This window comes from Pseudomonas sp. Marseille-QA0892 (assembly GCF_054950135.1).
Map to the genome: position 1 here is coordinate 3,078,147 of NZ_CM143104.1, position 57,671 is coordinate 3,135,817.

Sequence of the window (57,671 nt, forward strand, 5' to 3'; positions counted from 1 at the left end):
CCAACGCCTCCATCGCGACGCGCTGCGATTGGAGGGTCTGCAGCGCCGCCTGCGCCATCCGGGTGAACGCCTGCTTCAGCAATCCCAACGGATCGACGACCTCGAACAACGGCTGACCCGGGCCATCGACAGACGCCTGTGCGAACGCCATGAACGGCTGGCGAGACTGGAAACGCGGCTCGGTGCACAGCACCCGGGCCGAGCGCTCGCCATGTACAAACAGCGCCTTGAACACCTGCAGCACCGTCTTCCGCGGGTTATGCAAGACACCATCAAATCCCATCAGCGGCAACTCCTGGGGCTGGTTCAGACTCTGAACGTGGTGAGCCCGCTTGCCACGCTCGGCAGGGGCTACAGCATTCTTCTCGATGAACGCGGCCGGGCGGTACGGGCCGCCTCGCAAACCGAACCCGGGCAGCGGCTGCGCGCCAGGCTCGGCGACGGCGAGCTGGACGTTCGCGTGGAAGACAATCACTTGACCCCGACCACGTTTTCGCTACTGGACTGACGCAGAATGATTGAGCTCGACCGCCCCATCCCTCGCGTCGAAGACCCCGACTGGGCGCGCGTCGCACGCATTCCGATCCGAGAGAACGCCGAACCCCTGACGACGCTCCGACTGGCGCCTGCTCTTCGTGTCTACCCTGCGTACTTGCATCTGGGTGTGCCGGATGCAGTCACTGACTGTCATGTACGGACGGGCGTATTCGAACGACTGCTCCAGGCCAGCGCCCTGCTGCCAGAGGGCTACGCCCTGGTCATTCTCGACGGCTGGCGGCCGATTGCGGTACAGCGGCACCTGTATCGCACGCTCGAATCCACCATGTCGCAGCATCACCCGTTCGCTGATGTCGAAACGCTGGAGCGGCTCACCCGACAGTTCGTTGCACCGCCCAGCACTGATCCGCATGCGCCAAGCCCACATCTGACGGGCGGTGCCGTGGACGTGACCCTTTGTGATGAACAAGGCCGGCTCCTTCATATGGGGTCACGCTTCGATGAAGTTGGGCCGCGCTCGTTTACGGCTTATTTCGAATGGATCAAGGCACCCTCTGAGGAGGAGCGTAGCGTCCAGCGCAACCGACGCCTTCTCCACCACGTCATGACGACCGCCGGCTTCAGCAATCTTTCGAGCGAATGGTGGCACTACGATTATGGCAATCAGCTATGGGCCTGGCATGGCGGTCACGAAACCGCCCTGTACGGGCCAACCGAGCTGCCGCGCCTCGAGGCGCAGTGGCACCATCAACTGGCCGAACGCTTCGGCATCACCCCTTCCTGAACGAACGAGGTCCCATGCGTCGCCTGCTCCTTGCCTGCTTCACGGTTCTGCTCGCGCTACCCGTCCACGCTGACGGTTTCATCACACGTCTGCTCGACAAACCGGTCCCAGGGGGTGTTGCGGTGGTGGATCTTGGCGATTCACCCCAGGCGCCACGGGTCAGCTACCAGACCAAGCCGGTGCTGGTTGTACGCGAAGACGATGCCCGCTGGATTGCAATCGTCGGAATTCCGCTGACGACCAAACCCGGCACTCAGCGCCTGAGTGTCAACGGCGGCTCCCCGCGCGAGCTGAGCTTTACCGTTGGGCCTCGCACCTACAAGGAACAACGAATCACCCTGAAGAACAAGGAGCAGGTGAGCCCTAGTCCGGCGAACGTCAAACGCTTCGAACGCGAACTGGCGGAGCAGCTGAAAGCCTATGACCATTTCAGCGCTCGCCAGCCGAGCAACCTGCTGTTTGACCCGCCGGTGAACGGCCCGCTTTCCTCTCCGTTCGGCCTGCGCCGCTTCTTCAATGGAGAGGAGCGCAACCCCCATTCAGGTCTCGATTTCGCTGTCGGCGCTGGCACCCCGATCAAATCCCCGGCAGCAGGCAAGGTCATTCTGGTCGGCGATTATTTCTTCAACGGGAAGACTGCGTTCGTTGACCATGGTCAAGGGCTCATCAGCATGTTCTGCCACATGTCGAACGTGAACGTGAAGGTCGGCGATGAGCTCCCGCGCGGCGGCATCGTCGGCCGTGTCGGCGCCACAGGACGCGCGACAGGGCCGCACTTGCACTGGAACGTCAGCCTCAATGGCGTCCGGGTTGATCCAGCGATTTTCATCGGCAAGTACCAACCCTGATTCCGGCCTGAGCGGTCCGAGATGCGTTGCCCTTAAGGCCGCCATGTACCTGGACACCTCGGGCCGTTTTCCGTACCTCGTAACCGGTTGATCGTACGATCAATTTTCTGAGAAACGGGGGTTGACAGCTCTGCGCATCATGCGAATAATGCGCGCCACGTTGGCTACGTAGCTCAGCTGGTTAGAGCATAGCATTCATAATGCTGGGGTCCGGGGTTCAAGTCCCTGCGTAGCCACCACCAATTTTCAAGGGGTTCAGCGAAAGCTGAGCCCTTTTTTTTTTTGCGCTCGTTTTCAGTCCGACAAACCCTCCTTTGCCGCCCTCCCCGCCTCGATGCCGACTGACGGCGATGCAGGCCGTACTCCTGTTGCCGATAACCCATTGCTGGCGCGCCGCGCTGAGCAACGGTTCCCGTCTATAGGAAGTGTGGCCATGTTCCTTCGCAATCTGAAAGTCGCCCCGCGTGCTGCGGTCTGTTTCGCACTCATCGCGTTGATCGTGGCATTGCTCGGTCTTTTCGCGCTCCGCCAATTGAACACGTTGCACAGCGCGGCGACCCAAATTCGCGAAGACACCATGGCGAGCTATGCGCGCCTGGGCGAAATCAACGACAGTATGCTGCGCTTGCGTATCGTGTCGTTTCGGTTGCTGGTGGATCGGGAGCCGGAAGCGGTCAGGGTGGCGGTCTCACGTTCTGCTGAACTGATCGGGCTGCTGAAGGATGCGAATGCGCGATACGCGGCCCTGATCAGCTCGGATACCGAACGGGCTCAATACCGTGATTTCGACGGCATGCTTGGCGATTACATTGCGGTCAATCAGGAGGTAGCAAGCCTGTCGGCTGCGGGCCGCCTTGAAGAACTGCGGGCTTTGCTGGGAGGCAACTTCAAGCGGTTGTCGGACGGCCTTGGCGCGCAATATACCAAGCTCATGGAGGTCAATCGCCAGACCGCAGACGACGCTGCACGGCGATCGGATGAGGTGTATTCCAGTTCGGTCATGGGCGTTGTGCTGTTCATTCTCGTGGCTGCGAGCATGACGATCGCATTGGCGTGGCTACTGACTCGGAGCATCGTGGCCCCGCTAAAGGACGCTGTCGCAACGGCGCAGATCATTGCGTCGGGCGACCTTACGCATCGACTGACCGTCACAGGACGCGACGAGCCCGCAGAGCTGCTGCAGTCCGTTGCCGATATGCAGGCCAATCTGAAAGATACGATTCAGCGGATTGCGGACTCGTCCATCCAGCTGGCATCCGCTGCGGAGGAGCTGAACGCGGTAACTGAAGATGCGAGCCGAGGTATCCAGGCCCAGAACGGTGAAATCGAGCAAGCCGCGACGGCGGTGAACGAAATGACGACTGCGGTGGACGAGGTAGCACGCAACGCGGTGGCCACTTCCGAGGCTTCGCGGGATTCGGATCGCGTGGCACGCAGCGGCCAGGCCGAGGTTAACAAGGCGGTTGGCTCCATTAACGCACTGGCGCAGGACGTGAACAGCACCGCGGGACAGGTCGAAGAGTTGGCCGGCAAGATCAATGGCATTACCAGTGTATTGGATGTCATTCGTACGATTGCCGAGCAGACCAACCTGCTCGCACTGAACGCCGCCATCGAGGCGGCCCGTGCCGGTGACGCCGGCCGCGGCTTTGCCGTCGTGGCCGACGAAGTCCGCGCGCTGGCACACAGGACGCAAGAGTCAACCCATGAGATAGAGACCATGGTCCAGGGTATCCAGATGCAAACCGCCGATGCAGTACGCGCCATGCAAGCGAGTAATGAGCAGGCGCATTCGGCCAAGGCGATTGCGCAAGGTGCAGGCCATGCGCTTGAAACCATCACAGCGGCGATCAGCGAGATTGCTGAGCGCAATCTGGTCATCGCCAGCGCTTCGGAAGAGCAGGCTCAAGTGGCCAGAGAAGTGGACCGTAATCTGGTCAACATCCGGGATCTGGCACTGCAAAGCGCCGCAGGTGCGAACCAGACCAACGTAGCAAGCCAGGACCTGTCACGGCTAGCCTCGGACCTTAGCGGCCTCGTACAGCGATTCAAGGTTTGAGTGGACTGAAAGCCCGTCGCCGATGGCGGGCTTTCGCCGGTGCAGCCTGACGGCCGTTCTCTGTTTAAAGCCTGGCGCTTTGTCGTACCGACCTAGAGGACGTTCACTCGGCGATCACGATCTGGTCCCGGCCACCCGCCTTGCCTCGATACAGCGCCAGGTCGGCACGCTCAAGTGCGTCCGAGAAGGTTTCACACTGTTTGAACTCTGTAATCGCCAGCGTCGCCGTGATCTTCAGAGAGCCCTCCGGAAGCTCACCAACCCAGTCTCGAGTACGTGCCATGACCCTCTCTGCGAGGGCCCTGGCATCCGGCAGGCGTGCAGAGGGCATCAGAATGAGAAACTCCTCACCTCCCCAGCGTGCTGCAAGGTCGGTTGCCCTAACGTTAGCGGATATGGCAGCGGCAATGCGCTGCAGCACGATATCACCCCGCTCGTGCCCATAGCGGTCATTGATAGCCTTAAAGTGATCTACGTCCAACAGGACGAGGGCGAGCGCATCATCCTTGCTACCCAGCTGGTTCAGATGGTCGAGGATACGACGGCGAGTGTAGAGGTCTGTCAGACTGTCTCGATTCGCAGCATGGAAGAGCTTGAGCTGCATGGACAGCGCGAACCGGACCGACAGCGCAGTCGAGTGCAACAGCAGCGCTATCGCCCCGATGATGTTGATGACGGCAATCACCTCAAGCAGTTGAGGATCGATCTGACTATGGGTTCCTGTCTGGTGCCGCCACATGAACCCTACGGCGGCAACCAGCAGGATCGTCAGGCTGAAGAACCAACGCGCCCACGGCCTTTGCTGAAGGCTGAAAGCAACGATCGGCACGATACAAAACAGATAGAAGTAGAAGTTGCTTTCCCACCCCAATCGCCACGTGGCAAGCGCGGCGTGACTGATCACTTCGATACTGAAGATCAAACCCGCCATGGTGAATCGTGAGTGAGACAGAGCGTGCAAGCAGACAATGTACGCGAGCACACTGAAGCCATTGCCCACGAGTAGCACGGACTCATCCAGCAGAAAAAACAGCCCGAACAATACAACATGGATGGTCAGTGCAATTTTTACAATTGGCGTAACGTGGGTCCAGAAATGACTCGTTGCGTCCTGAAGCACCTTGGCACGATCAGTAGGCGACAGGCTTTGCATGCATAGGACTCGCGCAGTCGGGTTCAAAACCGCAGAGATTACGCTACTAGGTATGGGTACTACGCGCACAATGTCCCCACCGCGCGCTTCGGTCCGCTGGACGGCAGTACAAAGGCGCAGCGGCGCATCACCATTGCCTATTGCCTATTGCCTATTGCCTATTGCCTATTGCCTATGGCTATCGGCTCAACGACATTGAAGACGAATACTCTGCGGCCTCAAAATAACCGTCCCGCACCATTCATTGCTTCTTACCCAAGGTCACCATGAGAGACGATTTCGAGAACATTCGTGCTGAGCGCGACGTACCTACGCATCGGGCTAATGCGCAAACCGAACGCTATGCAGGGCTGTGGAAGCAAATTGCGTTGGGCATATTCGTCGGATTCGGGTTATTAGGCGTCGTGAGCACGCTGGGCTGGTTTCTACTATCAAAGCTCGCACTGGGCATGCTGCAAATCAACATCCCATGAGGGATCGGCGGGGCGCCACTTGCCGGTGTCAAAAAATCCTGACTGGCGTATTTGCTTTCACATAATTTTGACAGTAGGAAGCGCACAGTTAACCCAGCTGAACGGATTCGGCCTCCTCTTGGTGTGTAAATAGCCCGCTATTTTTAGCGGGCTTTTCTTTGCCTGGGTGTTGCTGCCGAAACGACAAAGGCCCCGAAGGGCCCTTGGCAGGATTGAACACTTTTAGACTGGCAGTTCACGCTGGGGCGGCCGGCTTCGTCTCACAACCGCACGATGCGATGGGTGAACCGGCTCACAGCCCCTTCAGACGGCGTGAACTGCCCACCCCTTTGCAGCCGCGCGATGCGCCCCTCCCCTCAGGTCGCGTACGAAGTTATCACGCCAGGTCGCAAGATCGTTTTTGCGCATGATCCGCATCATGTTCTCCCAGCGGTCCTTGCGCTCTGCCAGTGGCATCCTCAACGCTCGGTCCAGCGCCTCTGCCATCCCGACTCTGTCGTACGGGTTTACGATCAACGCTGATGTTAGCTCGCGGGCTGCTCCTGCGAATCGAGACAATACCAGCACGCCGGGATTCTCCGGATCCTGAGAAGCCACATACTCCTTGGCTACCAGGTTCATGCCATCCCGGAGCGGCGTAACCAACCCGATTGCTGCACCACGAAACAGCCCCATAAGCACCTTGCGGTCGTGGCTCTTGTTGAGGTAGTGAACAGGCATCCAATCCAGATCCGCGTACCGTCCGTTGATGTGTCCGGCCTGCGTTTCGAGTTGCTGGCGGATGTGCTGATAGGTATGCACATCGGAGCGCGAGGTAGGCGCAATCTGGACGAACTCGACTTCACGGTGGTGCTGCGGGTACTGGGCAAGCAGCTCTTCATAGGCCTGGAAGCGCTCGACAAGTCCTTTGGAATAGTCGAGGCGATCAACACTGATAATCGTGCGGCGAGGCTCGCCTGACGGGCCCCTGCCCGATATGTGTCGACGGCCCTTGTAGCCTGCGGCAAGCTCTTGAATCTCATCAGGCATAACGCCGATCGGATACACCGCGGCCTTGAATGTATTGCCATAGGCCGTCATGGTCCCGTCCTTTCCGACAAGGCCACGCACTTCGCGGGTGATGTAGTCCTCGAATGCTTGTCGATCCACTTCGGTTTGAAAACCAATCAGATCGTACGCGCACATCGTCTTGAACAATTCGTTGTGCGGCGGGATGGACGTGAGCGTCTCAGGCGCCGGAAACGGAATATGCAGGAAATAGCCGATGCGATTGCGAATGCCGAGCTGGCGGCATTCGTCGGCGAATGGGATCAAATGGTAATCGTGGACCCAAATGACATCGTCAGGCTTGAGCAGCGGCTTGAGCTGTTCTGCGAGCATGCGGTTTACACGACGATAGCCTTCGTACTCCTTGCGGCGATACCGGGACAGATCGACCCGATAGTGGAAGGTGGGCCAAAGCGTGGCATTCGAGAAACCACGGTAATAGCAGTCGTAGTCACGCTTTGTAAGCCCGAGCGTTGCGTAGGTGATGCTGCCATGCGTCTCGCACGACAGCATCGGATTGCTGGTTACCTCGCCGTTCCAACCAAACCAGATTCCGCCCGACTCCTTGAGCGCGTCATACACGCCAACGGCGAGCCCGCCGGCAGCGACCTTGCCCTCCTTGATTGGCGCGACGCGGTTGGATACCACTACCAAGCGGCTCATCTTGGGCCTCCCGTTTCCAGAGTGTGTTCTGTGTCACTCGCGACATAGGCGAGCAAATCATCGAGCCACTGGCCTACGGCTGCCACTGACTCCAATCTATGCTGGGCGACCGTTGCGCCCTCCCCGATCTTGATGGAGATACCACCCAGTGCGTTGACTGCTTCGAACCCGGCCTCATCAGTCAGATCGTCGCCGAGGAATACCGGTGTTTTTCCAGCGAAGGGAGGCTCTTTCAGGAAAGTCTTGATGACTTCGCCCTTACTGGCGCCTTTGGGTTTGAGCTCGAAGACAAATTTGCCAGGTTGCACTACCAGGCTTGGGTAACGCTGGACCATGGCCTCTGCCAGCAACCGAACATCGGACTCGATATGGGGCGCCTGACGGTAATGAAGTGCAAAGGCAATGCGCTTGTTCTCGACCATCAGTCCAGGTATCCGAAGGGCCGCAGCGTCCAGCTCGGCTTCAAGCGCTGCGCGCTGTGTATCTTCGACAGCCAAAGAGTGTAGATAGCCATCAGCCGTGCGTCGCTCCGCACCGTGCACACCCGCTGCGGGCATTACAAGCGGCTGCAACAAGGTATCGAGCTGGGACAAAGGCCGGCCGGATACCACCGCAACCGCCCCGCCAAGCGATTGCAGGCGAGAAAGTGCGTGGTGCGTAGTACCCGGAATGAAGACCAGTTCAGGACGGGGCTGGATTTCGGCCAGCGTTCCATCAACGTCGAAGAAAAATGCGTAGTCGCGGAGGCTTAGCTCAACGCTAGGAATTGATTCGCTCATGCTACTGAGACTTATGACAAATCCCCAGCGTTCCAGCGGTTATGGGGATTCCTTTCATTCCCTGGCTGAATGGTCGGCTTCGGTCGGCTCGTCTGTAGGAATGAATCTTTGCCCGATCGCCCCAGTCCGAATTTGCGAACAGGTTGATGAGGTAATGACCATGACCACCGATCGTAAACCCTACATCCCTCGCGAAATCGACGACATCGAGGATCGGATGGGATCGATGGACCAGCTGGATTTCAGTGATCGCCAGGACGACCGCGAGGGCCGCGTAGGTGATGCTCGCCCTGAGGACGAGATTTCGCAGGAATTTCCTGATGAGCGCGTCCAGCAGGCCGGCATGACCGGCGGTGAGGCGCTGGGCTCGGGTATTCATGAAGACGGTGTAACGCTGGACGATGCCAGCCCTGAAACACTACTGGACGAAACAGGCGCCCGCTCTCCGCGCGAGCGAGGTGATGCGTATCCAGCCGATAAGACACTGACCGAAGTCGATGCTGCAGACATCGGCGGTGGGACTGGATTGGACGAAGCGGAGCTGGGCCGTCGCCACCCGTTGGATAACAAGGAATGGGACGGTAATCCAGACGACCCCCTGCAGCCTGAAACGGCCGCAAGCGTCGATGATGAACTCGACGGTGAAGATGCTATTCGGGATCGCTAACGCGGCAAGTGAAAAGACGCCTTAGTCAATGAGCGTACACGCCATGACCAAGGCGTCCTCACGACCGCCGACCGCTGGATAGTAGTCACGACGCCGGCCAATTTCGTTGAAGCCATATCGCTCGTAAAGCCGATAAGCTGGGCCATTGCTGGCTCGTACCTCCAGAAAGCACTCCTTGGCGTTCAGTTCAGCCGCACGAGCCATCAAGTGCTCGAGCAAACACAGACCAAGGCCACGCCCTTGGCTTTCCGGCTTCACCGTTATATTGAGCAGGTGCGCTTCGTCGACGATGATGTTGATCACCCCATGCCCCACTTGCTGGTCGCCATCAAGCATCAACCAACATTCGTAAGACTTTAGAGCGTCAAGATAGATGCCTCGCGTCCAGGGATGCGAAAAGGCGGCGTATTCGATCTTCAGCACCGCATCCAGATCCGCCTCGATCATCCGGCGAAAAGTTACTGCATCACTCATTCGTGTCGTTCCAGCCAGCATTGGCGAACTTGCTTCATTGCTTTCCACAGAGACGCCTTGCGTTTGGGATCTTCCATCAGCACTTCGAGGCCAGGTAACGCCCAGGCTGATCCAATCCCCTCAATCTGCAGCGTTTGGTCGTAGCTCGACTCATCACCGTTCCCGGCGAAGCGGACCGCAGGCAGCCCGACGAGCCATAGACACTGACATCGGTCTCCGGCCTCCATTCGGCCAGCGACGAAGCCCTGAACGTAATCACGCGCGGCGTCCGGACCCTGGTCGAAGTTTCTGCCTGTGAATTGAGGCCACCGTACAGGCTCACCGATCCACTGAGGGCTATCTGGAAGGCCTGCTGCGCGCAGGATATCTCGGAGCAGCAGATACGCTGGGTCACGGCTCTGGAACGGCTCGCCGGTCGGCAACTCGACCATCAACAAGCAGGCACCGGCCCGAGCAAGCTGGAGCGAGAAGCGAGGCGGCGGCAGACTTTCTACCGGTGTTGGCTTTGACGGCTCGCGCTGCTCGACAGGCGACGCAATAGGTGCCGGCGGCGATGCGGCACCACGCTTGATGTCCTGCTTCAAACGCTCCACGATCGACTGAACAGGCGCACCGGCTGGGCGTACCGCCATGGGTGCATCGGTTTTTTGCGGCTGAGATTCGGCTTGCTGGTGTCGTTCTGGAGCAAGCGGCTCTGCTTGCGGGCACTCCACTTCGACAAACTGCAACAACTCAGGCCGCGATGGAGCGGCAAACGGAAGTTCACATCGGGGCAACCAGGTCGTGACCTGCATCGCTTCGAGGTACGCCCGACGGCGGCTTTCTTCGATCATGCGACCCTTGAGTTATCCGATGGCTGTTCTGCGGGCGGCAATTGTCGCTGGAAACGGGCGGTACGCAAAGCGTGGTGATCGTTTAATCCGGCAACGCGGCCTCCGATCGAGAATCGCTGAGTGACGCGGCGGGCTGAAGTACAATCCGCGCTTTTTCCAGAAGTACGTCGCCGATGATCGATCCCAAACGCGTACTGCGCGCTCTTGCCGAACACTGGTCGCTCTTGGAACCGCTATGTGAGCGCTTCGATGGCGGCACGCTCAGCCTTCCCGAGTTGCGCGCTCAGCTTAGTGCGCAGCTTCCCGACGCCACCGCAGCGGATATCACCTCACTGCTGGACCAGTGGATTCGTCTGGACATTCTCGTGCCCGTAGCGAAGAGCCCTAATCGATTCGAGCTGAACGCGCAGATCCACGACTTCCTCGCTTACCTGCGCCGTGAGCACCGGCTCGGGCTATGCCTTGAAATCGAAGCCTATCTACGACACCTGGAGCGCCTGGCGGGCCATATTCAGGACGCGTTCGAAATTCGTGACGGTCAGGACCTGGCCAGGCAGCTGCGTTTGCTGGACATGCGCGTTCGAGACGTTCTCAAGAAGCTGGATAACGACGAACAGGCACTGGTCGGTGTCGCTGAGCGGGCGAAGACCAGTGACCGGAAGATTCCGCTTCGCCAACGATACGCCGAAGTATTGGCAACCTGGGATGAATACGTAGAACCGATGATCCAGCTTGTCGCCGCCGACGGTGCGTTCGAGCAGGGCGTAAGACGTGTCGAACAGGTTCTTCTGCGATTGTTGGGTGAGCAGCAGCGGCTTGGTCATCTTGTAGACGATGACCTGCTCCTTCGCACGCATGCCCGGATTCTTGAGATGCAAACCAACGCGCAGCTGACACTTCGTCGTGCGCGCGAACTGCTGCTTCCTCTTCGCGAAGAAGCCCGCCGCCATAATGCGGTGACCCGCGGCGCTGCCTTGGCCCTTTCCGTTATCCGCAAGCGCGGCCTGGATGCGGTCCCACAGGCGGCGTTGCCGCTATTTTCCAGGCCGCAAAGCAACTTTCTCGGTGCGGCCAGCCAAGTGGAGGCCTACGTCTACGCCTTGGCCAGATTCCAGCCCGCACCAGCCCAGTTCCCCAAGTCGACGGGCACACGTCGCCAAGGCTCGCCCCGCGCGCCCAAGACAGCACGGGAGATGATCGATCGTTGCGAACAGGCGCTACCTCTCCCCGACCTCATGACGTGGTTGCTCGAGCAGGAACCGGAAGGCGCCACGGACGAACTGCTGTATTGGTTCTCCAGGCTCTCCCGTGACAGCCGCTTCGAGCGGGAGCGACTCGACCGTCGCGAGTACCTGACAGCTAACCATCAGCTCAACCTGAGCTCCTACGCGCTTGTTCGCCGTCCCGCTGCGGAACACTAATTTTCATCGTGACGAGGCGCGACCTGCGCCTCGCTCAGCTATTCAAGAGTGCCGAGATGAATATCGATCTCAATGAAATGACACAGCTGGCACCCATCTTCCGCGAGCTGTTCAAGGGGTATCATCTATCCCGGAGCGAGCCAGAGTGCTATGCACAGCTCTCCACGATGCAAGACCAATATCGCGCACTGTTCAAAGCGCTCGGCTACGAACTGGTATGCGATCCACGGGGCTTTTATTACTTTGTTCCAGAGCAGGCGAGCGTAGGCGTGAACAAGACAGCGCAGCGGCTGGCGCTGTTCACCTTCATCCTTGTTGAAAGCCTCGCTGACCAGGGTCGCGATCCATTAACCGTGCTCGACGGCGGCAGCATTGGTCGAGACGAACTGCCCGCGCTGCTCGATAAATACCGTGATCTGTTTACCCAGGCCGAAGTAAGCACGCTCGAAGAGCTGGAAGAGAAAGTCATTCGCCGCCTCACGCAACTCGGCTTTGCAGAAGACAGCAATGGCGTTTACCGCTTTCTACCGCCAATGCATCGGTTTCTGGATGTCTGCCTGTCGGTTCAGCAGGACCGAGACCTTGCCGCGACTTTGCATAGCAAGGACCTGCCATTGGCTGCGCCGATTTGGGTCGAGACGGATCCGGAAGAATCATCCGAGGAGGACGCACTGGCCCGCGCCATTGCTGAAGAAAAGGAGTTCGAAGCATGAGCCAGGAACGCTACGGGATTCGTCGTTTCGCATTGTTGAACACTGCCGGCTACAGCCTCGGCGTGTTTCCGCTAGAGAACCCATTGTCGGTATACGGTGCGAACAACCTCGGCAAGTCGGCATCAATTAACGCACTTCAGTTTCCGATCCTGGCGCGGATGTCAGACATGAGCTTCGGCAAGTACAGCCTGGAGCAGTCGCGCAAGTTCTATTTCGCAACCGATACCAGCTACATCCTGGTGGAGGTAGCCCTACCCCATGGCCCCCACGTAATTGGGGTCGCCGGACGTGGCCCCGGCGGTGGTTTCGGCCACCAGTTTTTCGCTTATGCCGGAGAATTGAACCTTGAGCATTACCAAAAAGACGGTACCTGTTTGCGGCAGCGCGATCTCTTCAAAGCGTTGGAAGCGGACGGCATCGCTGCTTACGAACTCAAGCCTGACGAGCTGCGCAGGCTATTGGTCGGCGGTCACACCTCAATCCCGCTGGACCTGACGCTCATTCCCCTCAGGTCAACCAGTGAACAGAGCCTCAAGACATTCCGTGCGCTGTTCATCAACCTGCTACACATGCGGGAGATTACCGCCGCGAAGCTGAAGCAGCTGTTCCTGGATGCGTTCGAACACAGCTTGCGCTCGGGAAGCGTCGACTACATAGCCGCAACGGAAGAAGCGTTCCGCGACGTCCGCCGGATGGAGGGAGATTATCAATCCCTGGTGGCAGCGGGCCCACTCATTGAAGCGTTGGCATCCGGCGTCACGCAGCGCGACATCCTGCGCGGCAAGCTACACCGCCTCTCACCTCTTTTGGACTCCCTGCTAGGCACTTGGCAAGACTATTCGGGCGACCGAAAGGCTGAACTCGTTGCGCAAGCAGAGCACTTCCAGCAAGAGCAAGACGGACTTCAGCGCGGGCAGCGCGATAGTACCCACGAGCTGATGCGACTTGAACGGGAAATCAACGATATACAACGATGGCTTGGGGAGCTGGCGGTCCTAAGAAATCGCTTCGCGCTCGTGGACGACGTGAAGGTACTGGAGCAACAGCTACTCGCTGCGAAGGATGCTCATGACGAACTGGCCGGCGCGCTTGCACAGGCGCGCCAGTTTTCTTCAGACGACATTGATGAGCGTGTGCGGGATTTGGAGAAACGCCTGAAGGCAGTTCGTCTACAGCTCGACCATGCCGACAATAATAGTTACTCCCGTCTACGCGAGGAATTTTCGCAGCAGGACGTGGATCGCTTAATGCGCCTGTTCAATGGCCAGCTCTTCAGCCTCCCGCTTGGCGAAAAAGGAATCGCCCTGGACGAAGATGGCGTGTGGGTAAAGTCGCTGGAATCTATTCTCGACGCGTTCAAGGGCGAGCAATTCGAAGTACCTGGGCTTTCTATCGACCTATCCGCCATCGACCCGCCAGCCCTACAAGCGCTGGCGGATCGGGTGGCATTGCGCGACCAGAAGGATCGCCTGGAGCGAGAACTCAAACAGCTCAAGGCGCAGCAGGCGGTTGCAGCAGACAGGTCTGCCAGCAAGGCGCATGCTGAGACACTCTACCAGGCTGTCCTGGATGCCCAGAAAGCTCTTGAGGACTACCGCAGAGCTGAAACCCTTTCCGCCGAAGAGCCTTCCAAGCTCGAGGCGTTGGCCGAAGCAGAAGCACGACGGGACGTATTGCAACGCTCAAACGATGCCTACGCAGAGCGCGTCCAGCAGCTATCAGCCAAGCTGCAACTGATCGGTCGCCAGATCGCTGACCTTGAAGCGCGCGAGCGCACCTTGGACGACGCGCTGAGGCGTCGTCAGCTGCTTCCGGCTGACCTCCCCTTCGGCACACCCTATATGGATTCGGTCGACGACTCCATGGACAATCTTCTTCCGCTTCTGAATGACTATCAGGACAGTTGGTCGGCACTGCAGCGCATAGATAACCAGATTGAAGCGCTTTACGCACAGGTACGACTTAAAGGCGTTGCCAAGTTCGATAGTGAAGACGATCCCGAGCGACGGCTTCAACTATTGGTCAACGCGTACGCACATCGCCAGGACGAAGCCTTGACTCTCGCCAAGGCCCGTCGTGCTGCAGTCACCGACATTGCGCGTACGTTGCGAAACATACGAAGCGACTACGACAACCTCGAGCACCAACTGGCACTGTTCAATCGCGAGATCAATAAGCGCCAGGTCTCTAACCTGCAGAGCTTCCGTATCGTCCTTGCCCCCAACAAGGACGCGCTTCGCCACATTGACCAGATTATCCACAGTGCCGGGAAATACGAAGAAGGCGAAACACTGTCAGTCTTCGATCTCAGTCAAACTGCCGAGCAGGACGCCAAGAACGAAGAGGCCAAGGAATACCTTGCACGGCTTGTCGCGGCCAATCAGAACCAGCTGGGACTAAAGGACCTTTTCGAGCTCGCATTTGAGATTACGAAGGTTCATGGCCAGCCGGTCATCCATACGGATATCGACGGGGCAGCCTCGAACGGCACTACGATGACGATCAAGGCGCTGACTAACATGTATCTGTTGCTTCACCTGATGGACAGGGATCAAGCAGGACGTGTACGTCTGCCCTACTACCTAGATGAAGCGGCGGACATCGACGAGCGAAACCAGCAGGCGCTGATCGAGACGAGCCTGCAGCTCGGATTCGTCCCGATTCTGGCATCCGTCAAGCCCCAGGTATCAGCGCATGTCGCTATCGACCTAGAGGGAGGAAGCGGACCAGCCGGCATATACATCGACGAAGCTGATTGGAAGTACATTCGCCCGAGAGAGGACAGGCCGAAACCGTCTTCGGTAGCGGAGTCGGCAGAGCAAGCGGAGATTGCTTAATACTGGGACGCCGGCTTTGCCGGCGTTTTTCATTCCCATGAGTAAAATCGGTGCATGTGAGACTTCCCATCGGAATCAAGATGTGTTTAGGTAATACTTACTAACAATTCTTTCAATTGTTCAGTGAGCTCCCTGCAGGGGTTTTATAGAGACGTAAGCGGCAGCCCCAGGCTGATGGGGCTAAGTCACCTTTCGATTCGAAGAAGGAATGCCTGCGTGAAAATCTCAAAAGCCGTCTCCACCTTGATCGCCAGCTTTGCTCCCTTCGCCTTCGCTGACAGTTCAAATGAAAAGCTGGGGCAGCATCTGCAACCGGAGCCCTACCAATACGGTATGAAGCTTGATGTCAAACAGGTGCTATATCGCACTGACAACTCAAGCAAGGTTGGCATTGCGCCGACCGAAATTGTCTACCGCGACAGCTCAGGTGCGCTTCACAAGATTCGCTTCCTGGAATGGGGCGGCCGTACGAGCATAAGTTAAAGGTAAGAATGGGGCGCGGGTACCGCGCTCCAAGCCTCGCTTCGGCCAACCTCTCGGTATCGCCCCCGGTTGGCCAAAGTCGACCAGAACGCGCTACCCTTTAGCGGCCGCTATTCGTCCGCTTCTCGCTTGTTTGCTATTGGCTCCCTTGGACTATCCCCTCCCAGCCGTCGCCTACGTGGCAACTCCTTCAGTAAGCTGAATACGCAGGGTGGCACTATCGTCTCCCACCGGAACCTCGTTCAAACCGCCACGATACCTCGTCGCTACAGCGTAATCTGCTGCAGATTACGCAGCGATAAGCGGGGGCGCAGTTGGCGGCTCTTGGCGTCTCCGCCTACCTCAAACCGGAGCGGTATTGTCTCGAACACAGATGTCCTGCCACGAATAGCAGTGTCCAGCTGGCTGGTACGGCGCGTTAGCGTCGATCCAGACCGGGATAGTTATGCGAAGCGTTTTGTTCGGGTGCTTTCCCGCGGACTATACCGCCGCCCCCTGCGGCACACATCAGCCAGGCATAAGGCAAGGCCTGGGCTGTTATAGAAGGCGGAATACAAGGACAAGCCCCTGCGCGCTTGTTGGGCTAATGAGCTCAACGCGCAGCCGCTAATAGCGCCCATTCTCGCCGCGTTGCTTGGACGTTCCGCTGCGTCCTTGGCGCTCCGGGCTTTTTCTGGCGCAAAGAAGAAACCCCAGCCTCTTTCGAAGTTGGGGTTTCGTATAGGAGCTTGACGATGACCTACTCTCACATGGGGAGACCCCACACTACCATCGGCGATGCATCGTTTCACTACTGAGTTCGGGATGGGATCAGGTGGTTCCAACGCTCTATGATCGTCAAGCAATTTGGTTGGGGAGTCGATATTGAGTCGCTTCCCCGAATTGGGTATGTGATGGATCGGTATACGAGTTCGCAAGCTTTCGGCTTGGTCGGCTTCGACCGCTCGCACCCATCTGCAAGGCAGATTGTTTGGGTGTTATATGGTCAAGCCTCACGGGCAATTAGTACTGGTTAGCTCAACGCCTCACAACGCTTACACACCCAGCCTATCAACGTCGTAGTCTTCGACGGCCCTTTAGGGGATTCAAGATCCCAGTGAGATCTCATCTTGAGGCGAGTTTCCCGCTTAGATGCTTTCAGCGGTTATCTCTTCCGAACATAGCTACCCGGCAATGCCACTGGCGTGACAACCGGAACACCAGAGGTTCGTCCACTCCGGTCCTCTCGTACTAGGAGCAGCCCCTCTCAAATCTCAAACGTCCACGGCAGATAGGGACCGAACTGTCTCACGACGTTCTAAACCCAGCTCGCGTACCACTTTAAATGGCGAACAGCCATACCCTTGGGACCGGCTTCAGCCCCAGGATGTGATGAGCCGACATCGAGGTGCCAAACACCGCCGTCGATATGAACTCTTGGGCGGTATCAGCCTGTTATCCCCGGAGTACCTTTTATCCGTTGAGCGATGGCCCTTCCATACAGAACCACCGGATCACTAAGACCTACTTTCGTACCTGCTCGACGTGTCTGTCTCGCAGTCAAGCGCGCTTTTGCCTTTATACTCTGCGACCGATTTCCGACCGGTCTGAGCGCACCTTCGTACTCCTCCGTTACTCTTTAGGAGGAGACCGCCCCAGTCAAACTGCCCACCATACACTGTCCTCGATCCGGATAACGGACCAGAGTTAGAACCTCAAGCATGCCAGGGTGGTATTTCAAGGATGGCTCCACGCAAACTGGCGTTCACGCTTCAAAGCCTCCCACCTATCCTACACAAGCAGGCTCAAAGTCCAGTGCAAAGCTACAGTAAAGGTTCACGGGGTCTTTCCGTCTAGCCGCGGATACACTGCATCTTCACAGCGATTTCAATTTCACTGAGTCTCGGGTGGAGACAGCGCCGCCATCGTTACGCCATTCGTGCAGGTCGGAACTTACCCGACAAGGAATTTCGCTACCTTAGGACCGTTATAGTTACGGCCGCCGTTTACCGGGGCTTCGATCAAGAGCTTCGCTTGCGCTAACCCCATCAATTAACCTTCCGGCACCGGGCAGGCGTCACACCCTATACGTCCACTTTCGTGTTTGCAGAGTGCTGTGTTTTTAATAAACAGTCGCAGCGGCCTGGTATCTTCGACCGGCATGAGCTTACGGGGTAAACCCTTCACCCTCACCGGCGCACCTTCTCCCGAAGTTACGGTGCCATTTTGCCTAGTTCCTTCACCCGAGTTCTCTCAAGCGCCTTGGTATTCTCTACCCGACCACCTGTGTCGGTTTGGGGTACGGTTCCTGATTACCTGAAGCTTAGAGGCTTTTCCTGGAAGCATGGCATCAACCACTTCTCCTTCTAAAGAAGGATCGTCATCAGTTCTCGGCCTTAACCACCCGGATTTACCTAAGTGATCAGCCTACAACCTTAAACTTGGACAACCAACGCCAAGCTGGCCTAGCCTTCTCCGTCCCCCCATCGCAGTAACCAGAAGTACGGGAATATTAACCCGTTTCCCATCGACTACGCTCTTCAGCCTCGCCTTAGGGACCGACTCACCCTGCGTCGATTAACGTTGCGCAGGAACCCTTGGTCTTTCGGCGTGGGTGTTTTTCACACCCATTGTCGTTACTCATGTCAGCATTCGCACTTCTGATACCTCCAGCAAGCTTCTCAACTCACCTTCACAGGCTTACAGAACGCTCCTCTACCGCGTCATCAAAGATGACACCCGTAGCTTCGGTGCCTGGTTTGAGCCCCGTTACATCTTCCGCGCAGGCCGACTCGACTAGTGAGCTATTACGCTTTCTTTAAAGGGTGGCTGCTTCTAAGCCAACCTCCTAGCTGTCTGAGCCTTCCCACATCGTTTCCCACTTAACCAGGACTTTGGGACCTTAGCTGACGGTCTGGGTTGTTTCCCTTTTCACGACGGACGTTAGCACCCGCCGTGTGTCTCCCATGCTCGGCACTTCTGGGTATTCGGAGTTTGCATCGGTTTGGTAAGTCGGGATGACCCCCTAGCCGAAACAGTGCTCTACCCCCCAGAGTGATACATGAGGCGCTACCTAAATAGCTTTCGAGGAGAACCAGCTATCTCCGAGCTTGATTAGCCTTTCACTCCGATCCACAGGTCATCCGCTAACTTTTCAACGGTAGTCGGTTCGGTCCTCCAGTCAGTGTTACCTAACCTTCAACCTGCCCATGGATAGATCGCCCGGTTTCGGGTCTATACCCAGCGACTAAACGCCCTATTAAGACTCGCTTTCGCTACGCCTCCCCTATTCGGTTAAGCTCGCCACTGAATATAAGTCGCTGACCCATTATACAAAAGGTACGCAGTCACCTAACAAAGTAGGCTCCCACTGCTTGTACGCATACGGTTTCAGGTTCTATTTCACTCCCCTCTCCGGGGTTCTTTTCGCCTTTCCCTCACGGTACTGGTTCACTATCGGTCAGTCAGGAGTATTTAGCCTTGGAGGATGGTCCCCCCATATTCAGACAAGGTTTCACGTGCCCCGTCCTACTCGTTTTCACTTCAAGGATCCTTTCGTCTACAGGGCTATCACCCACTATGGCCGCACTTTCCAGAGCGTTCGACTAAAATCCAAGAAGCTTAAGGGCTGGTCCCCGTTCGCTCGCCACTACTAAGGGAATCTCGGTTGATTTCTTTTCCTCAGGGTACTTAGATGTTTCAGTTCCCCTGGTTCGCCTCTTGCACCTATGTATTCAGTACAAGATACTCAGCTTATGCTAAGTGGGTTCCCCCATTCAGAGATCTCCGGGTCACAGGTCATTTGCCACCTCACCGAAGCTTATCGCAGGCTATCACGTCTTTCATCGCCTCTGACTGCCAAGGCATCCACCGTATGCGCTTCTTCACTTGACCATATAACCCCAAGCAATCTGGTCATATGTCTCGAACGTGAAGACGACATTCGCCGAAAACTTGCGCTTGAACTCGCAAATTTTACCTTGACTCGAATAATCACCAGTGAAAGAGATTATTCGGTCTACTTCTATCACATACCCAAATTTTTAAAGAACGGTTCTGGCGCAAAGTCCAGAACTCAACATCCCACCAAAGCGGATGCTCAGTTCTGAGCTTTTCAAGCGATTCGAGTAATGGTGGAGCCAAGGAGGATCGAACTCCTGACCTCCTGCGTGCAAAGCAGGCGCTCTCCCAGCTGAGCTATGGCCCCAATGGTTCGACCGGCCTAGCCCCTCGACAATTGGTGGGTCTGGGCAGATTCGAACTGCCGACCTCACCCTTATCAGGGGTGCGCTCTAACCAACTGAGCTACAGACCCAATCTGTCTCACTCTCGGGTCTAAAACCCAATCGCTTTCGCAAGTGAATCAAGCAATTCGTGTGGGAGCTTATGAAGAAGCTGATGTCTTCGATTAAGGAGGTGATCCAGCCGCAGGTTCCCCTACGGCTACCTTGTTACGACTTCACCCCAGTCATGAATCACTCCGTGGTAACCGTCCCCCCGAAGGTTAGACTAGCTACTTCTGGAGCAACCCACTCCCATGGTGTGACGGGCGGTGTGTACAAGGCCCGGGAACGTATTCACCGTGACATTCTGATTCACGATTACTAGCGATTCCGACTTCACGCAGTCGAGTTGCAGACTGCGATCCGGACTACGATCGGTTTTATGGGATTAGCTCCACCTCGCGGCTTGGCAACCCTTTGTACCGACCATTGTAGCACGTGTGTAGCCCTGGCCGTAAGGGCCATGATGACTTGACGTCATCCCCACCTTCCTCCGGTTTGTCACCGGCAGTCTCCTTAGAGTGCCCACCCGAGGTGCTGGTAACTAAGGACAAGGGTTGCGCTCGTTACGGGACTTAACCCAACATCTCACGACACGAGCTGACGACAGCCATGCAGCACCTGTGTCTGAGTTCCCGAAGGCACCAATCCATCTCTGGAAAGTTCTCAGCATGTCAAGGCCAGGTAAGGTTCTTCGCGTTGCTTCGAATTAAACCACATGCTCCACCGCTTGTGCGGGCCCCCGTCAATTCATTTGAGTTTTAACCTTGCGGCCGTACTCCCCAGGCGGTCAACTTAATGCGTTAGCTGCGCCACTAAAATCTCAAGGATTCCAACGGCTAGTTGACATCGTTTACGGCGTGGACTACCAGGGTATCTAATCCTGTTTGCTCCCCACGCTTTCGCACCTCAGTGTCAGTATCAGTCCAGGTGGTCGCCTTCGCCACTGGTGTTCCTTCCTATATCTACGCATTTCACCGCTACACAGGAAATTCCACCACCCTCTACTGTACTCTAGTCAGGCAGTTTTGGATGCAGTTCCCAGGTTGAGCCCAGGGCTTTCACATTCAACTTACCAAACCACCTACGCGCGCTTTACGCCCAGTAATTCCGATTAACGCTTGCACCCTCTGTATTACCGCGGCTGCTGGCACAGAGTTAGCCGGTGCTTATTCTGTTGGTAACGTCAAAACTCACAGGTATTAACCGTAAGCCCTTCCTCCCAACTTAAAGTGCTTTACAATCCGAAGACCTTCTTCACACACGCGGCATGGCTGGATCAGGGTTTCCCCCATTGTCCAATATTCCCCACTGCTGCCTCCCGTAGGAGTCTGGACCGTGTCTCAGTTCCAGTGTGACTGATCATCCTCTCAGACCAGTTACGGATCGTCGCCTTGGTGAGCCTTTACCCCACCAACTAGCTAATCCGACCTAGGCTCATCTGTTAGCGTGAGGTCCGAAGATCCCCCACTTTCTCCCGTAGGACGTATGCGGTATTAGCTCGAGTTTCCCCGAGTTATCCCCCACTAACAGGCAGATTCCTAGGCATTACTCACCCGTCCGCCGCTCGCCGGCGTCCCGAAGGACCCGCTGCCGCTCGACTTGCATGTGTTAGGCCTGCCGCCAGCGTTCAATCTGAGCCATGATCAAACTCTTCAGTTCAAATCAATCCGGGTTTTGAGAAAACCCTAAACTTGGCTCAGCAATCGCAAATAAACTCTCGAATTCACGAGTGTTACTTGTGTTGCTGATAATCAGTCGACTATCAGTCTTACATCACAAGCACCCACACGAATTGCTTGATTCCGTTGTTAAAGAGCGTTTCGAACCAGTCTTTCGTCTCGTTCGAGGCCGCGCATTCTACAGCAGCCTTTCAATCTGTCAAGCTTTTGTTTTTCGAAATCTCTTTCTACTCAACCGCTTGCCGCTTTCGATTCAATCTGTCTCGTCAGCGGGAGGCGAATCTTACAGCATCCTGAAACGCTGTCAACCCCTCTTTCAACGCTTTCGATCATCTTGACCGAAGCCACCAACAAGACCCTAACCGCTACCTTGTCAGCCCGGCGCATTCTACTCGAATCCGCCGCCAGCGCAACCCTTAATTTCGCCTAACTCTTTGATTCTCAAGGAGTTTCAGCTTCGGTCTGCGCCGGAAGTGGTGCGCATTATAGACACCCAAAACGAGGCGTCAACACTTAATTTGAACTTTTTGTGGCCAGAGCGAATTTCTCACGCCTCTCCTTCAACATAGCGGCTACTACAGGCACCCGCAGGACGATGAGGCCGATGAAAACCGCACAATATATAGCCCACTCCCCGACGTCCGACCGAACTATCCACAACATATGAAGTAGCGCTAGAGCCACGGCCACGTACACGAGGCGGTGAATCCGCTTCCAATTCCGCCCAAGCGCGCGCATAGCACGGCGATTCGACGTCGCAGCGAGCGCTAATAGGCAAACGAAGGCTAATAGCCCTACCAAGATGTATGGTCGACGCTGTATCTCTTCACCGAGGCGAAGCCAGTCGAATCCGAGAATGAATGTGAGATACGCCAAACCATGAAGCAGTGCATAGGCAAACGACCAGAGCCCTAGCTGACGCCTGAAGGCGACCCACTTCCAGCCGGTTAATTGCTGCAGTGGTGTCATACATAGACTTGATAGCACCAAAGCGAGCGCCCATTGCCCGAGATTAAGGATGATGACGCTTCCCGGATCCGGGCCAAGGGCGAAAATCGATGCCTGATAAATCCAACGGCATGGCGGAACCACCAGGCCAATGAATAGGAGGAATCGCAAGCGAGGATGTGGCATCAGTAGTTCGTCCGCAGGTCCATGCCGCTATAGAGCGATCCGACCTCCTCTTCATAGCCATTGAATAATCGTGTGTCTTGAAGGTTGGGAGAGAACAGGCCACTTGGAAGTCGGCGTTCCCGCGCCTGCGACCATCGAGGATGGTCTACCTCCGGATTCACATTCGCGTAGAAGCCATACTCGTTTGGCGCCAGGGCCTGCCAGGTTGTCATCGGCTGCTCAGCAACGAAGCTTATCTTCACTACCGACTTGATGCTCTTGAAGCCGTACTTCCACGGCACAATCAGCCGTATCGGAGCGCCATTCTGATTGGGCAGAACACGCCCATACATTCCAACCGCAAGCAACGTTAGCGGGTTCATCGCCTCATCCATGCGCAACCCTTCTACGTACGGCCAATCAATCAAAGCGAAGTTGGACCGGACCCCTGGCATCGCATCCCGCTGAACCGCCGTTTCCATACGGAGATACTTCGCACTGGATAAGGGCTGTACCCGCTGGATAACGGATGAAAGCGGTACACCCATCCATGGGATGACCATCGACCATGCCTCGACGCACCGGAGTCTATATATGCGTTCTTCGAGCTGGTAATTTGCCAGCAACGAAGCAATGTCGTATTGGCCGGGTTTTTCGACCTCGCCGTCAATGAGCACGGTCCACGGTTCGGTCTTTAATCCCTTCGCATTGCGGGAAGGATCACTCTTGCCGGTACCAAACTCGTAGAAATTGTTATAGCCCGCCGCGTCGGCAAACGGCGTTACAGTCTCCTGAGGGGTCACTGCGCTCCATTTGGTGGAACCCAGTTTATCCTCGAACCATGATGGCCCATACGTGGCAGGCACATTTTCGTAAGGTTGCGCGGTCGCTAATGAAGGAAGGGTAAGCCCGGCGGCAAGCGCGGCCGATGCTTCTATGAAGCGGCGCCTACCAAGATAGACAGCCTCGGGCGTGACTTCAGACTCTGTGGCGATAGAACGGGGCGGTGTTTTAATCAGCATGCTCAGCAACCTCTAGCTTTAAGCAAACTGTAGACGCCGCCCGTTACAGCCTATTCCATCAATTGCGCTTACGACGCTGCAGCTGGACGAGGTACTGAATCGGCCCTGAAGCCGCATATGCCAGGAAGATAAGCAACAGAATGCGCGGCGGATCGCTGAATACCACCGCAAATACCAATACGACAGCCAAGATCGCCACGAAAGGTACCCGCCCTCTCAGGTCCAGATCCTTGAAGCTGTAGTAGCGGACGTTGCTTACCATCAACATGCCCGCCGCAGCCACTAGCACCGCAACGACAAAGGCCATGTTGGAGCCTTGAATCCCGAAATCGCTGAAGGCCCACACAGTGCCCGCTACGACCCCCGCTGCGGCAGGACTCGCCAAGCCCGTGAAGTAGCGCTTGTCGGCCTTGCCGATCTGCGTGTTGAACCGCGCAAGGCGAAGCGCTGCGCCAGCAACATAAATGAAGGCTACCATCCAGCCTACTTTGCCCAAGCTACCAAGTGCCCACTCAAAAGCCAGTATGGCTGGCGCCATGCCGAATGCGATCATGTCGGACAGCGAATCGTATTCAGCGCCAAAAGCGCTTTGGGTGTTGGTTAATCGCGCTACTCGACCATCAAGGCTATCTAGCACCATCGCAACGAAAATCGTCGCAGCAGCCACATAGAAATTTCCATTGATGGCATTGATCACCGAGTAGAAGCCAGCGAAGAGGTTTGCCGTCGTGAACAAATTAGGAAGCAGATACACCCCGCGATGCCGGACCTTTCGGCCATCCGCCTCATGGACCTCCTCGATATGCTCATCGATCGGAAGCAGACTCTCTGGTGGAGAATCCTTGCCAGGGGTCTCGTCGGGACGTTCACTCATGCTATTGGGACCTTACAACGTAACCGTGATTTATTTTCGGACACCCCTACGACCGCAGCGGTTCGAATAGGGCTGCCGCATGCTTTATACCAGAGCTTTCCGCGCCATGAAAAAACGCGGCCTAAGCCGCGTTCCTTTATGCCCGACCTTGATCAGTTCTTCGACTTGTCGACGATCTTGTTCGCAGCGATCCAAGGCATCATGCCACGCAGACGCTCACCGACCTGCTCAATCGGGTGGGCTGCATTGTTGCGGCGGTATGCCGTCATCGACGGGTAGTTACCGGCGCCTTCACTGATGAACATCTTGGCGTATTCGCCATTCTGGATGCGCTTCAGTGCATTGCGCATAGCCGCACGGGACTCATCGTTGATGACTTCAGGACCGGTCACGTACTCGCCGTACTCGGCATTGTTCGAGATCGAGTAGTTCATGTTGGCAATGCCGCCTTCGTACATGAGATCCACGATCAGCTTGAGTTCGTGCAAGCATTCGAAGTACGCCATCTCAGGCGCATAGCCGGCTTCAACCAGCGTTTCGAAGCCGGCCTTGACCAGCTCGACGCAGCCACCGCAAAGAACAGCCTGCTCGCCGAAGAGGTCGGTCTCGGTCTCGTCCTTAAAAGTGGTCTCGATGATACCGGAGCGGCCGCCGCCTACGCCGCATGCGTAGGATAGCGCGAGGTTCTTAGCGTTGCCGGATACATCTTGAAAGACTGCAATCAAATCCGGAATACCACCGCCCTTCACGAATTCAGAGCGAACGGTGTGACCTGGTGCCTTCGGCGCGATCATGATGACATCCAGGTCAGCGCGCGGAACGACCTGATTGTAATGAATGGAGAAACCGTGTGCGAAGGCGAGGGTCGCGCCCTTCTTCAGGTTCGGCTCGATCTCTTCCTTGTACAGCCGACCCTGAAATTCGTCTGGCGTCAGAATCATGATGACGTCGGCTGCGGCAACAGCAGCCGGAACATCAGATACTTTCAGGCCATGTGCCTCAGCCTTGGCGATCGAGGACGACCCGGAACGCAGACCGACCGTTACATCTACGCCGGAATCCATCAGGTTACAGGCGTGTGCATGGCCCTGAGAGCCGTAACCAATGATGGCGACTTTCTTACTCTGGATGAGGGAAAGGTCGCAGTCTTTATCGTAATAAACTTTCATGAGGATCCTCTGTTCGCCGCTAGGCGTTTGTAGTTGGTTTTTTCTTATCAGACGCTAAGCACTTTGTCGCCGCGGGAAATGCCTGTGACGCCGCTGCGCACGGTTTCCACGATAGCGGCTGTGCCAATCGCCTGAATGAAGCTGTCGAGCTTGTCGCTAGTCCCGGTCAGCTGGATCGTATAGGTACTGCCGGTCACATCAACGATCTGCCCGCGGAATATGTCAGTAGTGCGCTTGACCTCTGCACGCTGAGCACCAGTGGCCTTGACCTTGACGAGCATCAGCTCGCGCTCGATATGTGCGCTTTCGGACAGATTCACCAACTTGACCACCTCAATCAGCTTATTGAGGTTCTTCGTGATCTGCTCGATCGTCTCGTCATGACCAATTGTTGTCAGTGTCAACCGCGACAGTGTCGGGTCTTCCGTGGGTGCGACAGTGAGCGTTTCGATGTTGTAATTGCGCTGAGAAAACAGCCCTACAACGCGTGACAGTGCACCAGGCTCGTTTTCCAACAGCAGGGAAATGATATGCCTCATGATCAGGTCCGCTCCGTCTTGCTCAGCCACATGTCCCGCATCGAACCGTCACGGATCTGCATCGGATACACGTGCTCACGCGTATCGACTGCGATGTCCATAAAGACCAGCCGGTCCTTCATCGCGAACGCTTCTTCCATCATTGGCTTGAGGTCCGATAGCGAAGTGACGCGCATGCCAACGTGACCATAAGCCTCCGCCAACTTCACGAAGTCAGGCAGGGATTCCATGTAGGAATGGGAATACCGGCTGTTGTATTGCATGTCCTGCCACTGGCGGACCATGCCTAATACACCGTTATTCAGGTTGATGATCTTGACCGGCAGATCGTACTGAAGACAGGTCGACATCTCCTGAATATTCATCTGGATGCTACCTTCCCCCGTTACGCATGCCACATCGGCATCAGGGAAGTTGAGCTTGACGCCCATAGCAGCCGGGAATCCGAAGCCCATGGTCCCGAGGCCGCCCGAATTGATCCAACGGTTCGGCTTGGCAAACTTGTAATACTGCGCGGCAAACATCTGATGCTGACCAACATCGGACGTGATGTAGGCCTCACCGCGAGTGACTTCACAAAGCATCTCAACCGCCGCTTGCGGCTTGATGATCTGCCCGTCGCCATGATCGTAGGGGAAGAGCCCGCGCGAACCGCGCCACTCATCGATCTGCTTCCACCACGCCGCAACACCTTCGGACGCCTGGCCGAAACCAATTTCACGGACTATAGACACCATCTCCGTTAAAACGCTGTCCACCGGGCCAACGATCGGGATATCCGCTTTTATCGTCTTCGAGATCGAAGCCGGGTCGATATCGACGTGGATGATCTTCGCTGTTGGGCAGAACTTTGCCGCACCATTGATCACGCGATCATCAAAACGCGCTCCCACGGCCAGAATCACATCCGCATGGTGCATGGCCAGGTTGGCCGTGTAGCTCCCATGCATACCCAACATGCCGAGGAACTGACCATCCGTGCCCGGATAGCAGCCAAGGCCCATCAACGTGTTGGTAACAGGCAGGTGCAACATCTGCGCAAGCTCGGTAAGAGGCGCCGAGGCGTTGCCCATAATGACGCCGCCGCCGGCATAGACCACCGGACGCTTGGCAGCAAGAAGCGTCTCGGCCGCCTTGCGAATCTGACCCGAGTGTCCGCGCACCGCGGGATTGTATGAACGCAGCTTCGCCTTCTTGGGATAGACGTATTCGAACTTCTCCGCCGGATTGGTCATATCCTTCGGAATGTCGATGACGACCGGCCCGGGGCGACCCGACTTTGCAATGTAGAACGCCTTCTTCATGACTTCGGGAATTTCCGAGGGATGCTTGATCATGAAGCTGTGCTTAACGATGGGACGCGAGATACCGATCATATCGGTTTCCTGAAACGCGTCAGTGCCGACCATGTTGCTGGGCACCTGCCCAGAAATGACGACCATCGGAATCGAATCCATGTATGCCGTAGCGATACCGGTGATCGCATTGGTAGCGCCAGGCCCGGACGTAACGAGCACTACACCCGGCTCACCCGTGGCTCGGGCATAGCCGTCGGCCATGTGCGTCGCAGCCTGCTCGTGACGGACAAGGATGTGCGTGACTTCCTTTTCCTTGAACAGGGCATCGTAGATATGAAGGAGGGCGCCGCCTGGGTACCCATAGATATATTTCACGCCTTCGTCACGCAGGAAGCGGACGACCATTTCAGCGCCGGACAAGAGCTCCACGTTGTTCACCTCTGACACGCCAGATAGCCAACCAGGGGGCGGATGGCTCGGATTAGGTCTACTTGCCAGCAGAGCATGAGCGACGGTGGTCGCCGACTACGTCAGCATCACTTTGCAAGTATCGGGAAACTCCAAACTGTTGCGGAGTATCCCACCCAGCGCGAGGTAACGCGTTGCGGGTGTTGCGGAAGTCGGCACGGGTATGCGCCTCATGTCTGCCGAGCTGAGAGCGGCTTGCGGCCGACCCCACTACAGCGGACGTCGCATTGTTCCGGTTTCGAGAGCGTTCCGTCAACCCGCGAATATAATCTTTCCGAGTTATGACATCCGCTCCAATCTGCGCCTGAGCCTCTGATATAGTCGAGCCACAACGCAACAACGAAGGGATTTCAAACATGCGTCGCACTTACGCCGGCTTGGCCCTGCTCCTTATCACCTCGCCAGTGGCAGTCGCCGCCCAGGTCTACAAGTGGCAGGACGCCAATGGCAGCCTGCATTTCAGTGAGCTACCGCCCAACGGGGTTGAATCGTTGCGAGTCGATACTCGTCTGGCGCAAGCGAGCGGACCGACCACGCTCCCCCTCCCTCGGCTGGACAGCCAGAAGGCGGAAGACGAACAGCGCGCTATCGATGAAAGGGTGAAGGCCGAGGTCGCGGAGCAGGAGGCGAATCGCAATATGTTCTGCACGACACTTAGAACTAACCTTGCCCACTTGAAGAACAACCCACGCGTGCGTGTACAGGAAGGCGGAGAGCCGCGCAGAGTCACCGAAGAGGAAAGGCAGCAGCACATTCAGGACACCGAGAAGCGCATCGCTGACAATTGCTCGTGATCAATCTACCGGGCGGCCAGCAATCAGCTTGTCGAACCGACCCAGGGTGTCAACGAGCGAGCGGACCTGCACCGGCGTTTCGCGATAAACCACTTCAGCCATGACCCTGATACCCGAGGCGGCGGGTAACGCCTCGCCGCGCTCGATCAGCGTTTTCATCCTTGGCAGAAATATCCACTGTAGCCACTGCGCAAAGCTCAGTGTGTCGACGCAAAACGGCTCGACACTCGAAAGCGCCTCTTCGGAAGGCGCTTCAAGTTCCCACCAGCCCAACTGCCTCAATTCAAGCTCTATGAGCAGCAACTGATCTGCAATTTGATACGTGCGATCCGTCATTATCAGGAGCCAACCCGGGCACGCTGGCGTGCCTCGTTCGCACCCGCCGAATCCCCCTGACGATCGCGCGCTTGGGCAATGATGTCCCAAAGGCCTGCTTGCAGTGCGGGGCGCCCGTTCGCATAGCTCAGACCTCGGCGTGCGAACTGCTCAGCCTGGGCAGCGTCGCCCTGCGCCAGCCGAACCTGAGCCAGGCGGTAGAGAACCTGGGGCTCGCGGGGCGCAATGCGCTGCGCACGCTCCAGGCTGGATGCCGCGCCGTTCAAATCGCCGCCGCTTTGCTGGCCCTGGGCCGTCGTCAACAGTGCCAGGACGGGACCATCCAGTTCTTCGTCCGCCGACAGGGCGCCACCGCTTGCTGCGCGCGGGATACCCGTAGGGGTATTACCCTGGCCAGCAGGCGTATAGGTCGGGGCAGGTGCGGTCTGGGAAGACTGCGCTGCGGGGGGCGTCCAGCCGGAGTCGGTAGCAGGTGAAGTCACCAGCGGTGCGCTGGACCCGCCCTGCGGCACCATAACCACAACCCCCGAGTCTTCAGGCGCCTGTACTTGCTGCTGACGTTGAGGCTGGGGCATCCCGTATGGCCGTCCGGCATTTCCCTGCTGACTGGAATTGAGCGGCGCGCCAGCATCCACGACCGGCACCGAACCACGAGGATTGGTCGAGCACCCGGTGACGAGCGCCAACAACGCTAAGGCTGGAAGCCATTTTTTCACTACAGAGCCCTCGATCACTGAAGCCATCCTTTCACCCAATCCATCACCGTGTCGGACGGCTGCTGCTGACCACATGCCGCGCCTGGCGTTGGTTCACTGCCACGAATATAAGGCATCTGCACCGCGTTCGGGCAGCCCTGCGCCGAGCCCTGCCCGGAATACGCGTCGATCCAGGCATAGTCGACATTACTGGGTATTGGCATGTCCAAGGACAATGGATTCGTCTTGGCCATATATCCTGACCAGATTTGGAGTGCACCCGTGGCACCTGTCAAAGGTGTCTTGCCGTTATCGTCGCGCCCGATCCATACCACCGCAAGCTGATCCTGACTGAACCCCGCGAACCAGCTGTCTCGAGAATCGTTGGTCGTACCGGTCTTGCCGGCCAGGTTCACGGAGGACGGAACTTGATTGTAGACCGACCGCCCTGTCCCCTCCCGCATGACGCGCTGCATGGCGTTCTGCACGAGGAAGACGGCGCCGGCATCGACCGTCTGCTGGATCTGGAAGGGATACCGCTTGAGTGGCTCCCCCTCGGCGGTCAGCACGCTGCGAATCCCACGCAGCGGCGTATTGAATCCACCATTCGCGATCGTCTGATACATCGTGGCGACCTCCATGGGGGTCAGCGCGCCGGCACCGAGAAGCATCGCTGGGTACGCGGGCCATTGGCGATTGACTCCCAGCTTCTCCATCGTCTTCAACACGTTTGGCACGCCGACGTCCAAGCCCAATCGCGCACTGGACAGGTTGTAGGAGTTCACCAGCCCCTGGTAGAGGTAAATCGTACCGTGTGGTTTGCGGTCATAGTTCTGCGGGCTCCAGACCTGGCCGTTCTCGCCCTTCACCGAAAACGGTTCATCCTCGAGCCAACTGGTGAGCGTATAGCGACTCGGTTGCTCAAGGGCGGTCAGATAGATCGCGGGCTTTACGAGCGAACCGATTGGCCGGACCGCATCGAGGGCGCGGTTGAAACCGGCGAAGCGTGGCTGGCGGCTGCCAATGAGCGCTTGTATCTCGCCATTCTCTGGGTCTGTCACGACCATGGCTGCCTCGGTTTGATCGACACCGGCGCGCCCGGCCATGCGCTTGAAGCCGTCACGCATGGCGGTTTCAGCCTTCCACTGTTTGATCGGATCGAGACTGGTAAAAATACGCAGCCCCTCTTCCGTTAGGTCTTCCTCACGATAGTCCTCACGCAACTGTCGCTTGACCAGATCAAGGAAGGCCGGGAACGACCCATTTTCAAGGCTGCCACGCTCAGTAACTCCGAGCGGACGCTGCTTGGCTGCGGCCACTTCTTCAGAGGTGGCGACGCCCTGCTCGGCCAACACATCCAGAACGACATTCCGGCGCTCGATCGCCCGCTCCGGATGGCGACGGGGGTTGTAGTAGGTGGGCCCCTTCACCATCCCTACCAGCAATGCCACCTGGTGCAACTGCAGTTCGGAGAACGGCTGACCAAAGAAATACTGGCTCGCCAGACCGAAGCCATGGATAGCGCGCGGACCATCCTGCCCAAGGAACACCTCGTTCAGGTACGCCTCGAGGATGTCCTGCTTGTCGTAATGCATCTCCAGCAGAACCGCCATCATGGCTTCGGTCAGCTTCCGAGAGATGCTCCGCTCATTGGTGAGGAAGAAGTTCTTCACCAACTGCTGCGTAAGCGTGCTGCCACCCTGGCGAACCTCGCCCGATGTCGCGTTCACCCAGACAGCCCGTCCAATGGACTTCGGCGACACACCGAAGTGGCTGAAGAACTCTCTGTCCTCCACCGCCACGAGCGACTCGACCAAGCGCGATGGCGCCTGGTCGAGTTTTACAAGAATGCGGTCTTCCTGTTGAGCGGGATAAATGCCCCCAATCAGCATCGGCTCCAACCGCGCCACCGCCAAAGGCGTGCCATTGCTCTCGGTCAGGCTGGCTACGGAGTTTCCGGAGAACCGGACTCGAATGCTGCGCGGCGGCTCAGCCCCCTCATAGGACTGAAAACCACGCGTGTGCAGATCGATATTACTTCCGGAAACGGATGCGTCACCCGGGCCAGCCGCAGCGCGCTCACGGCGATAGCCAAGCGCATCGAGTTCCCGCAGGAAGTCGTCCTTGTCCAGGCGCTGACCTGCGAATAACTCCAGGGGCCGCGCATAGACCTTGGCAGGAATGGTCCAGCGTTTGCCGGAAAATTTCTGCTGCACTACAGCATCAAGATAGATGGCAAAACCGGCCAATAGCACAAGCCCGACGAGGCCGAGCTTGAAAGCCCAACCTAACCAGGGACGGAGGCCTTTGGAACGGCGTTTTGAGCGGGAGCGAGAAGAGCGTGCACGTGTCATGGCGGCGGATTATACGCATTTCAACATGGCGGGCCATGCACGCCCGGCAGTTTGCACACGCAGAGATGGCACTCAATAATGCAGGTCTTATTCACGCGCCTCCAAGGACTGCAACCGTGACCCAGCCATTGATCGACGCCCTGCGAAACCCCACCGTCTATCCCCATCCCGTGGAGGCCATCCAGGTCATCGAAACCCACATCTCCTGGGTCATCCTGACCGGACCGTACGCGTACAAGGTCAAGAAAGCCGTCAATTTCGGCTTTCTCGATTTCACGGAGCTTGCCGCGCGTAAGCATTTCTGCGAAGAAGAGCTGCGACTCAACGCGCGTATGACGCCCGACCTATACCTGGAAGTGCTGCCAATCAGTGGCTCCGCAACCAGCCCCAAGCTGGGCGGCGAAGGCGAACCATTCGAATACGCGTTGAAGATGAAGCAGTTCCCACAGTGCGACCTGTTGGCCGAGGTGCAGTCGCGTGGCGAACTGACTGCTGAACATATCGACGGCCTTGCGACAATGATTGCCGGCTTCCACGAGCGCACGCCTCACGTACCGCAAGAGCACCCTCTCTGCTCGCCTGAAGCGATCGTTGCCCCTATGCGGCAGAACTTCGAACAAATCCGCCCACTGCTATCCGACCCTGCAGACCTTGCACAACTCGACCTGCTGGAGCAATGGACGGAGGCGAACATCGATCGCTTGCAGTCGCGGCTGGCCGCACGAGCATCCCAAGGCGCGATCCGCGAATGCCATGGCGATCTGCACCTTGGCAATGCAACGCTGATCGATGGCAAACCGGTCGTGTTCGATTGCATCGAGTTCAACGAGCCCTTCCGATTCATTGATATTGCGGTAGATGCTGCCTTTGTTGCCATGGACCTTGAGGATCGCGACCTCAAGCCGCTATCGCGCCGATTCCTGGCCCAATGGCTTGAGAAAACCGGTGACTACGACGCCGTCCCGCTGATGAACCTCTACAAGGCCTACCGTGCCATGGTCCGGGCAAAGGTCACCCTGTTCCGCGTTGCGCAGGAGCAGGACCCGGTACAAAAGGCAGTCGTGCTTCGCCAGTACCGTCGCTATACCCAACTGGCAGAGCGCTATGCGGCTATCCCCTCACGCTTCCTGGCAATTACCCACGGCGTATCTGCGGTCGGGAAAAGTCATGTAGCGATGCGGCTGGTAGAGGCGCTAGGTGCCGTAAGGCTGCGCTCCGATGTCGAGCGCAAGCGGACGATCGAAGCGGCCTCGGTAGACGCGCTGTATAGCCAGGAAGCAACTGAAGCAACGTACGCACACCTCCACGCGATCGCAGATGAGATTCTCGCGGCCGGCAGCCCAGTCATTATCGATGCTACGTACCTGAAAGCCCCCCATCGCGAGGCAGCTTCCGCAGTAGCGGAGAAGCGCGGCGTGCCCTTCCTGATTCTGGATTGCCAGGCACCGGATGGCGTGATCGCCGAATGGCTCGAACAACGTCAACGTTCCGGCGAGGATCCGTCCGACGCCACGCTTGAGGTTGTCGAGGCACAGCGGCGGAACCGCGACGCCCTGACTGCCACCGAACTGGAATGCGCTTGGCGTGTGGACACGCATGAGGCAAAAAGCGTCGACACGCTCATCTCGCGAATCCGGCAGCGCCTCCCGGGCCTCTGAACAGCAGGCGAATGGGGGTAGGTTAATGCTGCCGCTCGTCGCCCCCTGACGCGATAATAGAAATAATTCTCAAAAACATTTGACGTGAAAACGAGAATAGTTATTATTACCTCAACTGGTCGCGAGGCCAGCCAGATAAGCTGATCAGGTCAAAGGCTGGCCCTCAGGTTATCTCCTCATCAGGCTAATCACGGTTATTGACCCGGCTCTTGCCGGGTCTTTTTTTTGCCTGACGTTTTCAGGATACGAATGCCGACCGTGCGGGAATACGCGTATTTCCCTGCGCCGATAGCGATTCGCTGAGTCAAGCCTCTCCGGGGTGCCTCGATTTGCGGTCAGCCCCGCAAGCGCGTTGCGGTCTCGAGTAATACGCGTTCGGTCTTTTCCCAGCCAAGGCAACCATCCGTGATGGATACACCGTAGGCTCTCGGGCCGTCGATCGACTGCGCGCCGTCCTGCAAGTGGCTTTCAAGCATCACCGCACGCAATGCACGATTACCATGGATTCGTTGGGCTACAACCTCCGCCAACACATGCGGCTGACGCTGTGGATCCTTGCCGCTGTTCGCGTGGCTGCAATCGACCATGATTCGAGGCTCAATGCCCTGCTCCTGTAATCCAGCGCAAGCCCGGGCGACACTGGGGGCGTCATAGTTTGGGCCGCCTTGACCGCCGCGCAGAACCAAATGCGTGTCGGGGTTGCCGGCCGTTTCGACCATCGATGGGTGGCCGCTCGCGTCGATGCCAAAATGCTGATGGGGCCTGGAAGCCGAACGCATCGCGTCGCTCGCAATCGTGACACTGCCGTCCGTTCCATTCTTGAAGCCGACTGGCATATCCAGGCCACTGACCAGTTCCCGGTGCACCTGAGACTCGCTCGTACGCGCACCGATAGCAGCCCAACTCAAAAGATCGTCCAGATAACCCGCGACCATTGGCTGCAGCAGTTCTGTTGCCAGCGGGAGGCCCATCTCAGCCAGCCGCATGAGGAGACGTCGTGAACGAAGCAGGCCTTCGGCCATATCTCCGCGCCCGTCCAGATGAGGGTCGTACACCATGCCCTTCCAACCCACTGTTGTCCGGGGCTTTTCCACATAGGCCCGCATGACGATCAGCAACTCCGACTCCACGTGGGCTGACAGGTCGCGCAAGCGCTCCGCGTATTCCATGGCTGAATCTTCATCATGCAACGAGCAAGGCCCGACCACGACCAACAAGCGGTTGTCCGCTCCGCTCAGCGTGTCCCTGACGGCCCGGCGGTGATCACCGATTTGCTGTGCAATGGACTGATGAAGCGGTACGCGGGCGCGCAGTTCAAGCGGGGTCGGCAGACGTTCGGTTCGGCGGCGCTCTGACGGGGAAGCGAGCAGCTCAACAGAAGACGTTTTCAGGATGGGCGAAGTGTGGGTAGACATGGATCAGGCTCCGGCGGCATACGGGCAACAGCCCGCCTGCCCTATCGAGTGGATGTTCGATTCAATCGGGAAGAAGCGGTAGACGTAGTGAAACGCCAGCCGAAAGCGCCGTAGCCAAAGTAAGCAAAGTAGTTGTTCATATCAGACTCCAATGGGTTAACCGAATAAACGGTTGGAAAAAGAAAACCCCCGGGCGGGTTACCGACCGGGGGTTTCAGAGAAACGGCGTGTCGGCGACCCTTTTTTGGGCCGCCTGATGGGTATCAGGTCAGCCCTTGGCTAAACCAATACCCGTAAAAATAGAACCCGCCCTGACGCGACCGCGCGCACGATGACACACGACCCCGAAGGGCAGTTGCATCAAGCACGTTAAGGGTCATATCAAGCATGGATTCATCTCTCGTTGATGTCTGAACGTTACTTCATCGCGCTGTACGGATCAACACCCTTTAAGCGCACCCCTGTTTACGGTTCAAGGTTGAAGCGCGCAGATTGCGTCTGGGCAGAATCCAGCCCGACCATCACCTCGAAACTTCCCGGTTCAGCGACATATTCAAGTTTCGAGTTGTAGAACTTCAGGGTTTCCACATCGATGTCGAACGAGACGTCGCGGCTCTCGCCCGGCTCGAGTGCCACTTTCTCGAAGCCCTTCAGTTCCTGCACTGGCCGGCTGATGGACGCCACAAGATCGCGAACATACAACTGCACGACCGTTTCGCCCTTGCGAGCGCCCGTGTTGCGAACCTTGACGCTGACTGTGATGCGGCCACTGGCCTTCATTTTGCTCCCAGACAGCTGCACGGGCGATACTTCGAAATCCGTATAGCTAAGTCCGTAGCCGAAGGGGTACTGGGGCCCATGCTCCAGATCAAGATAGTTGGACGTATACTTGCCGCGGTTTTCAGGACGGAACGGTCTGCCACTGTTCAGATGGTTGTAGTAAAGCGGCACCTGGCCGACCGACCGCGGAAAGGTCATGGTGAGCTTGCCAGCCGGGTTGTAATCGCCGAACAGCACATCAGCGATGGCATGCCCGCCTTCCGTACCAGGGAACCATGCCTCTAGAATCGAATGCGCCTGGTCATGCTCCCACTGAAGTGCCAATGGCCTGCCATTCAGCAGCACCAGCACCAGCGGTTTACCCGTCTTGCGTAGTGCGGCAATCAAGGCCCGCTGGGAGGCGGGAATCTCGAGACTTGCGCGGCTTGCCGACTCATCCGCCATGCCTCTCGCCTCGCCAACCACTGCGACGACTACCTCTGAACGGCTCGCCGTCGCCACAGCCTCATCGATCAAGGCCTGCGGAGAGCGCTCATCCACCGGACTGACCACCTCGTATGCATTCAGGAATTGCTGCACGAGCGGGTCGTCGCTGACATTGGCGCCCTTCGCATACAACACCTGCGCGTCATCTCCCACCGCCTCTTTGATGCCACTCAGTACTGTGACTGCCTGGCTGGGCAAGCCGGCGGCGGACCAACTCCCGATGATGTCGTTCTGGCTATCGGCCAGCGGCCCAACGACCGCTATCGTGCCGCGCTTCTGAAGCGGCAACGTATCACCATCATTCTTCAGCAGGACCATGCTGCGACGTGCGATGTCACGTGCGTCCTCTCGGTGCAGGCGGCTTTCGGCGTTCCGATCCTCCGGGTCCTCGGAAGCGATACCGGCGCGGCGATAGGGATCGGCAAACAGGCCCAAGCGGTACTTCGCGACCAGGACGTTACGACAGGCTGCGTCGAGCACGGCCATCGACACTTCACCTGACTTCACCAGGCCCGGTAGTTCGTTTTGGTAAAAATCGTCATTCATGTTCATGTCGGTGCCGGCATTGATCGCCAGGGATGTCGCCTGCGCCGCGTCACCGGCCACCCCATGGCGCGTCAATTCCATCACCGCGCCATGGTCACTGATGACCAATCCACCGAAGCCCCACTGGTCGCGTAATAGATCGCGCAGCAACCAGCGGTTCGCCGAGCCCGGCATGCCGTTCAACGCACTGAGCGACGTCATCACTGCTCCAGCGCCAGCATCCACCGCGGCTCTGTAAGGCGGAAGATAATCCTGATACATCCGCTGGTGGCTCATATCGACGGTGTTGTAGTCACGCCCTCCCTCTGTGCCGCCATAAAGCGCGAAGTGCTTGAACACCGCCATTACAGAAGAGGGATCAGCCAGATCATCGCCTTGATAGGCGTGCACCAGTACCTGGGCGATGCGTGACGTGAGATAAGGATCCTCACCGAAGCCCTCGGAGGCCCGCCCCCACCGAGGCTCGCGGGTCACGTCGATCATGGGCGAGAAGGTCATATCGAGACCATCCGCCGTTGCTTCCAGCGCTGAGATACGCCCGCTGCGATGGATCGCGTCCATATCCCAGCTAGAGGCCAGTGCAAGGCTTATCGGGAAGGCCGTGCGGTGCCCATGGGTCACGTCATAGGCAAAGAACAACGGGATGTTGAGGCGGCTGTGCTTGACCTGATCTTGCAGGAGACGGATATCGGGTCGCGTTACGGTGTTGAACACGCCGCCCACCTTGCCTTCGCGGATGTCCTTCATCAGAACTTCCTTGGGATGGTCAGCCCCCACACTGACCAGCCGCAGCTGACCGATCTTCTCCTCAACCGTCATGCGCTGCATCAGTTCGTCGATGAAACGGTCCTGTTGCGCCTGTGCCGCCAGCCTTTCATCGGCCTGGCTGGGCTGAATCGACAGCATGGCCAGCAGACCGAACATCCAAAGGGTTTTCATAATGGGATCTTGTGTTCTTGTAGGGGGAATCGAGGCAGGTCCGCGTTCGCTTACGACACAAAGCGAAACGGCCCCTGCCGGGGCCGCCATAAGGTGGGGCGTGACGCGAACGAAGTCAACGAAACGAAGCGCTACCGGCTATCGAGGCGCCGGGCGGGCAAGACCACGCCGAAAGCGTCAGCCCTTGGCATCCGCATAATCGAGGGATCGACGGGATGTCTCGGGAAGAGCAAGGCCGCCGACCATGGCCAGCAGCGCAATGGCGATCAGATAGAACGCAGGCGACATGCGGTTCCCTGAGACTTCGATAAGCCATGTCGCGACCAACGGGGCGGTCCCGCCAAAGATCGTATAGGTAAGGTTGTAGGTGAAGGCCGAAGCGGTATACCTGACCCGGGTTGGAAACTGCTCGGACAACAGCACGGCGGTTACTACGCCGCACGCGACGGCACCGACTGCAAGGAGCATCGCACCGAGCGCCGCGCTGAGCAGCTCGCCGGTCGCAGCCAGCATGAAGGCGGGGTAAACCGCGACGATCAGACTGATGCAGGCCGAAAGGATCGTTCGCCGGCGGCCAACGAAGTCCGAATACAGCCCCATGAGTGGACAAAGCAGCGCTGCAAACACCAGCGCCAACAGGCTCGCCAGCAATGCCGTAGGCCTTGATGCTCCTCCCACCACCTGCATATAGGTCGCCAGGTAAGTGGTGAACATATAGAAGGACAGCGCCGTCGCCGAGATGAACGCAGACAGGCAAAGAATCGGCCGCGCGTGATCCCGCAGTGTTTCCGTGAGCGGCGAATGTGCATGCTGGGGCTGCTTGGCCAATGCCTGGAACGCGGGTGACTCATCCAGACGCATGCGCATGTAGAGCCCGACCAGCCCTAGGGGCGCAGCGATCAGGAACGGCACGCGCCAGCCCCATGCCTGCATCTGCGCGTCGTTCAAGATCAATCCGAGCCCAAACACCAAGCCGGCAGCCGCCGCGAACGCCGTGAATGTAGATACCGGAACGAAGCTGCCATACCGGGCCTTGCGGTCGGTCGGCGCATGCTCCATGACAAACGCACAGGCGCCCGCGTACTCGCCCCCGGCGGAAAAACCCTGGAGGCAGCGCGCGACAGCCAGCAGCAGGGGCGCGAAGAGGCCGATAGTGTGGTACGTCGGCAATAACCCGATAACCGTCGTGGCCCCGGCCATCAGCAATACCGTAATCGACAGAACCCGCTTGCGTCCGATCCGGTCTCCCAGCACCCCGAAAACGATTCCGCCTAACGGGCGAAGCGCGAACGACACGGCAAATACGGCGAAGGTCTGTAGTAGCGCAAGCGTTGCATTGCCGGGCGGGAAGAACAGGCTGGCAATGGTCACGGCCAGGAAGCCGTATACCGCGAAGTCGAACCACTCGACAAAATTACCGATTGCCGACGCGGCAATCACCTTGCGTAGCGTTCGTGTATCGACCGATTCCGCTACACCTTCGACTCCGACGTGCGACATGAGCTTCCCTCCTCGACATGGCAGCCGCTCTACAACGCGGCCAGGCGATATACCCGTCGAACGCTACGCGTCATCGAGGAAAGGGACCGGAGGTGTAAGCGACCGCTACATACCCTCGAGCGACAGCGAAGGCAGTGCGCTTTCAAGAAGAACGGGAATGCGATGGCTGAGCGTCATGCCTTCGGGCGACAACTGCGCGGCGTAGGCCAGCACCTCGACACCACATTCGGCGGCCTTACGCAACGCCAGGCCGTAAGCCGGGTCGATTTCATTCGCAACACGAACCGATTCGATGCCGGACAGATTCACGCAATACAGCTGAACCGCACGGGTTCCGCCCTGCGCAAGTGTCGCCAACTCGCGCAGATGCCGTGCGCCGCGGGTCGTGACTGCATCTGGAAAGGCAGCTACCGACGACTCATCGAACCCCAGCGTGACGCTCTTGACCTCGACATAGGCGACCTCTTGCCCGTAGTCGAGCTTGAAGTCGATACGGCTGTTCTCCTGACCATAGCGGACTTCCCGACGCAAGCCGGTGAAACCGGACAACTCCTGAATCCGGCCCGCCCGCAGCGCTTCCTCTACCAGGGCATTGGCTCGTCCCGTGTTGATGCAGGCCAGGCGCCCTTGCGGCGTTTCGCCCAGCTCCCACGTACCTGGGAGCTTGCGACGGGGATCGTCCGAGCGACTGAACCAGATGCGCGCACCGGGGTCCATGCAGTTGAGCATCGAGCCCGTGTTGGGACAATGGATACACAGCGTCTCGCCATTGCTGGTCTCGATATCCGCCAGGAACCGCTTGTAACGTCGGATCAGCCGCCCTTCCTCGAGCGGTGGTTCGAACCGCATCAGGGCTGCCAGGTCCGTAGACCGCGCGCTATGCGCTCCACCGCCTCTTCCAGACGCGGAAGGCTCTGCGTATAGGCAAAACGTACATGCTGGTTGGCGCGGTAGCGACCGAAGTCGATACCCGGCGTGAACGCTACGAACTCCGTTTCGATGAAGTGCTGGCAGAACGCCGAGGCCTCGCCGCCGAATGCAGAAATATCGGCATATAGATAGAAGGCGCCCTCGGGTTCAACTTCGATACCGAAGCCGAGCTCACGCAGGGCGGGCAGCAGAAAATCGCGACGACGCGCAAATTCGTAACGACGCGCCTCGAGAATCTCCAGTGTTGCTGGCTCGAAACAGGCCAACGCCGCATGCTGCGCCATGCTGGAAGCACTGATATAGAGATTTTGCGCCAGCTTCTCAAGCTCAGGCACAGCCGCTGGCGGGGCGATCAGCCAGCCCAGTCGCCACCCGGTCATACCAAAGTACTTGGAGAAACTGTTAAGCACGAACGCGTCGTTGTCGACTTCCAGTACGCTGGCGGCGTCCATGCCATAGGTCAGGCCATGGTAGATCTCGTCGACGACCAGATGCCCGCCTCGCGCTTTGAGCGCCGACGACAGCCCACCGAGATCGTCACGGGTGAGCACCGTGCCTGTCGGGTTGGCCGGCGATGCTACCAGTGCGCCCACCGTGTCGTTGTCATAGTGCTGGGCGACACTCCGGGCGCTGAGCTGATAGCGCGAATCCGGGCCAACCGGCACGAGCTTGGCGGCGCCTTCGATCAGGCGGAGGAAGTGACGATTGCACGGGTAACCCGGATCCGCGAGGAGCCAATGCTTGCCGGGATCGACCAACAGACTGCTCGTTAGCAACAGCGCACCCGATCCGCCGGGAGTAATCAGCACACGTTCGGGGTCAATGCTTAACCCGTAACGGCCGAGGTAGTGCTCAGCAATCGCTGCACGCAGCTGCGGAAGCCCTCTTGCGGCGGTGTAACGGGTATGCCCAGCGGCCAGCGCAGCCTGGCCGGCGGCAACGATCGGTGCGGCGGTAGTGAAGTCCGGCTCACCGATTTCGAGATGAATGACGTCATGGCCGGCTGCCTGCAATTCGTTGGCGCGCGCCAGCAAAGACATGACATGAAACGGTTCGATGGCGCGGCTGCGTGCGCTGTAGAACGGGGCCATTGGCCTTCCTTTTACGGGGTCGAAAGGGCGATTCTAACGAAGTCATCCGTATGGCGGCAGTCAGCGTGATGGCCGGAGTAGCAGTCCCTCTGGACATCTGGTAAGTTCGCCCGCTTGCAGACGCGGGGCCGGCTCGACCGGCGAAGGACATTTTCCTGCGCAGTGGATTAGAGAGAGCGAGAGGCGGTCATCCATGCCCACTAAAGAGAAAGAATTGAACAGCCAACTGAGCCGCGGTTTCGAGCCCTATCAGGAATCCAAGGGCGAGGAGTACATGAGCGATGAAATGCGTGCGCATTTCACGCTGCTGCTCAACCGTTGGAAGAAAGAGCTGATGGAGGAAGTCGACCGCACCGTGCATCACATGCAGGAAGACGCGGGCAACTTCGCCGACCCGGCCGATCGCGCAACCCAGGAAGAGGAATTCAACCTAGAGCTGCGCACCCGCGATCGCGAGCGCAAGTTGATCAAGAAGATCGACGAAACGCTGCAGCTGATCGAAGACAACGAATACGGCTGGTGTGATTCCTGTGGCGTCGAGATCGGCATCCGCCGCCTCGAAGCCCGTCCAACCGCGACGCTTTGCATCGACTGCAAAACGCTGGCGGAGATCAAGGAAAAGCAACTCGGCGCCTGATGCACGGATGGGGCGCCGCGGCTGACGCATGATATGGATCGCACAATGCGATGCTCACTCATGACACAGCCGCGGCGCCCCGCTTCTTTTCCATGAGCCAGGTATACGTCGGGCGTTTCGCCCCAACGCCTAGTGGGCTGCTTCACTTCGGCTCACTCGTTGCCGCCCTGGCCTCCTTCCTCGACGCGCGTAGTCGCAACGGCCGCTGGCTGGTGCGCATGGAAGACCTTGACCCACCGCGCGAAGCGCCCGGCGCGCAAGATGTCATCCTGCAGACACTCGATACCTACGGACTGCATTGGGACGGCCCGGTCGAACGCCAAAGCTCGCGCCATGCGGCCTACGACGGCGTAATTTCAACGCTATTGCGCCAAGGCCTCGCCTACGCATGCACCTGCTCCCGTAAAATTCTGGAACCCTACGGCGGCATTTATCCCGGGCTATGCCGCAACGCATGCCGTGATACCGAGGACGCCGCCATCCGCATTCGCGTCCCCGACCTGCGCTACGGATTCGATGACCGCGTCCAGGGACGGGTCGAGCAGCAGTTGGCCAGTGAAGTCGGGGATTTCGTCACCCGCAGACGCGACGGACTCTATGCCTACCAGCTGGCCGTAGTGCTCGACGATGCCTGGCAAGGCATCACCGATATCGTGCGCGGCGCGGACCTCCTGGACTCGACACCGCGCCAGCTTTATCTGCAGGAACTGCTCGGGTTTTCCCAACCCCGCTACTTGCATGTCCCGCTGATCATCCAGCCCGATGGCCACAAACTGGGCAAGTCCTACCGCTCGCCTCCGTTACCGGCCGATCAGGCCCCTGCCTTGCTGACCCGCGCACTACGGGCACTTGGCCAACTGCCCCCGCCGGATCTCGGCTCCGCCTGCACTGATGACGTGATTGCGTGGGGCGTCGCAAATTGGGACGCTTCGCGCATACCCCGGACACGCACGATTGCCGAAGCACAGATCCGCTGACGTTGGCTCCCGGGCTCGCCAACAGCAGGCGCACCCTTTATAAGGGAGGCCTTGCAGACCGAGGCGCATAGACGCATGTACATCTATCGACTGGTTCTGATTCTCGTCGTCGGAATCTACCTGTTCTCTCCTGCCATCATGGACTGGTGGATCGCGCCGGGCGGTGCCTGGTATCGACCCTACCTGCTGTGGCTGATCCTGATCGTCGTAACCTTCCTGCTTCAGAGCCACCGCGATGCTGACGAGTTATAGCCTGGGGCAGCTGATCTTCATCAGCACTGCCTATCTCCTGATTCTGTTCGGCATTGCCTGGCTCAGCGAACGCGGCATCGTACCCCGCCGTCTCGTTCACCACCCGCTGACCTACACCTTGTCCCTAGGGGTGTACGCAAGCGCCTGGGCGTTCTACGGCACGGTTGGGCTGGCCTATCAATACGGCTACGGCTTTCTTGCCGTGTACCTTGGCCTCTCCGGGGCGTTCCTGCTTGCCCCGGTGCTGCTGAATCCAATTCTTCGGATCACTCGGACATACCAGCTTTCGTCGCTTGCGGATCTTTTTGCGTTCCGCTTTCGAAGCACCTGGGCAGGTGCATTGACGACCCTTTTCATGCTCGTAGCCGTGCTGCCGCTCCTGGCGCTGCAGATTCAGGCGGTAGTCGACTCGATCGTGATCCTTACGCGTGAGCCTCAATCAGCCCGGGTGGCGCTGGGCTTCTGCGCATGGATCATCCTGTTCACGATTCTGTTCGGTGCTCGCCATATCGCCACACGGGAAAAACATCAGGGCCTGGTATTCGCCATTGCATTCGAATCGTTGGTGAAGCTCGTGGCGCTTTCGGCAGTCGGACTGTATGCAGTTTATGGCGTCTTCGGCGGCCCAACCGGCCTGGAAAACTGGCTGATGGAAAATCAGCTTGCCCTCGCAACGCTTCACTCGCCGCTACAGGAAGGCCCATGGCGGACCTTGCTGCTGGTGTTCTTTGCTGCGGCGATCGTCATGCCGCACATGTACCACATGACGTTCACGGAGAACCTGAACCCGCGATCGCTGGTATTCGCGAGCTGGGCCCTTCCGCTTTTTCTCCTGCTGATGAGCCTTGCGATCCCACCGATCCTCTGGGCGGGCCTGCGCCTGGGCATCGACACACACCCGGAGTACTTCACACTGGGACTGGGCATCTGGATGGATAGCCCACTGCTGTCGCTGGTCGCTTATATCGGCGGGCTTTCGGCGGCAAGCGGCCTGATTATCGTCGTGACACTCGCATTGTCCGGTATGGCGCTCAACCACTTGGTCCTGCCGCTCTACCAGCCGCCATCGGGTGGCAACATCTATCGCTGGCTGAAATGGACGCGGCGGACGCTCATCGTCGCGATTATCATGGCGGGATACGGCTTCTACTACCTGCTCGGCCCACGCCAGGGGCTGGCTAACCTTGGGATCGTCTCGTTCGTCGCCACGCTTCAATTCTTGCCGGGTGCGCTTTCGGTGCTCTACTGGCCAGCTGCGAACCGTCGCGGTTTCGTTGCGGGGTTACTGGCTGGCATGAGCGTCTGGATCTTCACGATGCTGTTGCCGTTGATGGGTAGCTGGCCAGGCTTCTACATCCCAGGGCTGGATATCATCTATGTCCTCGACGACACCAGCTGGCACTTGGCAGCCATCGCCTCGCTCGCAGCCAACGTCCTGGCGTTCACGCTCGTTTCATTGTTCACCGACCTTAGCCCCGAGGAACAGGCGGCCGCCGAGGCCTGCGCTGTGGATAACGTGCGCCGCCCGCAGCGCCGGGATCTGGTGGCAGGCTCGCCGCAGGAGTTCGCCACGCAACTGGCCAAGCCGCTGGGCGCCAAGACTGCACAGAAGGAAGTCGAGAAAGCGTTGCGCGATCTTCAGTTGCCCTTTGACGAGTGCCGCCCTTATGCACTGCGCCGCCTGCGCGATCGCATCGAGGCGAACCTCTCGGGCCTGATGGGCCCCAGCGTCGCACAGGACATGGTGGAAACCTTCCTGCCCTATCGAACGGACAGCGAAACCTACGTCACCGAGGACATCCACTTCATTGAAAGTCGCCTGGAAGATTACCAATCCCGTCTGACCGGCCTAGCCGCGGAGCTCGATGCGCTGCGGCGCTACCACCGCCAAACGCTTCAGGAACTGCCCATGGGCGTCTGTTCGCTGGCAAAGGATCAGGAAATCCTCATGTGGAACCGCGCAATGGAGGAGCTGACGGGCGTGCAGGCCCTGCAGGTGGTCGGCTCGCGGCTGTCGACCCTGGCAAGCCCTTGGCGAGAGCTGCTGGAGGAGTTCGTAAAGCAGCCCGACGAGCACTTGCATAAGAAGCGTCTTGGCCTGGACGGGCAGACACGCTGGTTCAGCCTGCACAAGGCGGCCATCGTGGAACCCCTGTCGCCGGTCAACAGTGGCCTCGTCCTGCTTGTGGAGGACCTCACCGAGACCCAGTCGCTGGAAGACAAGCTCGTCCACTCCGAACGCCTCGCCTCGATTGGGCGGCTCGCCGCCGGCGTTGCCCATGAGATCGGCAACCCGATCACCGGCATAGCCTGCCTGGCGCAAAACCTGCGCGAAGAACGCGAACAGGATGGCGAGATCATCGAGACCAGCAACCAGATCATCGAGCAGACGAAACGCGTTTCCCGCATCGTCCAGTCCCTGATGAGCTTTGCCCATGCCGGGAGCCGCCAGAGCACCGAACGGGTATGTATCGCCGACACCGCCAGCGAGGCCATTGGCCTCCTTTCGCTCAACAAGCGTAGTCTGGATGTGCACTTCTATAACCTGTGCAATCCGGAACATTGCGTGGAAGGGGATCCGCAGAGGCTTGCACAGGTGCTGATCAACCTGCTCTCGAACGCTCGCGACGCCTCCCCTTCCGGTGGCGCCATCCGCGTGCGCAGCGAGGCCGGCGAACATACGATCGACTTGATCGTCGAGGATGAAGGCTCCGGCATACCCAAGGCCATCATCGATCGATTGTTCGAGCCGTTCTTCACCACGAAGGAGCCCGGCGAAGGTACCGGTTTAGGTCTGGCGCTGGTCTATTCCATCGTGGAAGAGCATTATGGACAGATAACTATCGACAGCCCGGTCGACCCGGCCCGCGAATGCGGCACCCGTATTCGGGTCACCTTGCCGAGGCATGTCGAAACGGCGTCCGCCGTGACATAGACGGCTGTCTTGAGGCCCGGCCCCGCCGAATGCGTCTGGAATGGGCCTTCCCCAGCCGAAACGATCGTCGAGAGAGCCTGTTTAATGCCACATATCCTGATCGTCGAAGACGAGACCATCATCCGCACCGCCTTGCGACGTCTGCTGGAGCGCAACCAGTACGAAGTCAGCGAAGCTGGCTCGATCCCTGAGGCACAGGATCGACATAACATCGCCGGCTTTGACCTTGTCATCACTGACCTGCGCCTGCCTGGCCCGCCCGGGACCGAGCTCATCAAACTCGCGCAGGGCAAGCCAGTGCTCATCATGACCAGTTACGCCAGCCTGCGCTCGGCGGTGGACTCCATGAAGATGGGCGCCGTCGACTATATCGCCAAACCGTTCGACCACGATGAAATGCTGCAAGCCGTAGCACGTATCCTTCGCGACCGTAGTCAGGCAGCACCGGCAGCCTTTCCAGCGGATGCAGATGCAAGCGACGCCGCCCAGAAGGACGATCTCGGCATCATCGGACGCTGCGGCCCCATGCAGGATCTGTTCGGGAAGATCCGCAAGGTCGCCCCGACCGACTCCACCGTGCTGATCCAGGGCGAGTCCGGCACCGGCAAGGAGCTCGTGGCCCGCGCGCTGCATAATTTATCGCGCCGTGCGAAAGCGCCGTTGATTTCGGTCAACTGCGCAGCGATTCCCGAAACGCTGATCGAATCCGAACTCTTCGGCCACGAGAAAGGCGCATTCACGGGCGCTAGCGCTGCACGGGCCGGGCTCGTGGAGGCAGCGGATGGCGGCACACTTTTCCTTGACGAGATCGGTGAGCTTCCCCTGGAGGCGCAGGCCCGCTTGTTGCGCGTCCTGCAAGAAGGCGAGATTCGCCGCGTAGGCTCGGTCCAGTCGCAAAAGGTCAATGTCCGCCTGATTGCCGCTACCCACCGCGATCTCAAGACATTGTCAAAGACCGGCCAATTCCGTGAAGACCTTTATTACCGGCTGAACGTCATTGCCCTCCGCTTGCCACCGCTACGCGAGCGCGGCGCCGATGTGAATGAAATTGCCCATTCCTTCCTCGCGCGTCAGTGCAAATCCATGGGCGTCACCAACCTGCGCTTTTCGCAGGACGCCGAACAGGCGATTCGGCACTACAGCTGGCCAGGTAACGTCCGGGAGCTGGAAAATGCTGTCGAGCGTGCAGTCATCCTATCCGAAGGGCCGGAAATCCAGGCGGACCTGCTCGGTATCGATATCGAGCTTGAAGGCCTTGATGACGACGGTTTCGATGAGGAACCGGGCAGTCAGGCCGCTGCCAATGCGGCCCACGAGCCAACCGAGGACCTCTCCTTGGAAGATTACTTCCAGCATTTTGTTCTCGAGCATCAGGACCACATGACCGAAACAGAGCTGGCCCGAAAGCTCGGAATCAGCCGCAAATGCCTGTGGGAACGGCGTCAGCGCCTGGGCATCCCGCGTCGAAAAGCGAGCGCGACGACAGGTATGTAACTGTTACGGCTTCTGTAACAGAAACCGGGTTCGACGGTAACGTCCAACCCGGTTTTTTATGCACCTTCGCTCGACGAACACTACAAGCTGTTGATTTCAAAGGCCATACAAAAGTTGGCACGGACCCTGCTCTATCCATCGTACAAGAACAACAACAAGCACATACCCATAACAAGAACGATACGTAACGGCTCCTGCAGAACAACGACAACAGGGCGGAGACGCAGCTAACTGATTCTTTTGAAGACGCGTTGTCGACGGGCCTTGCCCACAACCGAACTTAGAACAACAAAACTGCCTCAAGGCAGCGGCATCCAGGTTGGATCGAAAGATCATGGCAATTTCGGCGATCAAAGCAATCCGTTCGCTATTAGCTCCCGGCTGGGGAGTATCGGCCACAAAACAACAAGCACAGGCCGATGGTACGACGATCAAAGCGTACATCCACACGAGGGGGAGCCTAGGCTCCCCCTCGCTGCTTTTGACAGCCCGCCCTCCCGCGTTCATCATCCGTCGCATCGTGCTGCATTCTTGGCAATGCAGACTTACGCTGGCTCGGCGATGAGAACCCGTCCCGCCTTACGCGGTTGGACGACTCCGAACGGACGTCTCAGTTGTTGCATGGTTTGCCATGCACCGCCATCGCACAGTACCCAGCCTCAACGCCTTGCTGTCGCAAACGCAGCACTGGCGATTTCATGGCCTATAAGTCCCGACCAATGCTGAAGAAGCTGTTCCAGTCCTTTCGATTTCCAAAACGCCCGGCAAACGCCGTGCGCACCACACCTCAGGTCCTGAGCAATCGCCAGCACTCACTGGCGCGAGCGCAGATAAGCCGCCACGCGGTAAGCGTCGTCGAACGCTTGCAGAAAGCGGGCTACGAAGCTTACGTAGTGGGCGGTTGCGTCCGTGATCTGCTGCTCAACCTCGAACCGAAGGACTACGACGTCGCAACGAGCGCCACGCCTGAGCAAGTACGTGCCGAGTTTCGAAACGCGCGCGTCATCGGTCGGCGGTTCAAACTCGTTCATGTGCACTTCGGCCGCGAAATAATCGAAGTCGCGACGTTCCGCAGTCATCATCCGCAAGGTGATGAGGATGAAGACATCACCCTTTCGTCACGCCACGAGAGTGGCCGGATCCTGCGAGACAACATTTATGGAAGTCTGGAAGACGACGCCCAGCGGCGCGACTTCACGATCAACGCGCTGTACTACGATCCGAGCAGCGAGCGAATCCTGGACTATGCGCATGGCGCCGCCGATATCCGCAACCGCCTGATCCGCCTCATCGGCACGCCGGATCAGCGCTATCAGGAAGACCCGGTTCGCATGCTGCGCGCTGTTCGCTTCGCGGCCAAACTGGACTTCGAAATCGAACGCCACAGCGCGGAACCTATTCCCGAACTGGCACCGCTGCTCGAGGACATTCCGTCACCACGCCTCTTTGACGAAGTCTTGAAGCTGTTCCTCGGCGGCAAGGCTGAACGCACGTTCGATCTGCTGCTCGAGTACGAACTGTTCGAACCGTTGTTCCCGGTAACCGCCCGCGCGATGGAGCAGAACCCGGATTACACCGAAGCACTCGTTCGTAATGCACTGGCCAATACGGACGAACGTATTCGGCTTGGCAAGCCCGTCACGCCGGCCTTCCTCTTCGCTGCGCTTCTATGGCCTGCCCTGCCGGCCCGCGTGTTGCAGCTTCAGGAGCGCGGGATGCCGCCAATACCGGCCATGCAGGAGGCCGCGCACGACCTGATTGCTGAACAGTGCCGCCGGACCGCCGTTCCGAAGCGCTTCACCATTCCGGTACGCGAGATCTGGGACATGCAGGAACGCCTGCCGCGTCGCAGCGGCAAACGCGCAGACCTGCTTCTTGAAAATCCACGCTTCCGCGCCGGCTATGACTTTCTCCTCCTGCGCGAGCAGGCGGGTGAGCATACAAACGGCCTTGGGGATTGGTGGACACGCTATCAGGAGGTCAGTGATAGCGAGCGCCGCACCATGATCCGGGACCTCAGCAAGAATGGCGATGGCGGTGGGCCAGCCAAGAAACGCAAGCGCGGTGGTCGCCGCCGTGGCCCGCGTGCAGATGGGGCAAGTAGCCAATGACGGTTACGGCTTACGTCGGCCTGGGGAGCAATCTTTCGGATCCACCCGCTCAGCTTAGAACTGCGATGCAGGCGCTATCTTCGATCCAAGGGGCAGAGCTGATACGAAGCTCGTCGCTTTATGGCAGTGATCCGCTGGGCCCGTCGGATCAGCCCCGCTACGTCAATGCCGTCGTCGCGTTGGAAACGACGCTTTCGCCGATTGCTTTACTGGACGCGCTTCAGTCGATCGAACAGCAGCATGGCCGCGTTCGCAAGGCCGAGCGCTGGGGGCCAAGGACATTGGATCTCGACATCCTCCTGTTCGGTAACCAGACGATAGACGAGCCCCGCCTGACCGTGCCCCACTATCACATGCACGCCCGGCCATTCGTGCTCTATCCGCTGAGCGAGATTGCTCCCGAACTCGCCCTGCCGAACGGTGACTCGCTCGCGGAATGGTTGGAGAAGTGCCCCAGCGATGGCCTTGAGATCATTGCCCCTCCACCAGGGTAACGGTTGTAACCCTGCAGTAACGCATCGAATTGACTTCGTTACCGGCGACCGGGACTATAAGCCTCCCTTTACAGAAGCCGGCCCCATCGAGAAGTCGGTAATCACAGGCGAACCGCCGCTGCCCCCGCGAATGCGCTTGTGCAGCACGGCCGCCTGCCGCGAGGACCTGAAATGCCTGCCACAACCTTGACCACCCTGCAGAAGCTCAAGCAGAGCGGCGAGAAGATTGCGATGCTGACCTGCTACGACGCGACCTTCGCCCATGCCTGCAGCGAAGCCGGCGTGGATGTATTGCTCATCGGCGATTCCCTGGGCATGGTGCTCCAGGGGCACGACAGCACCCTGCCCGTTTCGGTCGAGGACATCGCCTATCACACTGCCAGTGTAAAGCGCGGCAATGGGGACGCGATGATCGTGGCGGATCTGCCGTTCATGTCGTATGCCACCCTCGCACAGACGTTCGAGAGCAGCGCTGCGCTCATGCAGGCCGGCGCGCATATGGTCAAAATCGAGGGCAGCCGCTGGCTGGCCGAGGCCATCCGTCAATTGACGGATCGGGGCGTTCCGGTCTGCGCGCACCTGGGACTTACACCTCAGTCGGTAAACGTGCTGGGCGGTTACAAGGTGCAGGGCCGCGGGGAAGAGCCCGCCCAGCGGCTATTCGATGACTGCGTCGCGCTTGTCGAGGCCGGCGCGGCCATGCTTGTACTCGAATGCGTGCCGAGCGAACTGGCGCAACGCATCAGCCAGGCGGTTTCTGTCCCGGTCATCGGTATCGGCGCAGGCCCTGGTACAGACGGGCAGGTCCTCGTGTTGCATGACATGCTCGGGCTTTCCCTCACTGGACGTGCGCCCAAGTTCGTTCGTAACTTCATGGCCGGCCAGCCGGACATAATGTCAGCGCTCAAGGCGTACGTGCAGGCGGTGAAGTCTGCCGAATTTCCTGCACCCGAGCATGGATTCTCTGCATGATCGTCGTTGAAACCGTAGAAGCACTGCGCACCCATGTTCGGCAGGCGCGCCAGGCAGGCCGGCGTGTAGGCCTGGTACCAACCATGGGCAACCTGCACGCGGGCCATATACAGCTCATTCATACCGCCCGAAGCGTCAGCAACTTCGTGGTCGCGACCATCTTCGTCAACCCGATGCAGTTTGGCGCGAATGAAGACCTCGACAAGTATCCTCGCACGCTGGAAGCCGACCGCGAGAAGCTGACGGCGGCGCAATGCGACCTGCTGTTTCTGCCAAGCGTTGCCGAAATGTACCCCAACGGGATGACCGGCCAGACCCGCATAACCGTGCCCGGCGTATCGGAAGGCCTTTGTGGCGCGAGCCGCCCCGGTCATTTCGAAGGTGTCGCGACCGTGGTGAACAAGCTCTTCAACATGGTTCAGCCCGATACGGCCATCTTTGGCGAAAAGGATTTTCAGCAACTGGCCGTTATCCGCAAGATGGTGTCCGATCTGAATCTGCCTATAGAGATCGTAGGGCAACCTACCGTCCGCGCCGATGACCATCTCGCATTGTCGTCCCGCAACGGCTATCTCGATGCAGGCCAGCGTACCCAAGCGCCGGAGCTGTACAGGCAGCTTGAGGCGTTCGCTGATGCAATTCGCCAGGGCGACGAAAGCCCTGCCCGGGTCATCGAGCGAACCCTAGGGAGCCTGGAGGCTGCCGGATTCCGAATGGATTACCTGGAATTGCGCCATCCAGTGACGCTCCAGCCGGCCACAGAGGACGATGACGAACTTGTGGTACTTGTTGCCGCGTATCTGGGCAATACCCGCCTAATCGACAACCTGCGGTTCCGCCGTGACTAGACGATCTTGCTGGCAGCGTCATACAGCAAAAGGCGTATGCTGAGTCCGCGTTACGGCCAACAGGCAAGCGCAAACGGTTTCAAGTGAGAGGCGTCCCCGCAAGGTGGCGCCTTTCATGTAATTGGGCGGGTGTAGCGGAGTTACGGCCGGTTCGGAACCGCTCCCGTTTTTTTGGCTCGAATACTGTCGACTATGCGATGCCCGCGGAAGATGCGCGCATCGCGGCGCTCCTTCAGGACGAGCCACCGGCATACAGACAGCTATAGAAAGGAAGCCGACACGCTATGGCGTACTACCAAAACCCGATTGATGTCACCACACTTCCTTCATGGAAGGCGCTCGCCGACCATCGCTTGGAAATGCAGCGCTTCAGCATGCGTGAGGCGTTCGCGACGGACGACAAGCGCTTCGAGAAGTACTCCTTTACCACGTCCGGTCTGTTCCTCGACTACTCCAAGAACCTGATCAACGATCAGACCCTGTCGCTGCTTTACAGCCTTGCCCGCGAAAGCGGCCTCGAGCAGGCCATTCACGCGCTGCTTGAAGGCGAATACGTGAATTCGTCCGAGCGTCGCCCCGCCCTGCACACGGCGCTGCGCCGTCCATTGGGCGACCGCCTGCTGGTCAATGACAAGGACATCATGCCCGAGGTGCACCGTGTCATTCACCAGATGACCGACATCGTAGGGCGTATCCATACCAATCAGTGGCGTGGATACAACGACAAGACCATCACGGACGTCGTCAACATCGGTATCGGTGGGTCGTTCCTTGGTCCGCAGCTGGTTTCCGAAGCGCTGCTGCCGTTCACGCAGAATGGCGTACGCTGCCACTACCTTGCGAACATCGACGGCAGCGAATTCCGCGAGGTTACGGCCAAACTGAACGTAGAGACAACGCTGTTCATCATCTCGAGCAAGACGTTCGGCACCCTCGAAACGTTGAAGAATGCGCAGGCAGCACGCGCGTGGTACCTCGCCCGCGGCGGTACCGAAGAGAAGCTGTACCGCCACTTCATCGCGGTCACGAGCAACATCAAGGCTGCCGTCGAATTCGGCATCCGCGAGAAGAACGTATTCCCAATGTGGGACTGGGTGGGCGGGCGCTATTCCCTGTGGTCCGCCATCGGCCTGCCAACAGCGCTGGCGATCGGCATGTCGAACTTCAAGGAACTGTTGTCCGGCGGCTATGCGATGGATCAGCATTTCCGCAATGCGCCGTTCGAAGAGAACATGCCTGTTCTGCTTGCCATGCTGGGCGTCTGGTACGCCAATTTCTGGGGCGCCCAGACACACGCGTTCCTGCCTTACGATCACTACCTTCGCAATTTCGTGAAGCACCTGCAGCAGCTGGACATGGAATCGAATGGCAAATCGGTACGCCAGGACGGCACCCAGGCCTCTTGCGCGACCGGCCCTGTGATCTGGGGCGGCGTGGGTTGTAACGGCCAGCACGCCTACCACCAGTTGCTGCACCAGGGCACGCTGATGATCCCATCGGATTTCATCGTCCCGGTCACCAGCTACAACCCAGTTGCCGACCATCATCAGTGGCTGTACGCCAATTGCCTGTCCCAAAGTCAGGCGCTCATGCTCGGCAAGACCCGCGAAGAGGCCGAGGCCGAGCTTCGCGCGAAGGGTATGCCGGAGGATGAAGTTCAACGCGTGGCTCCACATAAGGTGATCCCGGGCAACCGTCCGAGCAATACCCTGGTCGTGGAACGGATCGATCCACGTCGTCTTGGTGCACTGGTTGCGCTGTACGAGCACAAGGTATTCGTGCAAAGCGTGATCTGGGGCATCAACGCGTTCGATCAGTGGGGCGTCGAGCTTGGCAAGGAGCTCGGCAAGACGGTTTATCAACAGATGACCGGCCATGACCAGCTACCTGCGGATGATGCGTCCACTCAAGGGTTGATCGACTACTTCCGCAGCCGTCACCGCGGCTGATCCAGCTCATGTGCTCCGCCCTTGCGGCGCGGAGCACATGCCCTCTTCACTCAACCGTCGCCCACACCTCGAAACACTCTCCCGCCCCATTGGCCTTCGCGCCGAACCGACACGTCAAATACCGGCCTAAACTGGTGATGCTCCTTCGCCACCCTTTCGCGTGCGTATCACGCCGCTGGCGAAACACCAACCCACAACAACAAGGAGTCCGCCATGTCCGCCACTTACCCGGTCGTAGACGCCGTGCGCCAAAGCGCTCATCTGGATGAAGCCGGTTACGAGCGCCTCTACCGTGAATCAGTAGAAAATCCAGAAGAATTCTGGGCCTCCCAGGCTGAGCAGTTTCTGGACTGGTTCAAACCCTGGGACACGGTCCGCGAACGCAACCTGAAAGAAGGCCAGGCCGCCTGGTTCAAAGGGGGCAAGCTCAACGTCGCTCATAACTGCATTGATCGCCACCTCGATAAAAGAGCCGACCAGGTCGCGATCATATGGGAGGGCGACGATCCAGCAGATTCCCAGCGCATTACCTACCGGCAATTGCATGAACACGTCTGCCGGCTGGCAAATGTGCTCAAGTCGCGGGGTGTAGCCAAGGGCGACCGTGTCTGCATCTACATGCCCATGATTCCAGAGGCGGCCTACGCCATGCTGGCATGTGCCCGCATTGGTGCGGTCCACTCGGTCGTGTTCGGCGGCTTTTCGCCCGAGGCCATGCGAGACCGCATACAGGATGCCGACTGTCATGCCGTCATCACCGCCGATGAAGGCGTTCGCGGCGGCAAGCGTATTCCCTTGAAGCAGAACGTGGACAAGGCGCTGCAAAGCTGCCCTGGTGTCGATACGGTCATCGTCGTCGAACGCACGCACGCGGATGTGCAGTGGGTCGAAGGACGCGACCTGCGCTATCAGGAAGCGATTCAAGGCGTGTCAGCCGACTGCCCGGCCGAGCCGATGGATGCGGAGGATCCGCTGTTCATTCTTTATACGTCCGGTAGTACCGGCAAGCCCAAGGGCGTGCTGCATACTACCGGGGGCTATCTGCTCAGCGCCGCGATGACCCACAAGTACATCTTCGACTATCACGAGGGTGACGTGTACTGGTGCACCGCAGATGTTGGCTGGGTCACAGGGCACAGTTACATCGTCTATGGCCCGCTCGCCAATGCTGCGACGACGCTCATGTTCGAAGGCGTGCCGAGTTATCCGGATGCATCGCGCTTCTGGCAGGTAGTGGACAAGCACAAGGTCAACATCTTCTATACGGCACCCACCGCGATCCGGGCACTCATGCGAGAAGGCGAAGCGGCGGTCAGGAGCTCATCCCGGCAAAGCCTACGACTTCTCGGTACCGTAGGTGAGCCCATCAATCCGGAGGCGTGGGAATGGTATTACCGCGTCGTGGGTGAACAGCGCTGCCCGGTCGTGGACACCTGGTGGCAAACCGAAACCGGCAGCATCCTCATCAGCCCACTGCCCGGCGCGACGCCGCTCAAGCCTGGTTCAGCCACACGCCCCTTCTTCGGCGTGCAGCCTGTATTGCTTGACGAACACGGCAAGGAAATCGAAGGCGCAGGCTCAGGCGTGCTGGCCATCAAGGACACCTGGCCAAGTCAGATCCGTAGCGTATACGGCGACCACAGGCGCATGGTGGAAACCTACTTCAGTGCCTACCCCGGCTATTACTTCACCGGTGACGGTGCGCGCCGAGACGAAGACGGTTACTACTGGATTACCGGGCGCGTGGACGACGTCATCAACGTCTCCGGACACCGGATCGGAACGGCCGAGGTCGAAAGTGCGCTCGCCCTGCACGATATCGTGGCGGAAGCGGCTGTGGTTGGCTGTCCCCACGACGTGAAGGGCCAGTGCGTCTATGCCTTCGTAACCCTCATGAGTGGCAAGGAGCCAAGCGAGGAACTGCGCCAGGAGTTGAACAAGATGGTCGCGCAGGAGATAGGTGCCTTTGCTCGGCCTGATTTCCTCCAATGGGCTCCAGGCCTACCGAAGACCCGATCAGGCAAGATCATGCGCCGTATCTTGCGTAAGATTGCCTGCAATGAGATCGATAGTCTCGGCGACACATCGACGTTGGCCGACCCTAGCGTGGTAGACAAGTTGATCGCGGAGCGCAAGAACACCTGACGATCAAGGTTGGTCCAGGGCGCCGGGCGATTCGGCGCCCCTCATCTGGAAGACATGCGTTATGGAGTGGGTGCGGCAACGTATCGAACGTCAGGTGCTCAGTCTGACGGGGCTGGGCCTGAAAGGGGTTGACTTCGAAAAGCCATTGGGCGACCCGGGGCTCTTCGGCCCGCAATCCGTAAGCTGGCGCGTCCATGGGGATTTCACGTCGATGCTCATCGGCGGCATCACTGCGTTGATGCTACAAATGCTGCATCCAGCCGCACTGGCTGGCGTCTGGGACCACTCCAACTTCAGAGCGGACCTGATCGGACGCTTGCGGCGGACAGGCCAATTCATCGCAGGCACCACCTTTGGCGGCATCGACGATGCTGAGCGTTTGATACAACGCGTTCGCGACATACACGCCAATATCGTTGGAACCACTGCCTACGGCGAGCCCTACTCGGCGAATGACCCCTATTTGCTAACGTGGGTGCACGTGGCCGAAGTATCGAGTTTTCTGGCCGCTCACCTTCGCTATAAAAATCCAATGCTTTCTGTAGAGCAGCAAGACCGCTACTACGCTGAGATTGCTCTAGTCGCTGAGCGCCTGGGCGCTCGCGATGTGCCTAAATGTCGCGCTGAAATTGTGGCGTTCATCGACAACATTCGGCCCGAGCTGAGGTTCGATAAAAGGACGCAAGAAGTGCTAGATGTCCTTTTCAACGCGCCGGCCCCAAGCGCGCTGGCGAAACCGGTTGGATCGCTTATGATGCGAGCGGGTGTGGACCTACTGCCTGATTGGGCCAGGCGGCAACTTCAGCTGAAGGTTAGCGGCACTGAGTCAATGGCTATCCAGGCAGGCGTACGACGTATTGCCCCTGTGCTTCGATGGGCCGTCCAAAACGGATCCTCACATCGTGCACATAGACGGTTGGGCCTCGCACCGCCGTAGTAACTAGTGTTTTTCTACTCACATATTGCGAGTGGCAAAAGCCAGATACGAGATCGCCGCTACAAGAGCGGCGACGGAAGATGCGTTAGCTTGGAATCACTCAGTGGATTTCAGGCCGTCGGCCGAAACGCTGCGCACACCTTTGATCTCTTCAGCGCGCTTGATTGCCAGTTTGCGCTCAGCATCAGACGGGACGGCGCCCGAAAGCGAGACAACGCCTTTGTTGGTCTCGACTTT

43 protein-coding genes, 3 tRNA genes, 3 rRNA genes and 2 pseudogenes (2 of these 51 cut by a window edge) are annotated in these 57,671 nt (G+C 58.5%); 26 read left to right on the forward strand and 25 right to left on the reverse strand.

What is annotated here, in order from left to right:
* From xseA to ACY8D3_RS14345, 6 genes and pseudogenes are all read left to right on the forward strand, one after another.
* On the forward strand, positions 1 to 508 hold the end of the coding sequence (gene xseA / locus ACY8D3_RS14320; RefSeq protein WP_462379444.1) for an exodeoxyribonuclease VII large subunit. It extends 872 nt beyond the left edge of the window; only the last 508 of its 1,380 coding nucleotides appear in the window; its start codon lies beyond the left edge, outside the window; it ends in the stop codon at positions 506 to 508.
* A gap of 6 nt (positions 509 to 514) precedes the next feature.
* A complete protein-coding gene (locus ACY8D3_RS14325; protein ID WP_462379445.1) occupies positions 515 to 1,282 on the forward strand; it encodes a M15 family metallopeptidase in 768 nt (255 codons plus the stop codon).
* 14 nt (positions 1,283 to 1,296) lie between these two features.
* Positions 1,297 to 2,130 carry a peptidoglycan DD-metalloendopeptidase family protein gene (locus ACY8D3_RS14330; protein WP_462379446.1) on the forward strand — a complete coding sequence of 278 codons (834 nt, stop codon included), beginning with the start codon at positions 1,297 to 1,299 and terminating at the stop codon, positions 2,128 to 2,130.
* A gap of 162 nt (positions 2,131 to 2,292) precedes the next feature.
* Positions 2,293 to 2,369, forward strand: a tRNA-Met gene (locus tag ACY8D3_RS14335).
* A 194-nt stretch (positions 2,370 to 2,563) separates the two neighbouring features.
* A pseudogene (locus ACY8D3_RS14340) lies at positions 2,564 to 3,286 on the forward strand (MCP four helix bundle domain-containing protein); the annotation flags it as partial.
* Between the two features lie 306 nt (positions 3,287 to 3,592).
* Positions 3,593 to 4,189 (forward strand): annotated as a pseudogene (locus tag ACY8D3_RS14345) (methyl-accepting chemotaxis protein); the annotation flags it as partial.
* A gap of 103 nt (positions 4,190 to 4,292) precedes the next feature.
* Here the strand turns inward: ACY8D3_RS14345 and ACY8D3_RS14350 are convergent.
* Complete coding sequence (locus ACY8D3_RS14350; RefSeq protein WP_462379447.1) at positions 4,293 to 5,342, reverse strand: GGDEF domain-containing protein; 1,050 nt, start codon at positions 5,340 to 5,342, stop codon at positions 4,293 to 4,295.
* Positions 5,343 to 5,608: 266 nt separating this feature from the next.
* On the opposite strand from ACY8D3_RS14350, the gene ACY8D3_RS14355 reads away from it, so the two are divergent.
* On the forward strand, positions 5,609 to 5,815 hold the full coding sequence (locus ACY8D3_RS14355; RefSeq protein WP_462379448.1) for a hypothetical protein: 207 nt from the start codon (positions 5,609 to 5,611) through the stop codon (positions 5,813 to 5,815).
* Between the two features lie 303 nt (positions 5,816 to 6,118).
* Here ACY8D3_RS14355 and otsA read toward each other — a convergent pair whose 3' ends face one another.
* A complete protein-coding gene (otsA, locus tag ACY8D3_RS14360) occupies positions 6,119 to 7,525 on the reverse strand; it encodes an alpha,alpha-trehalose-phosphate synthase (UDP-forming) (protein ID WP_462379449.1) in 1,407 nt (468 codons plus the stop codon).
* Complete coding sequence (otsB, locus tag ACY8D3_RS14365; RefSeq protein ID WP_462379450.1) at positions 7,522 to 8,304, reverse strand: trehalose-phosphatase; 783 nt, start codon at positions 8,302 to 8,304, stop codon at positions 7,522 to 7,524. The genes otsA and otsB overlap by 4 nt, the downstream gene beginning before the upstream one ends.
* A gap of 154 nt (positions 8,305 to 8,458) precedes the next feature.
* Here otsB and ACY8D3_RS14370 point away from each other — a divergent pair, with 154 nt between their 5' ends.
* Complete coding sequence (locus tag ACY8D3_RS14370) at positions 8,459 to 8,971, forward strand: phosphotransferase system, HPr-related protein (protein ID WP_462379451.1); 513 nt, start codon at positions 8,459 to 8,461, stop codon at positions 8,969 to 8,971.
* A gap of 21 nt (positions 8,972 to 8,992) precedes the next feature.
* On the opposite strand, the gene rimI is transcribed toward ACY8D3_RS14370, so the two are convergent.
* Both rimI and ACY8D3_RS14380 read right to left on the reverse strand, forming a co-directional pair.
* Positions 8,993 to 9,445 carry a ribosomal protein S18-alanine N-acetyltransferase gene (gene rimI / locus ACY8D3_RS14375; protein ID WP_462379452.1) on the reverse strand — a complete coding sequence of 151 codons (453 nt, stop codon included), beginning with the start codon at positions 9,443 to 9,445 and terminating at the stop codon, positions 8,993 to 8,995.
* On the reverse strand, positions 9,442 to 10,278 hold the full coding sequence (locus tag ACY8D3_RS14380) for a hypothetical protein (RefSeq protein WP_462379453.1): 837 nt from the start codon (positions 10,276 to 10,278) through the stop codon (positions 9,442 to 9,444). Before ACY8D3_RS14380 ends, rimI begins: the two co-directional genes overlap by 4 nt.
* A 173-nt stretch (positions 10,279 to 10,451) precedes the next feature.
* Here ACY8D3_RS14380 and mksB point away from each other — a divergent pair, with 173 nt between their 5' ends.
* The 4 genes from mksB (at position 10,452) to ACY8D3_RS14400 (ending at position 15,732) form a co-directional block, all read left to right on the forward strand.
* Positions 10,452 to 11,699 carry an Mks condensin complex protein MksB gene (gene mksB / locus ACY8D3_RS14385; RefSeq protein ID WP_462379454.1) on the forward strand — a complete coding sequence of 416 codons (1,248 nt, stop codon included), beginning with the start codon at positions 10,452 to 10,454 and terminating at the stop codon, positions 11,697 to 11,699.
* Positions 11,700 to 11,755: 56 nt separating this feature from the next.
* A complete protein-coding gene (gene mksE, locus ACY8D3_RS14390) occupies positions 11,756 to 12,412 on the forward strand; it encodes an Mks condensin complex protein MksE (protein ID WP_462379455.1) in 657 nt (218 codons plus the stop codon).
* Positions 12,409 to 15,249, forward strand: coding sequence for an Mks condensin complex protein MksF (mksF, locus tag ACY8D3_RS14395; RefSeq protein ID WP_462379457.1), 2,841 nt, complete (start codon positions 12,409 to 12,411; stop codon positions 15,247 to 15,249). Before mksE ends, mksF begins: the two co-directional genes overlap by 4 nt.
* A 216-nt stretch (positions 15,250 to 15,465) precedes the next feature.
* The gene (locus tag ACY8D3_RS14400) at positions 15,466 to 15,732 is read left to right on the forward strand and encodes a DUF2790 domain-containing protein (protein ID WP_462379458.1); all 267 of its coding nucleotides are present in this window, start codon (positions 15,466 to 15,468) and stop codon (positions 15,730 to 15,732) included.
* 726 nt (positions 15,733 to 16,458) lie between these two features.
* Here the strand turns inward: ACY8D3_RS14400 and rrf are convergent.
* From rrf to ACY8D3_RS14455, 11 genes are all read right to left on the reverse strand, one after another.
* A 5S ribosomal RNA gene (gene rrf, locus ACY8D3_RS14405) occupies positions 16,459 to 16,574 on the reverse strand.
* A gap of 139 nt (positions 16,575 to 16,713) precedes the next feature.
* Positions 16,714 to 19,605: ribosomal RNA gene (locus ACY8D3_RS14410) — 23S ribosomal RNA — on the reverse strand.
* Positions 19,606 to 19,842: 237 nt separating this feature from the next.
* A tRNA-Ala gene (locus ACY8D3_RS14415) sits at positions 19,843 to 19,918 on the reverse strand.
* Between the two features lie 31 nt (positions 19,919 to 19,949).
* Positions 19,950 to 20,026 (reverse strand) — tRNA-Ile (locus ACY8D3_RS14420).
* Between the two features lie 94 nt (positions 20,027 to 20,120).
* Positions 20,121 to 21,656: ribosomal RNA gene (locus tag ACY8D3_RS14425) — 16S ribosomal RNA — on the reverse strand.
* Together the 16S, 23S and 5S rRNA genes with 2 tRNA genes alongside form the textbook arrangement of a ribosomal RNA operon.
* 533 nt (positions 21,657 to 22,189) lie before the next feature.
* Positions 22,190 to 22,810: a protein-methionine-sulfoxide reductase heme-binding subunit MsrQ gene (gene msrQ, locus ACY8D3_RS14430; protein WP_462379459.1), complete on the reverse strand. Its 621-nt coding sequence runs from the start codon at positions 22,808 to 22,810 to the stop codon at positions 22,190 to 22,192.
* Positions 22,810 to 23,811, reverse strand: coding sequence for a protein-methionine-sulfoxide reductase catalytic subunit MsrP (gene msrP / locus ACY8D3_RS14435; RefSeq protein WP_462379460.1), 1,002 nt, complete (start codon positions 23,809 to 23,811; stop codon positions 22,810 to 22,812). The genes msrQ and msrP overlap by 1 nt, the downstream gene beginning before the upstream one ends.
* 58 nt (positions 23,812 to 23,869) lie before the next feature.
* Complete coding sequence (gene pssA / locus ACY8D3_RS14440) at positions 23,870 to 24,685, reverse strand: CDP-diacylglycerol--serine O-phosphatidyltransferase (RefSeq protein WP_462379461.1); 816 nt, start codon at positions 24,683 to 24,685, stop codon at positions 23,870 to 23,872.
* A 152-nt stretch (positions 24,686 to 24,837) separates the two neighbouring features.
* Positions 24,838 to 25,854, reverse strand: coding sequence for a ketol-acid reductoisomerase (ilvC, locus tag ACY8D3_RS14445; RefSeq protein WP_462379462.1), 1,017 nt, complete (start codon positions 25,852 to 25,854; stop codon positions 24,838 to 24,840).
* A gap of 47 nt (positions 25,855 to 25,901) precedes the next feature.
* Positions 25,902 to 26,393, reverse strand: a complete 492-nt coding sequence (ilvN, locus tag ACY8D3_RS14450; RefSeq protein WP_462379463.1) for an acetolactate synthase small subunit — start codon at positions 26,391 to 26,393, stop codon at positions 25,902 to 25,904.
* A gap of 2 nt (positions 26,394 to 26,395) precedes the next feature.
* A complete protein-coding gene (locus ACY8D3_RS14455) occupies positions 26,396 to 28,120 on the reverse strand; it encodes an acetolactate synthase 3 large subunit (RefSeq protein WP_462379465.1) in 1,725 nt (574 codons plus the stop codon).
* Between the two features lie 395 nt (positions 28,121 to 28,515).
* Between ACY8D3_RS14455 and ACY8D3_RS14460 the strand changes: the two genes are divergently transcribed.
* Positions 28,516 to 28,953, forward strand: a complete 438-nt coding sequence (locus tag ACY8D3_RS14460; RefSeq protein ID WP_462379466.1) for a DUF4124 domain-containing protein — start codon at positions 28,516 to 28,518, stop codon at positions 28,951 to 28,953.
* Here the strand turns inward: ACY8D3_RS14460 and ACY8D3_RS14465 are convergent, their stop codons facing one another.
* Genes ACY8D3_RS14465 through mrcB form a run of 3 tightly spaced genes read right to left on the reverse strand, consistent with a single transcriptional unit; the run spans position 28,954 to position 32,338 of the window.
* Positions 28,954 to 29,289, reverse strand: a complete 336-nt coding sequence (locus ACY8D3_RS14465) for a YqcC family protein (RefSeq protein ID WP_462379468.1) — start codon at positions 29,287 to 29,289, stop codon at positions 28,954 to 28,956.
* 2 nt (positions 29,290 to 29,291) lie between these two features.
* On the reverse strand, positions 29,292 to 30,032 hold the full coding sequence (locus ACY8D3_RS14470; RefSeq protein ID WP_462379469.1) for a tetratricopeptide repeat protein: 741 nt from the start codon (positions 30,030 to 30,032) through the stop codon (positions 29,292 to 29,294).
* Complete coding sequence (mrcB, locus tag ACY8D3_RS14475; RefSeq protein WP_462379470.1) at positions 30,020 to 32,338, reverse strand: penicillin-binding protein 1B; 2,319 nt, start codon at positions 32,336 to 32,338, stop codon at positions 30,020 to 30,022. Before mrcB ends, ACY8D3_RS14470 begins: the two co-directional genes overlap by 13 nt.
* A gap of 116 nt (positions 32,339 to 32,454) precedes the next feature.
* Here mrcB and ACY8D3_RS14480 point away from each other — a divergent pair, with 116 nt between their 5' ends.
* Positions 32,455 to 33,996 carry a bifunctional aminoglycoside phosphotransferase/ATP-binding protein gene (locus ACY8D3_RS14480; protein WP_462379471.1) on the forward strand — a complete coding sequence of 514 codons (1,542 nt, stop codon included), beginning with the start codon at positions 32,455 to 32,457 and terminating at the stop codon, positions 33,994 to 33,996.
* A gap of 335 nt (positions 33,997 to 34,331) precedes the next feature.
* Here the strand turns inward: ACY8D3_RS14480 and ACY8D3_RS14485 are convergent, their stop codons facing one another.
* The 5 genes from ACY8D3_RS14485 to ACY8D3_RS14505 form a co-directional block, all read right to left on the reverse strand.
* Positions 34,332 to 35,411, reverse strand: coding sequence for a 3-deoxy-7-phosphoheptulonate synthase (locus ACY8D3_RS14485; RefSeq protein ID WP_462379472.1), 1,080 nt, complete (start codon positions 35,409 to 35,411; stop codon positions 34,332 to 34,334).
* A gap of 465 nt (positions 35,412 to 35,876) precedes the next feature.
* Complete coding sequence (bglX, locus tag ACY8D3_RS14490) at positions 35,877 to 38,162, reverse strand: beta-glucosidase BglX (protein ID WP_462379474.1); 2,286 nt, start codon at positions 38,160 to 38,162, stop codon at positions 35,877 to 35,879.
* Positions 38,163 to 38,339: 177 nt separating this feature from the next.
* A complete protein-coding gene (locus tag ACY8D3_RS14495; protein WP_462379476.1) occupies positions 38,340 to 39,662 on the reverse strand; it encodes an MFS transporter in 1,323 nt (440 codons plus the stop codon).
* Positions 39,663 to 39,767: 105 nt separating this feature from the next.
* Positions 39,768 to 40,511, reverse strand: coding sequence for a DNA/RNA nuclease SfsA (gene sfsA, locus ACY8D3_RS14500; RefSeq protein ID WP_462379478.1), 744 nt, complete (start codon positions 40,509 to 40,511; stop codon positions 39,768 to 39,770).
* Complete coding sequence (locus tag ACY8D3_RS14505; protein ID WP_462379479.1) at positions 40,511 to 41,683, reverse strand: pyridoxal phosphate-dependent aminotransferase; 1,173 nt, start codon at positions 41,681 to 41,683, stop codon at positions 40,511 to 40,513. The genes sfsA and ACY8D3_RS14505 overlap by 1 nt, the downstream gene beginning before the upstream one ends.
* Before the next feature lie 193 nt (positions 41,684 to 41,876).
* On the opposite strand from ACY8D3_RS14505, the gene dksA reads away from it, so the two are divergent.
* From dksA to ACY8D3_RS14565, 12 genes are all read left to right on the forward strand, one after another.
* Positions 41,877 to 42,320: an RNA polymerase-binding protein DksA gene (gene dksA / locus ACY8D3_RS14510; protein WP_462379480.1), complete on the forward strand. Its 444-nt coding sequence runs from the start codon at positions 41,877 to 41,879 to the stop codon at positions 42,318 to 42,320.
* A gap of 92 nt (positions 42,321 to 42,412) precedes the next feature.
* Positions 42,413 to 43,297: a tRNA glutamyl-Q(34) synthetase GluQRS gene (gene gluQRS, locus ACY8D3_RS14515; protein ID WP_462379481.1), complete on the forward strand. Its 885-nt coding sequence runs from the start codon at positions 42,413 to 42,415 to the stop codon at positions 43,295 to 43,297.
* A 75-nt stretch (positions 43,298 to 43,372) separates the two neighbouring features.
* Complete coding sequence (locus ACY8D3_RS14520; RefSeq protein WP_462379483.1) at positions 43,373 to 43,549, forward strand: hypothetical protein; 177 nt, start codon at positions 43,373 to 43,375, stop codon at positions 43,547 to 43,549.
* Positions 43,533 to 46,484, forward strand: coding sequence for a sensor histidine kinase (locus ACY8D3_RS14525; protein WP_462379484.1), 2,952 nt, complete (start codon positions 43,533 to 43,535; stop codon positions 46,482 to 46,484). The genes ACY8D3_RS14520 and ACY8D3_RS14525 overlap by 17 nt, the downstream gene beginning before the upstream one ends.
* An 84-nt stretch (positions 46,485 to 46,568) precedes the next feature.
* Positions 46,569 to 47,978 carry a sigma-54-dependent transcriptional regulator gene (locus ACY8D3_RS14530; RefSeq protein ID WP_462379485.1) on the forward strand — a complete coding sequence of 470 codons (1,410 nt, stop codon included), beginning with the start codon at positions 46,569 to 46,571 and terminating at the stop codon, positions 47,976 to 47,978.
* A 719-nt stretch (positions 47,979 to 48,697) separates the two neighbouring features.
* Positions 48,698 to 50,089, forward strand: a complete 1,392-nt coding sequence (locus ACY8D3_RS14535; RefSeq protein WP_462384390.1) for a polynucleotide adenylyltransferase PcnB — start codon at positions 48,698 to 48,700, stop codon at positions 50,087 to 50,089.
* Positions 50,086 to 50,583 (forward strand): 2-amino-4-hydroxy-6-hydroxymethyldihydropteridine diphosphokinase, encoded by a 498-nt coding sequence (gene folK / locus ACY8D3_RS14540; RefSeq protein ID WP_462379486.1) that lies wholly within the window; start codon positions 50,086 to 50,088, stop codon positions 50,581 to 50,583. Before ACY8D3_RS14535 ends, folK begins: the two co-directional genes overlap by 4 nt.
* A gap of 171 nt (positions 50,584 to 50,754) precedes the next feature.
* Positions 50,755 to 51,555, forward strand: coding sequence for a 3-methyl-2-oxobutanoate hydroxymethyltransferase (gene panB / locus ACY8D3_RS14545; RefSeq protein ID WP_462379487.1), 801 nt, complete (start codon positions 50,755 to 50,757; stop codon positions 51,553 to 51,555).
* Positions 51,552 to 52,403 carry a pantoate--beta-alanine ligase gene (panC, locus tag ACY8D3_RS14550; RefSeq protein WP_462379489.1) on the forward strand — a complete coding sequence of 284 codons (852 nt, stop codon included), beginning with the start codon at positions 51,552 to 51,554 and terminating at the stop codon, positions 52,401 to 52,403. The genes panB and panC overlap by 4 nt, the downstream gene beginning before the upstream one ends.
* Positions 52,404 to 52,687: 284 nt before the next feature.
* Positions 52,688 to 54,352, forward strand: coding sequence for a glucose-6-phosphate isomerase (gene pgi, locus ACY8D3_RS14555; RefSeq protein WP_462379490.1), 1,665 nt, complete (start codon positions 52,688 to 52,690; stop codon positions 54,350 to 54,352).
* Positions 54,353 to 54,565: 213 nt separating this feature from the next.
* Positions 54,566 to 56,497: an acetate--CoA ligase gene (gene acs / locus ACY8D3_RS14560; protein WP_462379491.1), complete on the forward strand. Its 1,932-nt coding sequence runs from the start codon at positions 54,566 to 54,568 to the stop codon at positions 56,495 to 56,497.
* Positions 56,498 to 56,558: 61 nt separating this feature from the next.
* Positions 56,559 to 57,434 carry an oxygenase MpaB family protein gene (locus ACY8D3_RS14565; RefSeq protein WP_462379492.1) on the forward strand — a complete coding sequence of 292 codons (876 nt, stop codon included), beginning with the start codon at positions 56,559 to 56,561 and terminating at the stop codon, positions 57,432 to 57,434.
* Between the two features lie 96 nt (positions 57,435 to 57,530).
* Here the strand turns inward: ACY8D3_RS14565 and ACY8D3_RS14570 are convergent, their stop codons facing one another.
* Positions 57,531 to 57,671, reverse strand: the final stretch of a protein-coding gene (locus tag ACY8D3_RS14570) for a BON domain-containing protein (protein ID WP_462384392.1). It continues 231 nt past the right edge of the window; only the last 141 of its 372 coding nucleotides appear in the window; its start codon lies beyond the right edge, outside the window; it ends in the stop codon at positions 57,531 to 57,533.

Bases quoted from the DNA above. Each gene is read 5' to 3' on its own strand.
- sfsA (WP_462379478.1), bottom strand. From the start codon at position 40,511: ATGCGGTTCGAACCACCGCTCGAGGAAGGGCGGCTGATCCGACGTTAC.
- folK (WP_462379486.1), top strand. From the start codon at position 50,086: ATGACGGTTACGGCTTACGTCGGCCTGGGGAGCAATCTTTCGGATCCA.
- ACY8D3_RS14460 (WP_462379466.1), top strand. From the start codon at position 28,516: ATGCGTCGCACTTACGCCGGCTTGGCCCTGCTCCTTATCACCTCGCCA.
- msrQ (WP_462379459.1), bottom strand. From the start codon at position 22,810: ATGCCACATCCTCGCTTGCGATTCCTCCTATTCATTGGCCTGGTGGTT.
- ilvC (WP_462379462.1), bottom strand. From the start codon at position 25,854: ATGAAAGTTTATTACGATAAAGACTGCGACCTTTCCCTCATCCAGAGT.
- pssA (WP_462379461.1), bottom strand. From the start codon at position 24,685: ATGAGTGAACGTCCCGACGAGACCCCTGGCAAGGATTCTCCACCAGAG.
- ACY8D3_RS14495 (WP_462379476.1), bottom strand. From the start codon at position 39,662: ATGTCGCACGTCGGAGTCGAAGGTGTAGCGGAATCGGTCGATACACGA.
- pgi (WP_462379490.1), top strand. From the start codon at position 52,688: ATGGCGTACTACCAAAACCCGATTGATGTCACCACACTTCCTTCATGG.
- ACY8D3_RS14520 (WP_462379483.1), top strand. From the start codon at position 43,373: ATGTACATCTATCGACTGGTTCTGATTCTCGTCGTCGGAATCTACCTG.
- ACY8D3_RS14370 (WP_462379451.1), top strand. From the start codon at position 8,459: ATGACCATGACCACCGATCGTAAACCCTACATCCCTCGCGAAATCGAC.
- mksE (WP_462379455.1), top strand. From the start codon at position 11,756: ATGAATATCGATCTCAATGAAATGACACAGCTGGCACCCATCTTCCGC.
- mrcB (WP_462379470.1), bottom strand. From the start codon at position 32,338: ATGACACGTGCACGCTCTTCTCGCTCCCGCTCAAAACGCCGTTCCAAA.
- acs (WP_462379491.1), top strand. From the start codon at position 54,566: ATGTCCGCCACTTACCCGGTCGTAGACGCCGTGCGCCAAAGCGCTCAT.
- msrP (WP_462379460.1), bottom strand. From the start codon at position 23,811: ATGCTGATTAAAACACCGCCCCGTTCTATCGCCACAGAGTCTGAAGTC.
- ACY8D3_RS14380 (WP_462379453.1), bottom strand. From the start codon at position 10,278: ATGATCGAAGAAAGCCGCCGTCGGGCGTACCTCGAAGCGATGCAGGTC.
- rimI (WP_462379452.1), bottom strand. From the start codon at position 9,445: ATGAGTGATGCAGTAACTTTTCGCCGGATGATCGAGGCGGATCTGGAT.
- gluQRS (WP_462379481.1), top strand. From the start codon at position 42,413: ATGAGCCAGGTATACGTCGGGCGTTTCGCCCCAACGCCTAGTGGGCTG.
- otsA (WP_462379449.1), bottom strand. From the start codon at position 7,525: ATGAGCCGCTTGGTAGTGGTATCCAACCGCGTCGCGCCAATCAAGGAG.
- ACY8D3_RS14505 (WP_462379479.1), bottom strand. From the start codon at position 41,683: ATGGCCCCGTTCTACAGCGCACGCAGCCGCGCCATCGAACCGTTTCAT.
- ACY8D3_RS14525 (WP_462379484.1), top strand. From the start codon at position 43,533: ATGCTGACGAGTTATAGCCTGGGGCAGCTGATCTTCATCAGCACTGCC.
- ACY8D3_RS14330 (WP_462379446.1), top strand. From the start codon at position 1,297: ATGCGTCGCCTGCTCCTTGCCTGCTTCACGGTTCTGCTCGCGCTACCC.
- ACY8D3_RS14325 (WP_462379445.1), top strand. From the start codon at position 515: ATGATTGAGCTCGACCGCCCCATCCCTCGCGTCGAAGACCCCGACTGG.
- ACY8D3_RS14470 (WP_462379469.1), bottom strand. From the start codon at position 30,032: ATGGCTTCAGTGATCGAGGGCTCTGTAGTGAAAAAATGGCTTCCAGCC.
- ilvN (WP_462379463.1), bottom strand. From the start codon at position 26,393: ATGAGGCATATCATTTCCCTGCTGTTGGAAAACGAGCCTGGTGCACTG.
- panC (WP_462379489.1), top strand. From the start codon at position 51,552: ATGATCGTCGTTGAAACCGTAGAAGCACTGCGCACCCATGTTCGGCAG.
- ACY8D3_RS14485 (WP_462379472.1), bottom strand. From the start codon at position 35,411: ATGTCTACCCACACTTCGCCCATCCTGAAAACGTCTTCTGTTGAGCTG.
- ACY8D3_RS14565 (WP_462379492.1), top strand. From the start codon at position 56,559: ATGGAGTGGGTGCGGCAACGTATCGAACGTCAGGTGCTCAGTCTGACG.
- ACY8D3_RS14530 (WP_462379485.1), top strand. From the start codon at position 46,569: ATGCCACATATCCTGATCGTCGAAGACGAGACCATCATCCGCACCGCC.
- otsB (WP_462379450.1), bottom strand. From the start codon at position 8,304: ATGAGCGAATCAATTCCTAGCGTTGAGCTAAGCCTCCGCGACTACGCA.
- dksA (WP_462379480.1), top strand. From the start codon at position 41,877: ATGCCCACTAAAGAGAAAGAATTGAACAGCCAACTGAGCCGCGGTTTC.
- bglX (WP_462379474.1), bottom strand. From the start codon at position 38,162: ATGAAAACCCTTTGGATGTTCGGTCTGCTGGCCATGCTGTCGATTCAG.
- mksF (WP_462379457.1), top strand. From the start codon at position 12,409: ATGAGCCAGGAACGCTACGGGATTCGTCGTTTCGCATTGTTGAACACT.
- mksB (WP_462379454.1), top strand. From the start codon at position 10,452: ATGATCGATCCCAAACGCGTACTGCGCGCTCTTGCCGAACACTGGTCG.
- panB (WP_462379487.1), top strand. From the start codon at position 50,755: ATGCCTGCCACAACCTTGACCACCCTGCAGAAGCTCAAGCAGAGCGGC.
- ACY8D3_RS14350 (WP_462379447.1), bottom strand. From the start codon at position 5,342: ATGCAAAGCCTGTCGCCTACTGATCGTGCCAAGGTGCTTCAGGACGCA.
- ACY8D3_RS14465 (WP_462379468.1), bottom strand. From the start codon at position 29,289: ATGACGGATCGCACGTATCAAATTGCAGATCAGTTGCTGCTCATAGAG.
- ACY8D3_RS14355 (WP_462379448.1), top strand. From the start codon at position 5,609: ATGAGAGACGATTTCGAGAACATTCGTGCTGAGCGCGACGTACCTACG.
- ACY8D3_RS14535 (WP_462384390.1), top strand. From the start codon at position 48,698: ATGCTGAAGAAGCTGTTCCAGTCCTTTCGATTTCCAAAACGCCCGGCA.